The sequence below is a fragment of the Duganella sp. CY15W genome (assembly GCF_009857555.1).
Taxonomy (GTDB): Bacteria; Pseudomonadota; Gammaproteobacteria; order Burkholderiales; family Burkholderiaceae_D; genus Rugamonas; species Rugamonas sacchari.
On the sequence record NZ_WWCQ01000003.1, the window covers coordinates 57,672 to 112,483 of the forward strand.

At 61.6% G+C, this 54,812-nt stretch carries 59 protein-coding genes (2 of these 59 cut by a window edge); 29 read left to right on the plus strand and 30 right to left on the minus strand.

Going from position 1 to position 54,812, the window contains the following annotated elements; genetic code table 11:
- The 4 genes from GTP58_RS15185 to GTP58_RS15200 form a co-directional block, all read left to right on the plus strand.
- Nucleotides 1-60 carry the final stretch of an EF-hand domain-containing protein gene (locus tag GTP58_RS15185; protein ID WP_161078199.1) on the plus strand. It extends 468 nt beyond the left edge of the window, so the window shows 60 of its 528 coding nt (coding positions 469-528); its start codon lies beyond the left edge, outside the window; the stop codon is at nt 58-60.
- Nucleotides 61-155: 95 nt separating this feature from the next.
- A complete protein-coding gene (locus tag GTP58_RS15190; RefSeq protein WP_161078200.1) occupies nt 156-401 on the plus strand; it encodes an AbrB/MazE/SpoVT family DNA-binding domain-containing protein in 246 nt (81 codons plus the stop codon).
- A gap of 147 nt (nt 402-548) precedes the next feature.
- A complete protein-coding gene (locus GTP58_RS15195; protein WP_161078885.1) occupies nt 549-1,055 on the plus strand; it encodes a DUF1993 domain-containing protein in 507 nt (168 codons plus the stop codon).
- 342 nt (nt 1,056-1,397) lie between these two features.
- Nucleotides 1,398-2,855, plus strand: coding sequence for an amino acid permease (locus GTP58_RS15200; RefSeq protein WP_161078201.1), 1,458 nt, complete (start codon nt 1,398-1,400; stop codon nt 2,853-2,855).
- Nucleotides 2,856-3,059: 204 nt separating this feature from the next.
- On the opposite strand, the gene GTP58_RS15205 is transcribed toward GTP58_RS15200, so the two are convergent.
- Entirely contained in the window at nt 3,060-3,281 is a 222-nt protein-coding gene (locus GTP58_RS15205) for a hypothetical protein (RefSeq protein ID WP_072785581.1), read from the minus strand.
- Nucleotides 3,282-3,474: 193 nt separating this feature from the next.
- On the opposite strand from GTP58_RS15205, the gene GTP58_RS15210 reads away from it, so the two are divergent.
- Nucleotides 3,475-4,767: a GGDEF domain-containing protein gene (locus GTP58_RS15210; RefSeq protein WP_161078202.1), complete on the plus strand. Its 1,293-nt coding sequence runs from the start codon at nt 3,475-3,477 to the stop codon at nt 4,765-4,767.
- Here GTP58_RS15210 and GTP58_RS15215 read toward each other — a convergent pair whose 3' ends face one another.
- The 3 genes from GTP58_RS15215 to GTP58_RS15225 form a co-directional block, all read right to left on the minus strand.
- Entirely contained in the window at nt 4,768-5,685 is a 918-nt protein-coding gene (locus tag GTP58_RS15215) for an EamA family transporter (protein ID WP_161078203.1), read from the minus strand. It lies immediately after the preceding gene.
- A 17-nt stretch (nt 5,686-5,702) separates the two neighbouring features.
- Nucleotides 5,703-7,847 (minus strand): FUSC family membrane protein, encoded by a 2,145-nt coding sequence (locus tag GTP58_RS15220; RefSeq protein WP_161078886.1) that lies wholly within the window; start codon nt 7,845-7,847, stop codon nt 5,703-5,705.
- 83 nt (nt 7,848-7,930) lie between these two features.
- A complete protein-coding gene (locus tag GTP58_RS15225) occupies nt 7,931-9,619 on the minus strand; it encodes a M14 family zinc carboxypeptidase (protein ID WP_161078204.1) in 1,689 nt (562 codons plus the stop codon).
- A 183-nt stretch (nt 9,620-9,802) separates the two neighbouring features.
- On the opposite strand from GTP58_RS15225, the gene GTP58_RS15230 reads away from it, so the two are divergent.
- The gene (locus tag GTP58_RS15230; protein ID WP_161078205.1) at nt 9,803-10,501 is read left to right on the plus strand and encodes a hypothetical protein; all 699 of its coding nucleotides are present in this window, start codon (nt 9,803-9,805) and stop codon (nt 10,499-10,501) included.
- Here GTP58_RS15230 and GTP58_RS15235 read toward each other — a convergent pair whose 3' ends face one another.
- The 6 genes from GTP58_RS15235 to purB form a co-directional block, all read right to left on the minus strand.
- Nucleotides 10,502-11,068 (minus strand): NADPH-dependent FMN reductase, encoded by a 567-nt coding sequence (locus GTP58_RS15235; protein WP_161078206.1) that lies wholly within the window; start codon nt 11,066-11,068, stop codon nt 10,502-10,504.
- A gap of 105 nt (nt 11,069-11,173) precedes the next feature.
- A complete protein-coding gene (locus tag GTP58_RS15240; RefSeq protein ID WP_161078207.1) occupies nt 11,174-13,327 on the minus strand; it encodes a S46 family peptidase in 2,154 nt (717 codons plus the stop codon).
- A 153-nt stretch (nt 13,328-13,480) separates the two neighbouring features.
- Complete coding sequence (locus GTP58_RS15245) at nt 13,481-14,047, minus strand: YceI family protein (protein WP_072785588.1); 567 nt, start codon at nt 14,045-14,047, stop codon at nt 13,481-13,483.
- Between the two features lie 19 nt (nt 14,048-14,066).
- Nucleotides 14,067-14,621 (minus strand): YceI family protein, encoded by a 555-nt coding sequence (locus tag GTP58_RS15250; protein ID WP_161078208.1) that lies wholly within the window; start codon nt 14,619-14,621, stop codon nt 14,067-14,069.
- A gap of 23 nt (nt 14,622-14,644) precedes the next feature.
- The gene (locus GTP58_RS15255) at nt 14,645-15,172 is read right to left on the minus strand and encodes a cytochrome b (RefSeq protein ID WP_072785592.1); all 528 of its coding nucleotides are present in this window, start codon (nt 15,170-15,172) and stop codon (nt 14,645-14,647) included.
- Nucleotides 15,173-15,321: 149 nt separating this feature from the next.
- A complete protein-coding gene (purB, locus tag GTP58_RS15260) occupies nt 15,322-16,698 on the minus strand; it encodes an adenylosuccinate lyase (RefSeq protein WP_161078209.1) in 1,377 nt (458 codons plus the stop codon).
- A 103-nt stretch (nt 16,699-16,801) separates the two neighbouring features.
- Here purB and GTP58_RS15265 point away from each other — a divergent pair, with 103 nt between their 5' ends.
- Nucleotides 16,802-17,410: a glutathione S-transferase family protein gene (locus GTP58_RS15265; protein ID WP_072785596.1), complete on the plus strand. Its 609-nt coding sequence runs from the start codon at nt 16,802-16,804 to the stop codon at nt 17,408-17,410.
- Nucleotides 17,411-17,434: 24 nt separating this feature from the next.
- On the opposite strand, the gene bfr is transcribed toward GTP58_RS15265, so the two are convergent.
- Complete coding sequence (bfr, locus tag GTP58_RS15270) at nt 17,435-17,908, minus strand: bacterioferritin (RefSeq protein WP_072785597.1); 474 nt, start codon at nt 17,906-17,908, stop codon at nt 17,435-17,437.
- Between the two features lie 234 nt (nt 17,909-18,142).
- Here bfr and GTP58_RS15275 point away from each other — a divergent pair, with 234 nt between their 5' ends.
- Complete coding sequence (locus GTP58_RS15275; protein ID WP_161078210.1) at nt 18,143-18,679, plus strand: pyridoxamine 5'-phosphate oxidase family protein; 537 nt, start codon at nt 18,143-18,145, stop codon at nt 18,677-18,679.
- A gap of 6 nt (nt 18,680-18,685) precedes the next feature.
- Here GTP58_RS15275 and GTP58_RS15280 read toward each other — a convergent pair whose 3' ends face one another.
- Both GTP58_RS15280 and GTP58_RS15285 read right to left on the minus strand, forming a co-directional pair.
- A complete protein-coding gene (locus GTP58_RS15280; protein WP_161078211.1) occupies nt 18,686-19,393 on the minus strand; it encodes an energy transducer TonB in 708 nt (235 codons plus the stop codon).
- Between the two features lies 1 nt (nt 19,394).
- Entirely contained in the window at nt 19,395-19,616 is a 222-nt protein-coding gene (locus GTP58_RS15285) for a bacterioferritin-associated ferredoxin (protein ID WP_161078212.1), read from the minus strand.
- Between the two features lie 251 nt (nt 19,617-19,867).
- Between GTP58_RS15285 and GTP58_RS15290 the strand changes: the two genes are divergently transcribed.
- Genes GTP58_RS15290 through GTP58_RS15300 form a run of 3 tightly spaced genes read left to right on the plus strand, consistent with a single transcriptional unit; the run spans nt 19,868 to nt 22,322 of the window.
- Entirely contained in the window at nt 19,868-20,134 is a 267-nt protein-coding gene (locus GTP58_RS15290; RefSeq protein ID WP_084560162.1) for a FeoA family protein, read from the plus strand.
- Nucleotides 20,135-20,137: 3 nt separating this feature from the next.
- A complete protein-coding gene (locus tag GTP58_RS15295) occupies nt 20,138-22,042 on the plus strand; it encodes a ferrous iron transporter B (RefSeq protein ID WP_161078213.1) in 1,905 nt (634 codons plus the stop codon).
- 1 nt (nt 22,043) lies between these two features.
- Complete coding sequence (locus tag GTP58_RS15300; RefSeq protein ID WP_161078214.1) at nt 22,044-22,322, plus strand: DUF6587 family protein; 279 nt, start codon at nt 22,044-22,046, stop codon at nt 22,320-22,322.
- On the opposite strand, the gene GTP58_RS15305 is transcribed toward GTP58_RS15300, so the two are convergent.
- A complete protein-coding gene (locus GTP58_RS15305; protein WP_161078215.1) occupies nt 22,323-23,936 on the minus strand; it encodes an FMN-binding glutamate synthase family protein in 1,614 nt (537 codons plus the stop codon).
- A gap of 146 nt (nt 23,937-24,082) precedes the next feature.
- On the opposite strand from GTP58_RS15305, the gene GTP58_RS15310 reads away from it, so the two are divergent.
- The 3 genes from GTP58_RS15310 (at nt 24,083) to GTP58_RS15320 (ending at nt 26,090) form a co-directional block, all read left to right on the plus strand.
- Nucleotides 24,083-24,754, plus strand: coding sequence for a glutathione S-transferase (locus tag GTP58_RS15310; protein ID WP_161078216.1), 672 nt, complete (start codon nt 24,083-24,085; stop codon nt 24,752-24,754).
- A gap of 81 nt (nt 24,755-24,835) precedes the next feature.
- Nucleotides 24,836-25,609, plus strand: coding sequence for a 5'-3' exonuclease H3TH domain-containing protein (locus GTP58_RS15315; protein WP_072786172.1), 774 nt, complete (start codon nt 24,836-24,838; stop codon nt 25,607-25,609).
- Nucleotides 25,610-25,625: 16 nt separating this feature from the next.
- Entirely contained in the window at nt 25,626-26,090 is a 465-nt protein-coding gene (locus GTP58_RS15320) for a response regulator (RefSeq protein ID WP_161078217.1), read from the plus strand.
- A 3-nt stretch (nt 26,091-26,093) separates the two neighbouring features.
- Here GTP58_RS15320 and mnmA read toward each other — a convergent pair whose 3' ends face one another.
- A complete protein-coding gene (gene mnmA / locus GTP58_RS15325) occupies nt 26,094-27,203 on the minus strand; it encodes a tRNA 2-thiouridine(34) synthase MnmA (protein ID WP_161078218.1) in 1,110 nt (369 codons plus the stop codon).
- 4 nt (nt 27,204-27,207) lie between these two features.
- Nucleotides 27,208-27,705: an NUDIX hydrolase gene (locus GTP58_RS15330; RefSeq protein WP_072785607.1), complete on the minus strand. Its 498-nt coding sequence runs from the start codon at nt 27,703-27,705 to the stop codon at nt 27,208-27,210.
- Nucleotides 27,706-27,901: 196 nt separating this feature from the next.
- Here GTP58_RS15330 and GTP58_RS15335 point away from each other — a divergent pair, with 196 nt between their 5' ends.
- The 3 genes from GTP58_RS15335 to GTP58_RS15345 are packed head-to-tail and all read left to right on the plus strand — an operon-like array spanning nt 27,902 to nt 30,810.
- Entirely contained in the window at nt 27,902-29,014 is a 1,113-nt protein-coding gene (locus GTP58_RS15335; RefSeq protein WP_072785608.1) for a Re/Si-specific NAD(P)(+) transhydrogenase subunit alpha, read from the plus strand.
- A 9-nt stretch (nt 29,015-29,023) separates the two neighbouring features.
- Entirely contained in the window at nt 29,024-29,335 is a 312-nt protein-coding gene (locus GTP58_RS15340) for an NAD(P) transhydrogenase subunit alpha (RefSeq protein ID WP_072785609.1), read from the plus strand.
- Complete coding sequence (locus GTP58_RS15345) at nt 29,332-30,810, plus strand: NAD(P)(+) transhydrogenase (Re/Si-specific) subunit beta (protein ID WP_161078219.1); 1,479 nt, start codon at nt 29,332-29,334, stop codon at nt 30,808-30,810. The genes GTP58_RS15340 and GTP58_RS15345 overlap by 4 nt, the downstream gene beginning before the upstream one ends.
- Before the next feature lies 1 nt (nt 30,811).
- Here the strand turns inward: GTP58_RS15345 and GTP58_RS15350 are convergent, their stop codons facing one another.
- Genes GTP58_RS15350 through GTP58_RS15370 form a run of 5 tightly spaced genes read right to left on the minus strand, consistent with a single transcriptional unit; the run spans nt 30,812 to nt 36,320 of the window.
- Nucleotides 30,812-32,059, minus strand: a complete 1,248-nt coding sequence (locus GTP58_RS15350) for a J domain-containing protein (protein ID WP_161078220.1) — start codon at nt 32,057-32,059, stop codon at nt 30,812-30,814.
- 3 nt (nt 32,060-32,062) lie between these two features.
- Nucleotides 32,063-33,202 (minus strand): UbiH/UbiF/VisC/COQ6 family ubiquinone biosynthesis hydroxylase, encoded by a 1,140-nt coding sequence (locus GTP58_RS15355; protein ID WP_161078221.1) that lies wholly within the window; start codon nt 33,200-33,202, stop codon nt 32,063-32,065.
- Nucleotides 33,195-34,532, minus strand: a complete 1,338-nt coding sequence (pepP, locus tag GTP58_RS15360; protein ID WP_161078222.1) for a Xaa-Pro aminopeptidase — start codon at nt 34,530-34,532, stop codon at nt 33,195-33,197. The genes GTP58_RS15355 and pepP overlap by 8 nt, the downstream gene beginning before the upstream one ends.
- Complete coding sequence (gene murU, locus GTP58_RS15365; RefSeq protein ID WP_161078223.1) at nt 34,532-35,266, minus strand: N-acetylmuramate alpha-1-phosphate uridylyltransferase MurU; 735 nt, start codon at nt 35,264-35,266, stop codon at nt 34,532-34,534. The genes pepP and murU overlap by 1 nt, the downstream gene beginning before the upstream one ends.
- A gap of 10 nt (nt 35,267-35,276) precedes the next feature.
- A complete protein-coding gene (locus tag GTP58_RS15370) occupies nt 35,277-36,320 on the minus strand; it encodes an aminoglycoside phosphotransferase family protein (protein ID WP_161078224.1) in 1,044 nt (347 codons plus the stop codon).
- 108 nt (nt 36,321-36,428) lie between these two features.
- Here GTP58_RS15370 and GTP58_RS15375 point away from each other — a divergent pair, with 108 nt between their 5' ends.
- The 4 genes from GTP58_RS15375 (at nt 36,429) to rsmA (ending at nt 42,068) form a co-directional block, all read left to right on the plus strand.
- Nucleotides 36,429-38,666 carry an LPS-assembly protein LptD gene (locus GTP58_RS15375; protein WP_373924749.1) on the plus strand — a complete coding sequence of 746 codons (2,238 nt, stop codon included), beginning with the start codon at nt 36,429-36,431 and terminating at the stop codon, nt 38,664-38,666.
- A gap of 82 nt (nt 38,667-38,748) precedes the next feature.
- Nucleotides 38,749-40,215 carry a peptidylprolyl isomerase gene (locus GTP58_RS15380; RefSeq protein ID WP_229215601.1) on the plus strand — a complete coding sequence of 489 codons (1,467 nt, stop codon included), beginning with the start codon at nt 38,749-38,751 and terminating at the stop codon, nt 40,213-40,215.
- A 51-nt stretch (nt 40,216-40,266) separates the two neighbouring features.
- Nucleotides 40,267-41,301, plus strand: coding sequence for a 4-hydroxythreonine-4-phosphate dehydrogenase PdxA (gene pdxA / locus GTP58_RS15385; RefSeq protein WP_373924750.1), 1,035 nt, complete (start codon nt 40,267-40,269; stop codon nt 41,299-41,301).
- Entirely contained in the window at nt 41,298-42,068 is a 771-nt protein-coding gene (gene rsmA / locus GTP58_RS15390; protein ID WP_161078227.1) for a 16S rRNA (adenine(1518)-N(6)/adenine(1519)-N(6))-dimethyltransferase RsmA, read from the plus strand. Before pdxA ends, rsmA begins: the two co-directional genes overlap by 4 nt.
- A gap of 158 nt (nt 42,069-42,226) precedes the next feature.
- Here the strand turns inward: rsmA and GTP58_RS15395 are convergent, their stop codons facing one another.
- From GTP58_RS15395 to GTP58_RS15405, 3 genes are all read right to left on the minus strand, one after another.
- Nucleotides 42,227-42,859 (minus strand): hypothetical protein, encoded by a 633-nt coding sequence (locus tag GTP58_RS15395; protein WP_161078228.1) that lies wholly within the window; start codon nt 42,857-42,859, stop codon nt 42,227-42,229.
- A gap of 34 nt (nt 42,860-42,893) precedes the next feature.
- Complete coding sequence (locus GTP58_RS15400; RefSeq protein WP_161078229.1) at nt 42,894-43,490, minus strand: DUF3237 domain-containing protein; 597 nt, start codon at nt 43,488-43,490, stop codon at nt 42,894-42,896.
- A gap of 130 nt (nt 43,491-43,620) precedes the next feature.
- Nucleotides 43,621-45,018, minus strand: coding sequence for a metallophosphoesterase (locus tag GTP58_RS15405; protein WP_373924751.1), 1,398 nt, complete (start codon nt 45,016-45,018; stop codon nt 43,621-43,623).
- A 76-nt stretch (nt 45,019-45,094) separates the two neighbouring features.
- On the opposite strand from GTP58_RS15405, the gene GTP58_RS15410 reads away from it, so the two are divergent.
- Nucleotides 45,095-45,802: an HAD family hydrolase gene (locus tag GTP58_RS15410; protein ID WP_161078231.1), complete on the plus strand. Its 708-nt coding sequence runs from the start codon at nt 45,095-45,097 to the stop codon at nt 45,800-45,802.
- Between the two features lie 48 nt (nt 45,803-45,850).
- Nucleotides 45,851-46,867, plus strand: a complete 1,017-nt coding sequence (hrcA, locus tag GTP58_RS15415; RefSeq protein ID WP_072785641.1) for a heat-inducible transcriptional repressor HrcA — start codon at nt 45,851-45,853, stop codon at nt 46,865-46,867.
- 31 nt (nt 46,868-46,898) lie between these two features.
- Here the strand turns inward: hrcA and fur are convergent, their stop codons facing one another.
- Nucleotides 46,899-47,327, minus strand: coding sequence for a ferric iron uptake transcriptional regulator (fur, locus tag GTP58_RS15420; protein WP_072785643.1), 429 nt, complete (start codon nt 47,325-47,327; stop codon nt 46,899-46,901).
- A gap of 197 nt (nt 47,328-47,524) precedes the next feature.
- Here fur and GTP58_RS15425 point away from each other — a divergent pair, with 197 nt between their 5' ends.
- The 5 genes from GTP58_RS15425 to GTP58_RS15445 are packed head-to-tail and all read left to right on the plus strand — an operon-like array spanning nt 47,525 to nt 50,408.
- Entirely contained in the window at nt 47,525-48,166 is a 642-nt protein-coding gene (locus GTP58_RS15425; RefSeq protein ID WP_072785645.1) for an outer membrane protein assembly factor BamE, read from the plus strand.
- Nucleotides 48,167-48,182: 16 nt separating this feature from the next.
- Nucleotides 48,183-48,989, plus strand: coding sequence for a 4-hydroxy-tetrahydrodipicolinate reductase (gene dapB / locus GTP58_RS15430; protein WP_161078232.1), 807 nt, complete (start codon nt 48,183-48,185; stop codon nt 48,987-48,989).
- Nucleotides 48,986-49,651, plus strand: a complete 666-nt coding sequence (locus GTP58_RS15435) for a MotA/TolQ/ExbB proton channel family protein (protein ID WP_161078233.1) — start codon at nt 48,986-48,988, stop codon at nt 49,649-49,651. Before dapB ends, GTP58_RS15435 begins: the two co-directional genes overlap by 4 nt.
- A 4-nt stretch (nt 49,652-49,655) precedes the next feature.
- Nucleotides 49,656-50,081, plus strand: coding sequence for a biopolymer transporter ExbD (locus GTP58_RS15440; protein ID WP_161078234.1), 426 nt, complete (start codon nt 49,656-49,658; stop codon nt 50,079-50,081).
- Complete coding sequence (locus tag GTP58_RS15445) at nt 50,082-50,408, plus strand: barstar family protein (RefSeq protein WP_072785653.1); 327 nt, start codon at nt 50,082-50,084, stop codon at nt 50,406-50,408. It abuts the gene before it with no gap.
- Here the strand turns inward: GTP58_RS15445 and map are convergent.
- The 5 genes from map to GTP58_RS15470 all read right to left on the minus strand — a co-directional run bounded on the left by map (nt 50,389) and on the right by GTP58_RS15470 (nt 54,099).
- A complete protein-coding gene (map, locus tag GTP58_RS15450) occupies nt 50,389-51,243 on the minus strand; it encodes a type I methionyl aminopeptidase (protein WP_161078235.1) in 855 nt (284 codons plus the stop codon). The genes GTP58_RS15445 and map overlap by 20 nt on opposite strands.
- Before the next feature lie 61 nt (nt 51,244-51,304).
- Nucleotides 51,305-52,036, minus strand: a complete 732-nt coding sequence (locus GTP58_RS15455; RefSeq protein WP_161078236.1) for a hypothetical protein — start codon at nt 52,034-52,036, stop codon at nt 51,305-51,307.
- 34 nt (nt 52,037-52,070) lie between these two features.
- Nucleotides 52,071-52,679, minus strand: a complete 609-nt coding sequence (locus tag GTP58_RS15460; protein WP_161078237.1) for a hypothetical protein — start codon at nt 52,677-52,679, stop codon at nt 52,071-52,073.
- 142 nt (nt 52,680-52,821) lie between these two features.
- Nucleotides 52,822-53,187: a VOC family protein gene (locus GTP58_RS15465; RefSeq protein ID WP_161078238.1), complete on the minus strand. Its 366-nt coding sequence runs from the start codon at nt 53,185-53,187 to the stop codon at nt 52,822-52,824.
- Nucleotides 53,188-53,241: 54 nt separating this feature from the next.
- On the minus strand, nt 53,242-54,099 hold the full coding sequence (locus GTP58_RS15470; protein WP_229215602.1) for a DUF6597 domain-containing transcriptional factor: 858 nt from the start codon (nt 54,097-54,099) through the stop codon (nt 53,242-53,244).
- 25 nt (nt 54,100-54,124) lie between these two features.
- On the opposite strand from GTP58_RS15470, the gene leuS reads away from it, so the two are divergent.
- Nucleotides 54,125-54,812: the 5' end (the start) of a leucine--tRNA ligase gene (gene leuS, locus GTP58_RS15475; protein ID WP_161078239.1), read on the plus strand. It continues 1,937 nt past the right edge of the window; only the first 688 of its 2,625 coding nucleotides appear in the window; its start codon is at nt 54,125-54,127; its stop codon lies off the right edge, out of view.

Consider the following 54,812-nt stretch of genomic DNA (forward strand, 5'->3'; position numbering starts at 1 on the left):
AGCAAGGCCGCTGCCACCAACCCTGCCAATCTCGGCACCAACATCGACCAGTTGGCCTAAGCAAGCCTTGGGGCCGCGCAAGCCCAAAGCACGGCCCGCTTGCATTTACCATACATCGGCTTACAGTGAGACTCTGCCCATAGATGGAGTCGATCATGAACGAAGCTGAAGTTTCTCCTGAAGGTGTGGTCACCATTCCTTATGCCATTCGTAAAGAGCTGGGTGTCGAGCATGGCGGCAAGATCGAGTTCATACGCGATCTGGACGGCATCATTGTGCTAGTAGGGCGAAACATCTCGCTTGATGTCATCAAGGGGATTTTGCCGAGGCCTGAGATTGATGGTTCTGTGGAAGAGCTCGTTGGCCTGGGAATTAAACGCGCCATGCTGGATCAAAAATGATTGGAATAGACACAAACGTTCTTGTTCCGTTCTTGATGGCAGATGACAGTTACCTTTGATCACAAAGCCAGCAAGATTCCCGGCATGCAGCGCATCGTTTGAACGCTTGCGCTACACTCCCAGTTTTCCTTCCGCAGGGAGTTGATGATGGCGATATCGATGTATCAATTGACGGTGCCGGCGTTTGTGCGCGGCTTGACGGTGCTGGCGGATTTGCTGAAGAAGGCCGAGGCGCATGTGGAGCAGCATGGCTCTGTGCCCGATGCCTTGATCTCTGCGCGGCTGGCCGATGACATGCTGCCGCTGTCGGCGCAGGTACAGCGCGCCAGCGATACGTCGAAGATGTCGGTGGAGCGCCTGACCGGCGTGGCCGCGCCCAAGTTTGAAGATAACGAAACGTCCTTCGATCAGCTGCAGCAGCGTATCGCCAATACCATCGCGTATCTGGAAAGCGTCAATGCGGAGCAGTTTGACGGCAGCGAAACCCGCACGGTCAAATTGAATTTTGGCGGCTTCCCGGACTTCACCGGCGAGAGCTATCTGCTGACCTTCGCACTACCCAACTTTTACTTCCACATCGCCACCGCCCACGACATCCTGCGTAATCAGGGCATCGCAGTCGGCAAGCGCGATTATCTGGGACCTTACGCTTAAGCGCGCACCAGCAGTGCAGTCAGGGTGACAGCCAGGCCAAGCAGCACCATGGCGGCGCCGGTAATGGCTGCCGGATGTACGCGGCGGGAGACGGTCGGGATTTTTTTGATCGGCATGGCTGGGCTCCTTCTTGGCTTGGGGTAACACTTGACTCAAGAGTAACCCGCACGCTATTTCCAATCTATACATGCCGCTGTATCAAAAGTAAGCACTTGTAACCTAACCCTTGTGGCGTAAGGGTTAAAGTTGTTTTTCTGGCACAAAATACCTATAGGGCCATGGCGCGGAAAGCCCTATAATCGCTGTGTTTTTGCCCGAACATATCTCCCACAAGGATTGCCTGTGAACCAAACGCTGGTCCAGAAACTGACCCGTACCAAGCTGGTCGATAATAAAAACGCAGAACAAGCTTCAAGCAGCAATACCCTGCACCGCTCTGTAGGCCTGTTTCCCCTGACAATGATCGGTGTCGGCGCCACCATCGGTACCGGCATTTTCTTCACCATGGTTGAAGCTGTGCCGAAGGCTGGCCCATCGGTGATCCTGTCCTTCCTCATCGCTGCAATTACCGCTGGCTTGACTGCGCTGTGCTATGCCGAGCTGTCGTTCCGTATTCCTGCGTCCGGCTCGTCGTATTCGTTTGCCTACGCGACTGTCGGTGAGTTCCTGGCCTTCATCATGGCGGCCTGCCTGTTGCTGGAATATGGCCTCGCTGCGAGTGCGGTGGCGATCGGCTGGTCGGACTACCTGAACAACTTCCTCAATAATGCCTTCGGCTGGCACATCCCCGAGATGTTGCGTACACCGAGCATTGTCTCCACCGCGCATGGCATTGAATTCCACGGCGGCCATATCAATCTGCCGCCGATTATCCTGGTGTGCCTGTGCTGCCTGCTGCTGGTGCGCGGCGCCAAGGAATCCGCCCGCACCAATGCCATCATGGTGATGATCAAGCTGGTCATCCTGATCTTCTTCGTGGTGATTGCCTTCAGCGGCTTTGATATAAACAATTTCCACCCATTCTTTAGCCCGGACGGCGGCACGCACTACACCGGCATGGCCGGTGTGACGGCTGCTGCGGCGACGGTGTTCTTCTCGTTCATCGGCCTGGACACGGTGGCGACCGCCGGCGAAGAAGTAAAGAACCCAACCCGCAATGTGCCGATCGGCATTCTGGCTGCACTGTGCATCGTGACGGTGTTCTACATGCTGGTTGCCGTGGCCGCGATGGGCGCGCAGCCTGCGGCCAAATTCGCCGGCCAGGAAGCCGGCCTCGCCGTGATCCTGCAAAACGTGACGGGCCAGACCTGGCCGGCGCTGGTGCTGGCGGCTGGCGCGGTCATCTCGGTGTTCAGCGTGACGCTGGTGACCATCTACGGCCAGACCCGGATTCTGTACGCGATCGCCAAGGATGGCCTGATTTCGCCGGTGTTCCAGAAGGTCAGCCCGCGCACCGGTTCGCCGGTGCATAACACGCTGATCGTCTGCATCGTGGTTGGCCTGGTGGCTGGTTTTGTGGATGCGACCTTCCTGTGGGATATGGTCAGCATGGGGACGCTGACGGCGTTCAGCGTGGTGTCGCTGGCGGTGCCGGTGATGCGCCGCAAGGCGGGGCCTTCGGCGGAAAAAGGCTTCCGCGTGCCGGGCGGTCCTTACCTGGTGCCTGGCCTGAGCATCGCCGCCTGCCTGTACCTGATGTTCGGCCTGTCGCTGACCACGTACACGGTGTTTGGCATCTGGATGAGCGCGGCAATTCTGACCTACCTGCTGTACGGGATGCGTCATTCGCGCCTGAACTAAGGCACTGCAAAATTAAAAAAGCCCCGGCCGCTGATGCGTGCCGGGGCTTTTTGCCATTTTGACGTGTGCGAAAGCAGCTTATTCCGCTTTGGTTTCTGGCTGGCTGCCCAGGTAGAGGCGCAGCACCAGGCCGGACAGGGCGATTGCAGCAGGCAGGTTTTCGATGATGGTCAGCATAGTTTTCTCCAGTAAGGTGATATTCGATTAGCCGCGCGAGGCGAAGTAGCGCAGTTCGGCGGACAGGCTAGGGGAGTGACGCTCGCAGTCATTCGCCAGGCTGTTCAGCCACCAGATGGTTTCTTCCGTGTTGCGCTGCGACACAGCTGGCTGCACCGCGAAGATCGCGTCAAACAGTTGACGTGCTGCGGTGGCAATATTGGCGAAGTAGCCAGGGGTGGCGATGCTGTCGTAGGTCGTTGCGCTCATCAGAGACTCCATAAATGTTCGTTTGTTGCGTTGCAGTATGCTCGCATTTCAGTAATAAATAAACTTTTGATTTATGATACGAGCCATAAGTATTCAATATAACTTGAGTTTCCCCAATGAAAAAAAGCGCTTGAAGCCCGACTGCCTTGCGGTATGATTGCTGTCCAATTGGCAATGGTTTGATGGGGTTGGGATGTCTCTGCGCACAAAATTCATGCTGGCTTTGTTGTTGACCGGATTGGCGGCAGTAGCAATGGTGGGCGGGCTGGCCTATGTCGGCATGACCAAGAAGGTGGACAGTATCCGGCGCGAGCGCGCGGCGGAGCACTTCCATGAGGCTGTCACGGCGTATGTGCAGCAATACGGTAGCTGGCAGGCCAGTCCCGGCAAGGATGGCTTTGATACGTTCATGCATGGCCGCAGGCAGGTTGAGGATCGTGCGCCACCGCCGGAGGGACGCCGGCCGCCGCGCGAAGATGGGGGACCGGGGCCGGAGTCTGGGCGTCGTGGCGAGCCACCATTCCACTTCATCCTGGCCGATCAGAATTTCAATGTGGTGCTGGGCGCCGGGGTCTATGAACATGGCGAGCCGTTGCCGGAATCGGCGCGCAAGAATGCACGGCCGGTCGAGGTGCAAGGCCGCGTGGTGGCTTACGTTTCGCCAGAGGGCGTGCTCACGCCCAGCAAGGAAGAACAGCAGTATCTGGACGCCATGCGCGATGCGCTGTGGTTTGGCGTCAGTGGCGCGGCAGTGCTGGCGCTGGCGCTTGGCCTGCTGTTAAGCCGTAGCCTTGGCCGTACGCTGGGCCATCTGACCAGCGCCGTGCGCGCCATGCATAGCGGTTCGCTCCTGCAGCGCGTACCGGTCGAGGGCAAGGACGAAGTGGCCGAACTGGCGGCTGCCTTCAATGCCATGAGCGAGAAGCTGGCGCGTTCGCATGAAGAGTTGAGCGACTCGCACCAGACCATCCTGGTTCAGGCCGAACAACTGCGCGAGCTCAGTGTGCGCGATGCGTTGACCAAGCTGCATAACCGCCGCCACTTCGACGAGCAAGCCACTACCCTGTTCAGCCATGCGGTGCGCCACAAGCGGCCATTCAGCGTAGTGATAGGCGATATTGATTTCTTCAAGCGTATCAATGACAACTTCTCGCATGCCACCGGCGACATCGTGCTGCGCCAGGTGGGCGAGATCCTGCGCAGCCATATGCGGTTGAGCGACCTGGTGGCGCGCTACGGTGGCGAGGAGTTCGTGATCGCTTTCCCCGAGACGGAGTTGCCGCAAGCGGCCGCTTTGTGCGACAAGCTGCGTGGCATCATCGAGAGCTTCCCGTGGCACCAGGTACATCCGGAATTAAAGGTCACGATGAGCATGGGCGTGTATGCCGACCTGGCGGCCGGCACCGCCGAAGCGATGCTGCAAAAGGCCGATGCGCTGCTGTACCGCGCCAAGGAGACGGGCCGCAACCGCGTCTGCTTCTCCTGACTATGAATGGCGGTCCAGCCAGCGGCCGCCGAACATGGTGCAGATCAGCGAGAATACGATCAGCACGATGCCTGCCCACTGCCAGCCGGTGATGGTGTCGCCCAGGGCCAGCATGCCGGAGGTGATGCCGACCACCGGCACGCCCAGGCTGAATGGCGCCACGCGGTTGACGGGATGGCGCTTGAGCAGGCGTGTCCACATCGCATAGCCGATGATGGTGGACATCCAGCCGATATAGGCCACCGCAATCCAGGTTGTGAATGGTGCGCTGGTCCACTGCCAGCGCGTGGCGGGATCGTCGAACGCCAGTGACAGCAGGACGAATGGCGCGATCGGCACGGCGCCGCACCAGACGATGAAGCTGATGACGTCAAAGTCCGGCGTCTCCTTCTGCGCGCGGCGCACGACGATATTGGAGACGGCCCACATGGCAGCGCCGGTCAGGCATAGCACGAAGCCGGCGGGCGTGATGTCGCTGGCGCTGGTGGATTGCAGGGAGCTGGTGGCAAAGCAGGCCAGGCCCACCGCCGCCAGCATCAGGCCTGCGATCAGCGCGCGGCTGGCGTGTTCCTTCAACAGCATGAAGCCGAAGATGGCGGTGAAGAAGACTTGCGTTTGCAGGATGACCGAGGCCAGCGAGGCGGACATGCCGACTTTCAGCGACAGGAACAGCAGGCCGAACTGGCCGACGCCCTGGCTCAAGCCATAAGCGATGACCCACTTTGGCGCCAGCTTGGGCGGGCGCACGAAGAAAATCAGCGGCAGGATGGCGAAGACATAGCGCGCCGCCCCCATCTGGAACGGCGTCAGGTTGCGCAGGCCAACCTTCATTGCGACGAAGTTGGTGCCCCAGATGAGGACCACCACCAGGGCGGAGAGCAGGTCGCGGGTGGTAAGGTGAGAGGACGATGGATTCATCGTCCTATGGTAGCAGCCTAGCTGACGTCGCGCAGGATTGCTTCGCGGTGGGTGATGATCTTCACGGCATCGGCCTGCAGCAGGCGGATGCGGCGCTGGACCAGTGGCCAGCCGGACCACGGCACGGCATTGGCGTCCGGCGCCATCGGCGTCATGAGCGGTTCGATGTCAGCCTGGTCCGGATCGAGCGCGTGCTCAAGGATCTGCACTACCTGATCGTGGCTTTGTTCCAGCATCGCATGGACCGGGCCGACCGGCAGCTCTTTCGTGTGACGGCGCAGGATGGCCCGCAACGCCGCCACGTGCGCCACCAGCAGGTAGTTCTGCACGATGAACAGGTTGATGTCTTCCACCGCGCGCTGTTTGCTCGATGGCTCGTCCAGCATCCGCACCAGCGCGGAACTCAGCGCGGCCAGGCTGTCCATCAGGCGCTTGCGTTCGATACGGTAGGCGAAATCGTCCTTGCCTTTGCCTTGCAGCAGATCGAAGCTGGCCTGCATATAGCTCAGGTTCACGTCCAGCACCTGGCGCACCAGGCGTGGCAGGGTTTGATATTCCCAGTTGGCCAGCACGAAGCTGAACGCCGTCGCCACTGCGGCGCCGACGATGGTGTCGACCAGGCGTTCCATAATCAGGTTCTCGTTGCCCGGGGCGATCAGATACATTTGCAGCAGGATCATCACGCTGACCGCCACCGCCGCGTAGCGGTAGCGCAGGTAGACAAAGGTGGGCATCGCCACGGTCGACAGGATCAGCGCACCGAGGATGAAGGCGGGATAGTTCAGGAACTTGATGATGAGCGCGGTGAGCACGCAGCCGATCACCGTGCCAACGATGCGGTCGCGCCGGCGCTGCTTGGTCATGCTGAAGCTGGGCTTCAGGATAATCACGATAGTCAGCACGATCCAGTAGCTGTGCGCCGCATACGGCAGCCATGCGCCAACCACCAGGCCCGCCGAAATTGCCATCGCCACGCGCAGCGAGAAGCGGAAGATCGGCGAGTCCCAGCGCAGGTGCGACAGGATCATGCGGAGTTCATACTTCTGCTGCGACAGGAAAGGTCCCATGTCGGCGTCGGCCCAGAATGGCGTGGTGTCGTAGATCTTCTGGCTGGCCTGATGCAGCTCGCCGATCATCTTGATGATGGCGCGGATCTTGTTGCGCTGCGCGCGCAGCACGGCCAGCGCCTCCTGCTGCGGCTTGCCGTCGTCGATGCGCTGCTGGATCGCGGCCAGTTCGGCTTCAATCGCATCCAGCTCCGGTTCGTAGCTGATCTCGGCGTACGAGGCTTTCTTGCGCGTGACGTCGTAGGCCACCGATTCGATATCGCGTGCCGCCTTATAGGCCAGGTCATGCAGCGTTTTCAGCACTGGCGAGTCGACCAGGTGGGCGCGCAGCTGCGCATAGTCGGTGTGGGTGGACAGAATCAGCTCGTACAGATCCAGCATGCAGACATGGACCTGCACCACGATGGCATCCTTCTCGTTCTGGTGCGAACGCAGGATCAGGTCACGCGAGGCTTGCTGGCGGTCGGCCAGCAGGCTTTGATGACGGATCAGCTTATTGAATTGTTCGGTGAGGTTGTAGCGCGTGTCGTAGAAGTCGGCCTTGATGTCGATGTAGGCCGCCAGTTCAAACAGCGCCTCCGCCAGCACCTGCTGCTTGATGCGGTGGCGCAGCAGCCACGAGATCCCCATGGCGTAGGCCAGATAGGCCACCGCACCCAGCGTGAACAGGCCGGTGTGGATGAAGGACTCGCGTGCCGTCATGTCGTGTTCCATCGACATGGTCATGATGAACAGCGTAGCCAGTTGCAGCGGCATCGACTTCTTGCCGTAGACGACCATCATGCAGGCGCCAAAGCTGACCACCACCAGCATCGCCATCAGCAGCCAGTGGAACGGCGCACACAGGCTGATTAACAGGGTGACCGCGCCGCACAGCAGCACCGACGCGCTCATCTCGTTGAACTTGTGGCGCAAGGGACTGGGCATGTCCATCAGCGCGGTACAGAGCGCGCCGATACACACCGTCATGGCGACCGCCATGTCGGCGAATTGCAGGGTGATGAGGGTGACGCCGACCAGGCCCGCAGCAAAGCGCAGGCCAAGCGAGAAGTAGTGGCTATAAAAGAAGGTTCGGAAATTTAACGCGTAATGCATGGCCTGGGCCTTGTGGGCAGCTTGCATGCACACCACAGGATCGCCGTGGTGTGCATGTTGAATGACGCAGAGGGACTACTTTTTTACAGTACAGAGAGAACCGGGTAGCGGCGCCACTCCGGTTCCGCATGACGTTTGCCGTTGGCGAAGATGAAGCCCAGTACCGCATCCTGGTCCGACAGCAGCGCCGGGTTGGCGGTCTTCCATGCTTCAAACCTGGCTTTCAGCTCAGGCTCGGTTTCCAGCATCTCCAGCGCCAGGTCTTCGAATACATAGTCGGAGAAGGTTTCTTTTTTCTCCAGCACGCTGTTGAAGAAACCCCAGCGGAAGAAGGAGTCGTGGCCTTGCGGTTCCAGCGTTTCGACAGCGTAGCGGGCGTTGGCCTGCTTGAGCGGGATGAAGTAGTCGCCCGGCTGCACGGTGAAGCTGCCGATGCGCGCTTCCAGCTGCACGTCGTCGTGGTACATATGGCCTTCGTAGGCGTTGGCGCGCGAAGTCACGGAGGTGATGTGGTAGTACTGCGCTTCCACGGTCGATGCTTCGTCAAAGCGGGCCATCTCGACGCCGTTCCATTGCAGGCGTTCGATGGCTTCGCGCCAGGCTTGCGGCACGATGTAGCCTTTCGGCGCACGCACGGTGGCTGCCGGTACGAAGCTGTTGTAGTAGGCGATATCCTTTTCCCATGGCTGGCTGCGGTCGTAGGACAGACGCTGGTAGTTGCCCAGCAGGCTGGCGCTGCGCTTTGCTTCGTAACCTTTGAAGCGGAAGGTCGATGGATTGGCTTCGTCCATTTTCCAGGCCACGGTCCATTCCTTGGCATTGGCGGCCTGCTCGCGGGCGGCGGCGCGCAGCTGCTTGATCTGTTCACCGTGCTGGATGGTGAAGTCCATGGTCACGTCCAGCAGGGCGCGCATGGAATCGTAGCGGTCCTTGTAGGGCTTGAGCATATGCGTTTCCGGCATGAAGCCGATCACGTGGTGCAGGGCGGCGAAGCCGGTCGAGAAGCGCGGCACCTCCAGGAACTCGGCGATGCCGTCGTCTGGCGTGTCCTTGACCGGATTGACGTAGGGGCAGGTTGGCCAGCCTTTGGCGTCCATCTCCTTGTAGATGTGCGGCAGCATGGTCTCGCGCAGGAAAGGACCGAGGCCGTAACCCAGCTTGTCCGCCTGCGTATGGATCAGCGTCATGGTGTACGGATAGTCGGCGCCGTTGGAGGTGTGGGTATCGACCATCACGTCCGGGTCCCAGCTGGTCAGCAGCTGGTTGAAGATGCGGGCGTTGAGCGTGTCGCACTTCACGAAGTCGCGGTTCAGGTCCAGGTGGCGGCTGTTGCCGCGGAAGCCGAATTGCTCCGGTCCGTCCTGGTTCACGCGCGAGGTGTTGGCGCGGTTCAGCGCACCGTCCACGTTGTACAGCGGGACGAACAGCAGCACGGTCTTGCCCAGCGCTGTCAGTTTGACTGGATCGAAGCACAGGTCGCGCACGATGGCCATGCAGGCATCCACCCCTTCGGGTTCGCCGGGGTGGATGCCGTTGTTGTTGAAGAAGACGGTGCGGCCTTCGGCCTTGATCTGGGTGCGGTCATGCACGCCGTCGGCGCTGACGACGCCGGCGTGCACGGGAATGCCGCCGTCGGACGTGCCGATCTGTTCAAACCGCAGCACGTGCGGGAAGCGTTGCGCCAGCTCTTCGTAGAAGGCGATGCAGTCGCTCCAGGTGGTGGTCTGGTTTTGATTACCTTGTTCGTACGGCGTCGGCATGTCTGGGTGCATGGTCGTCTGGATCTCAGCGGGAATGTCTAGGGAATGCAAGCTGGATAAGCTTGCTGTCGAGGGCGAGATTGTATCATCGATGCCCGTTTTTTAAGCGCCCGCTCACAGGTGTTGAGTTGCTTCAAGGTAAATTTATCCAATGGTGCTTTACTGGTTTTCTTGTCGATCAGCCGGGAGAACCGTATGCGGGCCGTGATAGTGGTGATATTGCTGGCACTGGTGTGCCGCTGGGGCGTGGCCCAGATCGGGCCGAAGTATGTGATTGAGCTGCGCGGGCAGGGCGGCGCAGCGACGGCTGGCATGGCGCAGGGACGCGTGCAACTGGCCGGGCACGGGCTGGCGCTGGTGCGCTTTCAGGGCTTGAGCTTGCTGGTGGTGGATGCGGATGGCGAGGCCTACAGCGAGGACGCTGCGCGCGCGTGGCCCGAGGCGGACCTGCTGCTGGTGCTGCCCGCCAGCGCGGGGCATTACGCTGGCTTCGCGCCACTGCAGGCGTTGCGGAATGGCGTGCCAGTGATCGTCGGCGAGGTGGACGCCGCGCCAGTGAGCGCAGGCGGGCCGCAGCTGTATCCCATGCAGGTGTGGAACGCGCTGGACCTGCGCAAGCAGAACACCCGGCTGCGCGTGACGGCCATGGCGGGGGGCGCAGAGGCGGCGGCGATTGCGGGTTACATGCTGGAGATGGGCAACAGCCGTTCATCATACCGGCTGTACGTCAGCGCGGCGGAGGCAGCAGCGGCGGAACTGGCCCAGCGCATGCCGGGCGCCGACCTGGCGCTGGTGGCCGGACCCAGCCTGCTGCAGCTGAACCGCGGCGCACCGTCCGGCGCGCCCGCTGCGCTGACGGCGGCCGGCTACGCCTTCACCGCCATCAAGCGCTGATTACTTCTTGGCGTTGGTTTCCACCCACGTGGCGTAGGTGTCGATGAATTTCTTGAGGAACTGTTTGGTGCTGTCGTTATTGAGCTTGCCGTCAGCGCCCAGCAGGTTGGCGGCGCCGCCGATATACGCTTCCGGCTGCTGCAGCAGCGGCATGTCGAGGAACACCGTGCACTGGCGCAGATGGTGGTTGGCGCCAAACGCACCGGTTGCGCCCGGCGAAATGCTGACGATGCCGGCCGGCTTGCCGCTCCACACGCTGCTGCCGTAAGGACGCGAGCCAACGTCGATGGCATTCTTCAGCGGTGCGGGAATCGAGCGGTTGTATTCCGGCGTAAAGAACAGCACGCCATCTGCGTCCTTGATGCGCTGGCGGAAATGCGTCCACGCCTGCGGTGCGGTCGCGCCGTTTTCTTCCAGATCCTGGTTGTAGATGGCCAGCTCGCCGATTTCGACAATCTCGAATTCCAGCGACGGCGGCGCAAGCGCAATGATTTCGTGGGCGAATTTGCGGTTCAGCGAATCCTTGCGCAGGCTGCCGATCACAACGGCGATCTTCTTGGCGGGCATGACATCTCCTTCGGTGGGTGGGCGGAAACAGTAATGTAACCCATCCAGAAAAAAAGCCACGCCGCATTACTGGGGCGTGGCTTCTGGCTTAAGAGATATGGCGGCTTATTCGGCGTTCATTTCCTTGAGCAGATTGTCGGCGTGGTCCACATGCTTCATGTTCCACAGGATGTAGCGCAGGTCGACCTGGATGTCGCGGGTCATGGCCTTGTTGAAGTCCCAGTCCGAGATGATGGAATCGAGCGTGCCATCAAACGCCAGGCCGATCCACTCGCCCTTGCTGTTCAGCGCGGCCGAGCCGGAGTTGCCGCCGGTGATGTCCAGCGTGGCCAGGTAAGCCACAGGCACCGACTTCAGCTTAGGATCGACGTACTTGCCGAAGTCCTTGTCCTTGATCGCTTTCAGCTGTGCGGCTGGGGCATTGAACTCGCCCTGGCCGGTGGCCTTGGCAGCCACACCTTCCACGGTGGTGAAGGCCTTCCAGCTGGTGCCGTCAGCGCCCTTGTCGCGGCCGGCGATCTTGCCGAAGGTCACGCGCAGGGTGCTGTTGGCATCAGGGTAAACTGCCTGGCCCTTGCTGTGCATGTAGGCGATCTTGGCCTTCATGTAATTGGCGTAGGCTTGCTGCAGCTTGCCGCCCAGTTCTTCATCTTCCGCTTCCGATTTCAGGTCGGGCTCGTACAGGGCCACGGCAGCTTTGATGAAGGCGTCGTCGCTGGCCTTGAAGTCGGCCGGCTTGCGCTCCAGCCAGGCTTTACGCTCGGCGGCGTCGCCCAGCTTGCTGCCGGCGTACAGTTTGTCCAGTGCGGCTTGCAGATCGGCGGCGCTCATGCCGTCCTTGATGCCGACCACGGAATCAAATGCAGCGTTGCGCTGGGCCGCCGGCTGGGCCGCGTACTTGGTCAGGCTGTTCATGACCAGCGCCTTGTCGACCTTCTCATCGTAGTTGCGCACCAGGGCGTCCACCGACGATTTGATGCGCGGCACGTCACGCACCTGGAAGCCCGACTTGCGCTCGGCATCTGGCTTGGTGTTTTCATTGGCCAGGCGGTACAGCGTGCGCGCGGTGTTCAGCAGGCGTGGGCTGGACGATGCCAGGTTATAGTCACGCTGAGACTCCGCATCGCGCTGGGCAATCAGCTTCTCGACGGCCTCGATATCGCTGGCGTACTCGGCTTTGCGTTTGGCGTCGGCATTGATCCACTGCTTGAGCGCTTCATGCTCGGAAGTTTTACGCTTCAGCATATCGCTGCCGGCGTAAGAGTCCAGCATGCCCTGGCGGTTCTTGTAGTAATTGTTGATGCTGGCCACTTGCGAAGCGTACTTGAGCGCAGTGTCCTTGTTGTCCTTGGTGGTGTCGGCGATGATGGCCAGTTTTTCCGCCGAGGTCTTCACGAAGGCCGGGTAGCTCCAGTCAAAAGTAAAGGCCACTTCCGATGGCAGACGGTGACGGTTGGTGCGGCCTGGGTAGCCCAGCACCATGATGAAATCGCCTTCCTTCACGCCTTCCTTGGCCAGTTTCAGATAATGCTGCGGCACGTAAGGGACGTTATCCTTGCTGTAGTCAGCGGCCTTGCCGTCCTTGCTGACATAGGCGCGGTAGAAGCCATAATCGCCGGTGTGACGTGGCCACATCCAGTTATCGGTATCGCCGCCGAACTTGCCCACGCCTTCAGGCGGTGCGTGCACCAGGCGCACGTCACGGATTTCCAGTTGCTTGATCAAGTAGAACTCCAGGCCGCCGTAGTAGGACGACACGGTGCAACGGTGGCCGGCGTCTTTTTCGCACGCGGTCTGGATCGCCTTGGTGTTTTTCTCGATCGCGTCGCTGCGCGCCTTGCCGCTCAGCTTGGCCACTTCCAGCGTGACGACCTGCTTGCTGACATCGGTGACCGCCTTGGTCACGAAGATGCGGCTGCCAGGTGCGGCCGGCAGCTCTTCGCCCAGATTGTGGGCCAGGAAACCGTTCGCCAGCAGATTGCGCTCAGGCGTCGAATTGTGCGCGACGCTGCCATAGACGCAATGGTGGTTGGTTGCCACCAGACCTTGCGGCGACACGAACGACGCCGAGCAACCGCCCAGGCTCACGATAGCGCCCATCGGGAATTCAGTCAGTTTGGTCAGGGTGGCTGGATCGAGTTTCAGGCCGGCGGCCTTGAGATCTTTGGCTACTTGTGGCAGCTGCTGCGGCATCCACATGCCCTCGTCGGCATAGGCATTGGCGCTCAGGATAGCGAGCGCGATCAGAGTTTTTTTCATGTCTCGGTATGAAGTGGTTGAAAAGCGCTGAGCAGTATAACAATGAAATCCGGGGTCAGGTCCGTCATTTCTACACGGCCTCTGCCGTAGCGTGCGCTACTGCAGAGGCCGTGTAGAAATGACGGACCTGACCCCGGAGTGGGCCGAACTTGTTTACTCGGCTTTGATGGCTTCGATCTGGATCGCCAGTTTGACTTCTGGCGAGAAGGCGGGCAGGCCGTAGTTGAGGCCGAAATCGCTGCGCTTGAACTCGGCAGTGGCGTCGGCGCCGCAGACTTCACGCTTCAGGCGCGGGTGGATGATGCACTTGAATTTGTTCACTTTGAGCGCGACGGGCTTGGTGACGCCCAGCATGGTCAGTTCGCCGTCCACGCTCACCAGCTGTTCGCCTTCAAATTTGAAGGATTTGCTGACGTAGGTAATGGTCGGGAATTTTTCAACGTTGAACATGTCTGCGCCCCTGGCGTGGCTGTTCATTTTGTCGAAGCCGAAGTCGATCGAGGCCGGGTCGATTTTGATGTCCAGGCCGCCGGTCCTGGCGGCGCGGTCCATGGTGACGGTGCCGCTGGTTTTGTCGAACTTGCCGCGCCATACGGACAGGCCCATGTGGTCGGCCTCGAAGCTTGGATAGGTGTGCGTCGGGTCGATGTTGTAGGTGGCGGCAATTGCGGAAGTCGCGGACGCGGCCAGTAGCGCGGCAATCAGGATTTGTGCTTTCATCGTGTCGGTTTCTCCGTGCTTATTGGCCGGCGACCACGTGGAATTTGAGGATGACGTCGTCCGCTACCATGCTGGTGTCTTTCCATTCGCCTTCGCCGATGTTGTAGGCCAGGCGTTTGATTGGCAGCACGCCGTCAAATACCTGGTTCTTGCCGTCGGCCTTGACGGTCAGCGGGAAGCTGACGTCGGTCGCCTTGCCTTTGATGGTCAGCTTGCCGGTCACGGTCAGCTTGCCGGTGCCGGCTGGCTTGATCGAGGAGGAGACGAAGGTGGCTTTGGGGAATTGCGCGGCGTTGAACCATTCTTTCTTGGTGACTTCCTTGTTGTACTCAGGATCGCCCAGGTCCATGCTGCCGGTCTCCACTTCTACCGTGGCTTTGGCCGCGTCCGGCTTGGCGGCGTCGTAGTCGATCGCGGCGGTGAATTTCTTGAACTTGGCATCGACCGGCACGTTCATTTGCTTGAAGGTGGCGGTCACGGTGCTTTTGGCCGGATCGGTTTTCAGGGCGGCAGCGCTGGCGGCAAAGGCGACACCCAGCAGGGAAACAAGGGCGATTTTTTTGATGGTGGTCATGGTAGGGCTCCAGTGGGTGAGGGTTACAGCGGCAGCATGCGTTTGAGCGTGACGTCGCGGTCGATGAAGTGATGCTTGAGTGCGGCCAGGGCATGGGCAACGACGGCGGCTGCCATTGTCATGGTCAGAACATAATGAACGGTTTTTAAAGTTGCCTTAAGTTCAGGGTCCGGAGCGATCACGGCAGGCATCTGCCACAGGCCCAGGTAGACCACCGGCACGCCGGCGGCATAGGTGTAGAAGTAGCCGGACAGCGGCACGGCAAAGATCAGGAAGTACAGCAGGTAGTGCATGCCGTCGGCAATTTTGTGCTGCCACACGGGAATCGAGGCCAGCGGCGGCGGCGGACGGTTGGCCTTGCGCCACAGCACGCGGATCACGGCCAGGCCCAGCACGGTGACACCCATCCATTTATGCCACGAGAAGTATTTCAGCTTGGTGGGGGAAAAGCCGGGGATGGCAACCATCGACAGCCCCAGGAAGAAGGTGGCAATGATGAGCAAGGCGACTAGCCAATGCAGCAACATGGCGATTTTGGTATAGCGTGGCATAAAGCAGCTCCGTTGGAATAGTACGTGTTAGGACTAAATATACCAAAGAATTCTGAGACGTGCTTGAAGAGGCCGGATTTGCATGAAAAAAGCCCCGGGGACGCTGATTGCGCCGCCGGGGCTAGTGTAAGGCAGATTGCCTGTTTACATCAGATGGCTTTTGCCAGAGCTGCAGCAATGCCGATGTAGTTGGCTGGCGTCATCGCCAGCATCAGGTCTTTGGCTTCCTGTGGCACGGCCAGGCCGTTGATGAACTCTTGCAGCGCCACTTTGGAGATGCCCTTGCCGCGGGTCAGTTCCTTGAGCTGTTCGTACGGGTTGGCGATGCCATAGCGGCGCATCACGGTCTGCACCGGCTCGGCCAGCACTTCCCAGTTGGCGTCCAGGTCGGCTTCGAGGCGGGCCGGATTGACTTCCAGCTTGTTCAGGCCGCGCAGGCAGCTGTCGTAGGCCAGCAGGGTGTAGCCGAAGCCGACGCCGATATTGCGCAGCACGGTCGAATCGGTCAGGTCGCGCTGCAGGCGCGAGACCGGCAGTTTTTCCGACAGGTGTTTCAGCACGGCGTTGGCCAGGCCCAGGTTGCCTTCGGAATTTTCGAAGTCGATCGGGTTGACCTTGTGCGGCATGGTCGACGAACCGATTTCGCCAGCTTTGAGCTTTTGCTTGAAGTAGCCCAGCGAAACGTAGCTCCAGATGTCGCGGTTCAGGTCCAGCAGGATGGTGTTGGCGCGCGCGAAGGCGTCAAACAGTTCGGCCATGTAGTCGTGCGGTTCGATCTGGATGGTGTAGGGGTTGAATACCAGGCCCAGGCGCTGCTCGATCACGTTTTTCGAGAAGGCAGGCCAGTCGAACGATGGGTAGGCCGACAGGTGGGCATTGTAGTTGCCGACCGCGCCGTTCATCTTGCCGAGGATTTCCACTTGCTCGATGCGCTTGATGGCGCGCTGCAGGCGGGCCACCACGTTGGCCATTTCCTTGCCCAGCGTGGTCGGGCTGGCGGTCTGGCCGTGGGTGCGCGACAGCATCGGCAGGTCGGCGTTGGCGTGGGCGATCTCGGTCAGCCTGGCGATCACGTTGCGCAGCGATGGCAGCATGACGCTGTCACGCGCGGCCTTGAGCATCATGCCGTGCGAGGTGTTGTTGATGTCTTCCGAGGTGCACGCGAAGTGGATGAACTCCGAGGCGGCCACCAGTTCCGGCACATCCTTGACTTGCTCTTTCAGCCAGTATTCCACGGCTTTGACGTCGTGGTTGGTGACGGCTTCGATTTCCTTGATGCGGGCGGCGTCCTGTTCGGTGAAGCCGCTGGCGATCTTGTCCAGCAGGGCGTTGCCTTCGGCCGAGAACGGCTTGATTTCGGCGAAGCCGGCCTGCGACAGTGCTTGCAGCCAGGAGATTTCTACTTTGACGCGGTGGTGCATGAAGCCGGATTCGGACAGGATAGGGCGCAGCAGATCGGTTTTACCGGCGTAGCGGCCGTCCAGTGGCGACAGCGCCGACAGCGTGGAGTAAGGAGTAGTGGTCATGATGGAAAGAGCGAAGTTGAAAGAGCAGACCGTGATTTTACCATTGGCTGGCCGCCAACCCGCCGATGTTATACTGGGGCCTGTTCTTCCTCTCTAAGCGTCTATGAAACTTATCGGTTCCCTCGCCAGTCCCTATGTCCGCAAGGTACGTGTGGTGCTGGCGGAAAAAAAGCTCGATTACCAGTTTGAATTGGAAAATGTGTGGGCCGCGGACAGCACCATCAGCCAGCTGAACCCGCTGGGCAAAGTGCCCAGCCTGGTCATGGAAGATGGTACGGTGATGATTGATTCGCGCGTCATGGTGGAATACCTCGATACGCTGACGCCGGTTTGCAAGCTGCTGCCGCCAAACGGCCGCGACCGCGCTGACGTCAAGTGCTGGGAAGCGCTGGCCGATGGCATGCTGGATGCGGCAGTCAGTGTGCGCCTGGAGCGCACCATGCGCCCCAAGGAATTGCAGAGTGAAGAGTGGATGGCGCGCCAGCTGCGCAAGGTCGATCTGGGCCTGAAGTCGCTGTCGGACAAGCTGGGTGACCAGGCGTACTGCGCCGGTATTCATTACTCGCTGGCCGATGTGGCGGTGGGCTGCACGCTGGGCTGGCTGTCGTTCCGCTTCCCGGAAATCAGCTGGCGCGATGACTACGCCAATCTGGCCAGGCTGTATGACAAGCTGTCCGAACGCCCGTCGTTCAAGGACACCGTGCCCCAATAAAAAAACGCCCCGAAGGGCGTTTTTTTATTCCTCGTTCATCTGGCTCTGCAGGTAGTTCTGGATGCCGATCTTGCCGATCAGGTCCAGCTGGGTTTCCAGCCAGTCGATGTGTTCTTCGGTGTCTTCCAGGATCATCAGCAGCAAGTCGCGCGACACGTAGTCAGCGGCTTTTTCTGCGGCAGCGATGCCTTCCTTGACGGTGATCTGTGCGCCTTTTTCCAGTTTCAGGTCGCAGTTGATCATTTCTTCGGTGTTCTCGCCGATCATGATTTTGTGCATGGCTTGCAGGTTAGGCAGGCCGTCCAGCATCAGGATGCGGTCGATCAGTTTGTCGGCGTGCTTCATTTCGCCGATCGATTCTTCGTATTCCTTCTTGCCGATCTTTTCCAGACCCCAGTGCTTGTACATGCGTGCATGCAGGAAGTACTGGTTGATTGCGGTCAGCTCATTGGTCAGCTGCGCATTGAGCAAGCGAATAACTTCTTGGTCGCCCTTCATGGGTGTCTTTCTGAAATGGTTACGAATGGCGCCATTGTGCCACGAATAGCCCGTCGGCGTGTAGCGAATTCCTGATAATTTCGCCGATATGGTACCTAACTTCGGTTATTGAGAGCATTGGCGCAAATGAAAACTATTAGCATTCGTGTATGGGCCAGTGTGCCAGTGTGAGGCAACCCACGGTGTGCGGCCGGCGACGCCGCTACCATGGGCGCTCAACTAAAGGAGCTCGCCATGGATTCCATCAATGCCAATCAAGCAGAATCGAACCACCAGGATTTAATCGGCGAAGACGCCGTGCGCAAGATCCGCGAATTTGTCGACAGCACGTCAGGCTGCTTTTTCTGCACCAGCGATGCCGCTGGCGGGCCGGGCGATGCGCGCCCGATGACGGCGCTGCAAGTCGATGAACTCGGCAATCTGTGGTTTATCAGCGCGAGCGACAGCCTGAAAAATCAGGAGCTGGCGGCCGATCCGTCGGCCACGTTGTACTTCCAGGGCTCGGCGCATTCCGAGTTCATGCACCTGGAGGGGATTGCCACGGTGTCGCGCGACCCGGTGAAAATCAAGGAGTTGTGGAGTTTTACGATGAAGACCTGGTTCACGGGCGGCGAAGATGATCCGCGCATCACGGTGATCAAGTTTGCGCCGACCTACGGCTACTACTGGGATACCAAGCACGGCAAGGCGGTGGCCAGCGTCAAGATGCTGATTGGCGCCGTAATCGGCAAAACCCTCGATGACTCCATCGAGGGCAGGCTGGATCTGTAAGGCAGATTAGCCGAGCTGGAAGTTGATCGGCACCAGCGCATACACGGGGATGGCCTTGCCGTCCTCGACGTGCGGTTTGTACAGGGCGCGCAGCACAGCCTGGCGGCCGGCTTCATCCAGGTTGTTTGAACCGGACGACTTGTGCACGGTGACTTGTTCCGCCGTGCCTTTTTCACCGATCAGCACGCGCAGCGTGACGGTGCCCGTTTCGCCCATGCGGCGCGAGATGCTTGGGTAGACCGGCTGCGGTACGCGGATATATTCCACACCCGATACCATTTTCGGCGCTGCCGGTTGCGGCGGCGCTGGTGGCGCCACTTGCGCGCTTGGCACCGCATTGGCCGGCGCCGGTTCGCTAGGGCGCGGCTGTGGTGGCGGTATTGTGATGGTTGGTTCGGTCTGCACGATATTCAGTTGCGGCAGCGGCGGCACGAAGGTCTGCTTCGGCTGCACCAGCGGCACCAGTTTCGGCGGTGGCGGCGCTTTGAGCGGCTCCGGGGCGGCCACAAACGTGACATTCACCACCTGCGGCAGGATCGCGTGCGTAACGGTGCGCAGCATGCCGGAATAGGCCAGGTAGAACAATACAAAGTGACCCACAACAATTGCCGTCATCGGTGCCAGCTTGCGGCTGCGGCGTTTCAATTCCAGCGCCAAGCCGGTCTCTTCTCCGGACAGCGGCGACGCCGTCCGGCTGTAGGTCATTGTATTCATATTAGTTGGTGAAGGCCGGGCGTTTCAGCACCGTCTCTTTGAATTCGGCAGCGGCTTGCGCGGCCAGATGGTCGTTAAGGAGTTCTTCGGCGCAGGAAAAGCACTGACCACAGCAGGTCGCAACGCCCAGGGCGCCACGCAGCTCTTCCATCGACGTAATACCCAATTCCATGGCTTGACGGATTTCGCGATCGGAGATGTTGTTGCACACACAAACAATCATTGATGCACCTTCTGGCTCGGCTGAATAAGTCTGGTTTAAGTTCTTCCTGACATGATTGCTAGCAACTTAATGCGAATCATTATCATTAAACGTATACTGCCGTAAACTTCAGCAGTATGCAAGCTAAATAGAAGTCATTCGCATTACCGTTTATAATGCTAGTATCTTATTTCCGACGAGCACACGCTGTTACAGCTCGCCGCGCGCCGCAGCCATCCTTGCCAGCGGCGTCCTTCGACCGGATTTTGCTCATGACGCACGCTGTTCCCCTGATTACTCTGGATGCCATGAAGGTAGGCTCGACCGCCACCGTGGTGCACGTTTCCCCAGGCACTGCTGACGAGGGCGGCGCCAGCCTGGCGCGCCGGCTGATGGAGCTGGGCTTTGTGCCGGGCGAGAAAATCCGCATGCTCAAGCGCGGCATGCCGGGCGGTGAACCGCTGGCGATCAAGGTCGGCAATTCCACTTTTGCGTTGCGCCGCTTTGAAGCTGCGCTGGTTTCGATTCAACCGGAATAAATCATGGGTGCAGTAGAAAACGTGGCGCCGCAAGCGCCGGTGGCGTCCAAGGCGCCGATCATGGCCTTGCTGGGCAATCCCAACTGCGGCAAGACCGCGCTGTTCAACCGCCTGACCGGCGCGCGCCAGAAAGTGGCGAACTACGCCGGCGTGACCATCGAGCGTAAAGAAGGTTCGTTCACCACCACCGGCGGCCATGGCTTCCGCGTGCTGGATTTGCCGGGTGCTTATAGTTTGTCGGCCCACACGCCGGACGAGGAAATCACGCGCGACGTGGTGGCCGGCCTGCGCGCCAATGAAGCCGCGCCCGACGTGGTGGTGTGCGTGGTCAATGCCACCAATCTGCGCCTGAACCTGCGTCTGGTGCTGGAGATTAAACGTCTGGGCCTGCCGATGATTTTGGCCTTGAACATGGTGGACGTCGCCAAGAAGCGCGGCATCACCATCGACGCCGACCGCCTGTCGCAGGAACTGGGCATGCCGGTGGTGGAAACCGTGGCAGTGCAGGCGGGCGGCGAAAAGTCGCTGCTGCGCGCGCTGGATGCGATGTGGCCGGTCGCACCGGGCAAACCGAATCCGCTGTCGGCGATCGATACGGTCAGCGTGGAACAGACGCAGCGCGAAGTGCGCCGCATCCTGGACCTGGTGGTCAGCGCGCCGGCGCACACCGATGATGCGCTGTCCGAGAAAATCGACAACGTGGTGCTGCATCCGGTGCTCGGCCCGATCATTCTGGCAGTGCTGATGTTCCTGGTGTTCCAGGCCGTGTTCACCTGGGCCGCGCCGGCCATGGATCTGATTAAAAACAGCGTCGATCAACTGGGCGGCATGGTCCGTGACGCAATGCCGGACGGTATCCTGCGCGGCCTGCTGGTGGACGGTATCCTGAGCGGCACCGGCAGCGTGCTGGTGTTCCTGCCGCAGATCCTGATCCTGTTCTTCTTCATCCTGGTGCTGGAAGACTGCGGCTACCTGCCGCGCGCGGCCTTCCTGCTGGACCGCCTGATGGGCGGTGTGGGCTTGTCGGGCCGCGCTTTCATCCCGCTGCTGTCCAGCTTTGCCTGCGCGATTCCAGGCGTGATGGCGGCGCGGACGATTCAGAATCCGCGTGACCGCCTGGTCACCATCATGATCGCACCGCTGATGACCTGCTCGGCGCGCCTGCCGGTGTATGCGCTGATCATCGCCGCCTTCATTCCTGAGCGCGAAGTGTATGGCTTCCTGAGCTTGCAAGGCCTGGTGCTGTTCGCGTTGTACTTTGCCGGCATCTTCTCGGCCATGGGCGTGGCGTACTTCTTCAAGCGCGCACTGGGCGCCAACCAGCAGCAGCCGCTGATGCTGGAGCTGCCGGCCTACCACTGGCCGCACCTGCAGAACCTGGCGCTGGGCCTGTGGGAACGCGCCAAGATCTTCCTGACCCGCGTGGGTACCGTGATCCTGACGCTGATGGTCCTGCTGTGGTTCCTGAGCTCCTTCCCGGGCGCACCGGAAGGCGCGACGCATCCGCCGATCTATTACAGCCTGGCCGGCATCCTGGGGCGCGGCCTGGAATACATCTTCGCGCCGATCGGTTTCAACTGGCAGATCTGCATCGCGCTGGTGCCGGGCCTGGCCGCGCGTGAAGTGGCAGTGGGCGCGCTGGGTACCGTGTATGCGTTGTCGCAGACCGGCGAAGAGCTGGCGCAGTCGCTGGAGCCGATCATCGCCGCATCGTGGGCGCTGCCGACCGCGCTGTCGCTGCTGGCCTGGTATGTGTTTGCACCGCAGTGCATGTCAACCCTGTCGGTGGTGCGCCGCGAGACCGGCAGCACGCGCTATGCCCTGCTGATGGCGGGCTATATGTTCGCGCTGGCCTACGCTGCTTCGTTCCTGACTTACCGGATTTCGCTGGCCCTTTTGGGAGGCTAATATGTGGCAAGAGATTATTGTTGCGTTGATCGTGGCAGCGGCGCTGGTGCACTTCAGCACCAAGTACCTGCCGGTGTCGCTGCGCCGCCGTATCGTCTACACGCTGGGCAAGCGCGGCTTCGATGAAGTCAAGCTGGCCAGGTTTTTCAAGACGCAGGGCGGCGGTTGCGGCGATGACGGCGGCGGCTGCTCCAGCTGCGGCTCATGCGACACCACGCCCAGCAAATCCAATACCTCCACTCCGCAACACCGCGTGATCAAGCTGCACGTGCAGCGCTGATCAACCGCAGTAGGGATCGAACGACTCCGCTTGCGCCATCGGCCAGTACTGGCCGAAGACTGGCGGCAGGCGGTCAAGCTGGCTGGGGTCCAGCAGTTCGCCCGGTTCCAGATACGGCAGCAGTGCCGATGCCAGCTTGACCTGGTTGTGCGAGAGGCGCCGGACCAGATGGCGCGGCCGCAGTTGCGACGGGTGCGTCAGGCCGGCAGCGGCGATCAGTTGCGCCAGGGCCTTCATGGTGTTTTCGTGGAAGTTGGCGACACGCTGGATTTTGTCCGGCACCACGAGCGCGCGCTGGCGTGCAGGGTCCTGGGTGGCGACACCGGTGGGGCAGCGGTCGGTGTGGCAGCTCTGCGACTGGATGCAGCCCAGCGCGAACATGAAGCCGCGCGCCGAATTGCACCAGTCCGCACCCAGCGCCAGCGTGCGGGCGATGTCAAACGCGGTGATGATTTTGCCCGAGGCGCCGATCTTGATCTTGTCGCGCAGGTTGGCGCCGACCAGCGTGTTATGCACCAGCAGCAGCGCTTCCTGTAGCGGCGTGCCGACGTGGTCGGTGAACTCCACTGGCGCCGCGCCGGTGCCGCCTTCGCCGCCATCCACCACGATAAAGTCGGGCACGATGCCGGTCGACAGCATGGCTTTGACGATGCCAAAGAATTCCCACGGGTGGCCGATGGCCAGCTTGAAGCCGGTCGGCTTGCCGCCGCTCAGATTGCGCAGGCGGTCGATGAATTCCAGCATTTCAATCGGCGTGCTGAATGCGGAATGGCGCGAGGGCGATACGCAGTCCACGCCCATCGGTACGCCGCGCGTCAGCGCAATCTCGGGTGTGATCTTCGCTGCCGGCAGGACGCCGCCGTGGCCGGGTTTGGCGCCCTGCGACATTTTGAGCTCGATCATCTTCACCTGCGGCGAGGTGGCGTTAGCGACGAAGTTCTCTTCCGAGAAGCTGCCGTCCGCATTGCGGCAGCCGAAGTAGCCGGAGCCGATTTCCCAGATCAGGTCGCCGCCGTTCTTGCGGTGGTGCGGACTGATCGAGCCTTCGCCGGTGTCGTGCATGAAGCCGCCCGTTTTGGCGCCGCCGTTCAGGGCCATGATGGCGTTGGCCGACAGCGCGCCAAAGCTCATTGCCGAGATGTTGAACACGCTGGCCGAATACGGCTGCGCACGGCGGCAGTCCGCATGGTTGCCGATCTCGATGCGGAAGTCGTGGTCCTGCTCGGGCGCGGGAGCGATCGAGTGGTTGATCCATTCATAGCCGGGCGCGTAGACATCCATCTGGGTGCCGAACGGGCGCTTGTCGCTGTCCTGCTTGGCGCGCTGGTAGACGATGCTGCGCTGGTTGCGCGAGAACGGCTCGGCCACCGTGTCGTCTTCCAGGAAGTACTGGCGGATTTCGGGGCGTATCGATTCAAAGAAGAAGCGGAAGTGGGCGAGGATGGGGTAGTTGCGGCGCAGGGCGCGCTTGGTTTGCAGCAGGTCGGTGATGCCGACGATGGTCAGTGCAGCGGCGACCGCGGCAATCTCCCACGGTGCGTGCAAGGCCAGCGAGGCCAGCAGGGTAATGACAGAAGCATTGAAGGCGAGATAGCGTGGTGACAGCAGATTCATGAACTCTCCGGCGGCGGCTCTAAGATGACCGAGTGTACTGCTGTTTCCTAATGGAATCCATATCCGCCGAGGCGCGGGGCGCGGACAACAGTGTTAAGCTAGCGGAGTTGCGGCGCACGGCCGTTCTATTTTTCGGGATATCCACCATGATCGTTGTCCACCATCTCAATAATTCGCGTTCGCAGCGGGTGCTCTGGCTGCTGGAAGAGCTGGGACTGGAATATGAAATCGTGCGCTACCAGCGCGACCGCAAGACCATGCTGGCGCCGCCTGAACTGAAGGCGATCCACCCGCTGGGCAAGTCGCCGGTGATCACGGATGGTGGTGTGGTGGTGGCCGAGTCGGGCGCCATCGTCGAGTATCTGATCGAGACCTATGGCAATGGCCGCCTGGTGCCGCCGGCCGGCACGGAAGAGCGCCGCCGCTGGACCTATTTCCTGCACTACGCCGAAGGCTCGGCCATGGCGCCGCTGCTGATGAAGCTGATCTTCGACCGGGTTGAAACCAGCCCGGCGCCATTCTTCGTCAAGCCGATCGCGCGCGGCATCGCGCAGAAGGTCAAGGGCAGCTACATCCTGCCGCAGATCGAAACGCACCTGGATTATCTGGAAGCAGAGCTGGGCAAGACGCCCTGGTTTGCCGGCAGCGAATTCAGCGCGGCCGATATTCAAATGAGCTTCCCGCTGGAAGCCGCCTCGGCCCGTGGCGGCCTCAACGAAACGCGCCCGAACCTGGCCGCCTTCCTCAAACGCATCCACAGCCGTCCCGCGTTCCAGCGCGCGCTCGAACGCGGCGGCCCGTACGAGCTGCTGAAATAAGCCGCGTTGAGGCGGCGCATGCTGCCGCCTCAGCGCCGTCAGGTAGAATGGCGGCTTGTACAAGCCCGGATGAAGTTGAACATGGGTAGACTCCTTGCCATCGACGGCCTCAATATTGTGCGCCGCGTCTACGAAGCCAGCCCCGAACCTGATAGCCCTGAAAAGGCCGACATCGCCTTGCGTCACGCGCTGTCGTCGTTCCGCACGCTGGTCAATGACCACGAACCCACGCACGTGCTGCCGGCGTTTGATTTCGGCGGCCACACCTGGCGTCACGATCTGTTTGGCGGCTACCGCGAAGGCCGCGCGCCGATGCCGTCGCCGCTGCGCGATGCGCTGCCGGCGTTTTATGAGAAGCTGCACGGCTTCGGCATGCACGTGGTGTCCGTGCCCGAGGTGGAGGCGGATGATGTGATCGGCACCGTGGTGCTGCGCTGGCTAGCGGAAGGCCGCGGCGAAGCCACCGTCGCCACCACCGACAAGGACCTGCACTGCCTGATCGCCCAGGGCGCCCGCGTATGGGACCACTTCAAGAGCGAATGGCACGATCACGCCTGGGTGGAAAAGAAGTGGGGCGTGCCGCCGGACCAGCTGCCCGACCTGCTGGCGCTGATGGGCGATGTCACCGATTCCATTCCTGGCGTATCCAAGGTCGGCGTCAAGACCGCCGCCAAACTGTTGCGTACTTACGGCAATCTGGATGCAATCATGGCTGGCGCGGGCATTCTGAAGGATACGCTCGGCGAAACTCTACGAAAAGAACGCGAAATGTTGTATCTTTCTCGACAACTGGTCGCATTAAAAACAGATGTGCGGGTCGGTGTCAGCTGGAATATGCTGGCTTGGTCTCACTAATAACAAGGTTTGCAAGATGTTAAAAGCAGTCATTATCGACTCCAGCGCCATCGCCCGTGGCCTGCTCAACACCGTGCTGCTGGACGGCGGTTACGACGTGGTGGGCCAGTCCCACACCTGCGCTGCCGGCCTTACGCTGCTGATCAAATACAATCCGCAGATTGTCTGCATCGCCAAGGAACTGGTGGAAGACAGCCCGGAAGAGGTCCGCGAAATCCGTACCAAGTGGCCCAAGACGCTGATCTTCATGATGTCCAGCGAGCTCGATGCGGCCACCATTCAGTCCGCGCATGCGATGGGCATTAGTGGCTTCATCGTCAAGCCGTTCAAGGCCGATACGGTGCTCAATACGATACGCAATGTGGTGATTGCGATGGTCAAGCGCCAGCGTGCGGCGCTGGCCAAGGCACAGGCGGATGCGGCCGGCACGGAAGCGTCGCCCGCAGCTGAGGATAAGGACGGCGAAGCCGCCGCCGGCTAAGGCTTACTGGCCGGCGAAGGTCGAGCTGTCGATGATGCCGCCGCCGAGGCACACTTCGCCGTCGTACAGCACGGCCGACTGGCCCGGCGTCACTGCCCACTGGGCATCCATGAATTTCAAGGCGAAGTCGGACTGGCCTTCCGGCGCGATTTCGCACGCCACGTCGGCCTGGCGGTAGCGCGTCTTGGCCGACAGCGCGCGCGCGTCCGGCGCCACGCCCGCGATCCAGCTGGCCTGGTCGGCACGCAGCGACGACGACAGCAGCCACGGATGGTCGTGACCCTGCACTACCCACAGCGTATTTTCGGTCACGTCCTTGCGCGCCACGTACCAGGCGTCGCTGGAACCGTCGGCATTCTGGTACGACTTCACGCCGCCGATGCCGATGCCCTTGCGCTGGCCCAGCGTATAGAACGACAGGCCCACGTGCTCGCCCACGATCTTGCCGTCCGGGGTCTTCATCGGACCTGGTTTGTATGACAGGTAGCGGTTCAGGAACTCGCGGAACGGGCGCTCGCCGATGAAGCAGATGCCGGTCGAATCCTTCTTGGCCGCATTGGGCAACTTGAGCTTTTCGGCAATCTTGCGCACTTCGGTTTTTGGAATCTCACCCAGCGGGAACAGGGTTTTCGACAACTGCGCTTGGTTCAGGCGGTGCAGGAAGTAGCTCTGGTCCTTGGTATGGTCGACTGCCTTCAGCAGCTCGTGACGGTCGCCGTTCTGGCGCACGCGCGCATAGTGGCCGGTGGCGATCAGGTCCGCGCCCAGCGTCATCGCGTGGTCGAGGAAGGCCTTGAATTTGATTTCGGCGTTGCACAGCACGTCCGGGTTCGGCGTGCGGCCGGCCTGGTACTCGCGCAGGAAGTCGGCAAACACGCGGTCCTTGTACTCGCTGGCGAAGTTGACGGCTTCAATATCCACGCCGACCACATCGGCCACCGAGGCGGCGTCGATCCAGTCCTGGCGGGTGGAGCAGTACTCGGAGTCGTCGTCATCTTCCCAGTTCTTCATGAACAGGCCGATTACCTCGTAACCCTGTTCTTTCAGCATCCATGCGGAAACCGAGGAGTCCACCCCGCCCGACATGCCGATAACGACCCGTTTCTTGCTCATACTTCTATCCATTCGCAGTGCTGATTGCTTCCTTGTACACGGAAGCGTGTGTTTGTACCAGTTCCAGTGGCGCGCGGATGCCCGCCAGGTATTCGTCTACGCATTGCAGCACGATGGGGCTGCGGTGACGGTCGGCGCAGGCGGCCAGTTCGTCGCGCGTCAGCCACATGGTGCGCAAAATGCCTTCGTCCAGCGGACGGTCATGCTGCTTGCCCGGGTAGCCGCAGAACGTGAAGCGCAGATACGTCACTTCTTCGCCGGTGCGGTTGGAGGTGTAACGCGACATATACATGCCGACCAGGCCGGTCGGCGTGAAATCGTAAGCCGCTTCCTCCAGTGTTTCACGGATGACTGCTTCTTGCAGCGACTCATAGGGGTCGAGATGTCCAGCGGGCTGATTAATGCGGATGCCATCGCTGGTTTCTTCTTCGATAAGCAAGAATTTGCCATCTTTTTCGACGATGGCGGCAACAGTAACAGAGGGTTTCCAGATACGCGGCATGAGTCATCCTTGAAAGAGCCGATATTTTAGCCTGTTCCAGGCATTTGGTTTGCGCTGCGACAGATTTGGCAGCGAATTAATGACAAATAGTAATACTTGAAGTGATGAAACCGATATTTATTGGTAAATAAGTCCTAAGTATCATGGGGAAATCCATGTTAGATTGTAGTCAGTTTATTAATCATTTGGAGGCACCATGAGAATAAGCATACCGGCCGAAACGCGGCCGGGAGAGACCCGGGTGGCAGCTACACCCGAGACCGTCAAGAAGCTGGCCGCCAAGCATCAGGTCGTGGTGCAGTCCGGCGCCGGTGTATCAGCCTCTGTCACAGACGAAGCCTATGTGGCGGCAGGTGCGCAAATTGTGCAGGCAGCCGAGGTCTGGGCTGCCGATGTGATCCTCAAAGTTCGTGCCCCCAATGCGGAGGAGCGTGCCCAGATCAAACCGGGGACGGTGGTGATCGGCATGCTGAATCCATTCGATGCAGAAAACAACGCCGCCATGGCCTCGGCCGGCCTGCAGGCGTTTGCGCTGGAAGCCGTGCCGCGCATCACGCGCGCGCAGTCGATGGACGTGCTGTCGTCGCAGGCCAACATCGCCGGCTACAAGGCGGTGATGGTGGCGGCCAATACCTACCAGCGCTTCATGCCGATGCTGATGACCGCGGCCGGTACGGTGAAGGCGGCCCGTGTGCTGATCATGGGCGTGGGCGTGGCCGGCTTGCAGGCGATTGCCACGGCCAAGCGCCTGGGCGCGGTGATTGAAGCGTCCGACGTGCGCCCGCCGGTGAAGGAACAGGTGGAGTCGCTGGGCGCCAAATTCATCGACGTGCCGTATCTGACCGACGAAGAGAAAGAAATCGCGCAGGGCGCGGGCGGCTATGCGCGTCCGATGCCGGCCGACTGGATGCGCCGTCAGGCGGAGCTGGTGCACGAACGCGCCAAGCTGGCCGACATCATCATCACCACGGCATTGATCCCGGGCCGTCCGGCGCCGGTGCTGATTTCCGAAGACACCGTGAAGGCCATGAAACCGGGTTCCGTGATTGTCGACCTGGCTGTGTCGCAGGGCGGCAACTGCCCCTTGTCCGAATTGAACAGGACGGTGGTCAAGCATGGCGTGCATATCGTTGGCGAGCCGGATCTGGCCACCCACGTAGCGGCCGATGCGTCCGCGCTGTACGCGCGCAATGTGCTGGACTTCCTCAAGCTGATCATCGACAAGGAAGACAAATTGGTGATCGACCGCGAGGACGAGATCATCAAGGCTACGCTGCTGTGCACCGGCGGCGAACTGCTGCGCAAATAAGGGGACGTCATGGAAATCAGCCACACCATCATCAATTTGATTATTTTTGTCCTGGCCATTTACGTCGGTTACCACGTGGTCTGGACCGTGACGCCAGCGCTGCATACGCCGCTGATGGCGGTCACCAATGCGGTATCGGCCATCATCATCGTCGGCGCCATGCTGGCGGCGTCGCTGACCGAAGGCATCGTCGGACAGATCGCGGGCACGGTTGCCGTGGCCTTGGCCGCAGTGAATGTGTTCGGCGGCTTCCTGGTCACGCAGCGCATGCTGGAGATGTTCAAGAAGAAGGAACCGAAAGCCAAAGGAGATAAAGCATGAATTTTATCTCCATGAATCTGGTGACGATGCTGTACCTGATCGCATCGGTGTGCTTCATTCAGGCGCTGAAAGGGTTGTCGTCGCCCGCGACGGCGCGCCAGGGGAATGCCTTCGGCATGACCGGGATGGCGATTGCGTTTGTGACGACGATTGCGTTGATCCTCAAGCTGCAATCGGAAGCCGCTGCGGCTGCGGCGGCAGGTACGGGTAGCGGCCTCGGTCTCGGACTGGTGGCGCTGGGCGTGATCGTTGGCGGCGGTATTGGCGCGGTGCTGGCGAAGAAGGTCGAGATGACCAAGATGCCGGAACTGGTAGCGGCGATGCACTCGCTGATTGGCCTGGCTGCCGTGTGCATCGCGGTGGCGGCGGTGTCGGAGCCCCATGCATTTGGCATTGCAGCCATTGGCGAAGCACTGCCGACCGGTAACCGCATCGAACTGTTCATCGGTACCTTTGTGGGCGCGATTACCTTCTCCGGTTCGGTGATTGCGTTCGGCAAGCTGTCGGGCAAATACAAGTTCCGCCTGTTCCAGGGCGCGCCGGTGAGTTTCGCCGGCCAGCACATGCTGAATCTGATCCTGGCGATCGTGATGGTCGGCCTGGGCCTGGCGTTTGTGGTGGCGGACGGTAATCAGCCAGCGTGGGTGCCGTTCCTGATCATGACTGCGATTGCGTTTGTGCTGGGTGTGCTCATCATCATTCCGATTGGCGGCGCGGATATGCCGGTGGTGGTGTCGATGCTGAACTCCTACTCCGGCTGGGCCGCGGCAGGTATCGGCTTCTCGCTGAATAACTCGATGCTGATTATCGCCGGCTCGCTGGTGGGATCGTCGGGCGCCATCCTGTCGTACATCATGTGCAAGGCGATGAACCGTTCGTTCTTCAACGTGATCCTGGGCGGCTTTGGCGGTGCGCCGGCGGAGGCGGGTGCTGGCGGTGCGAAGGAGCAGCGGCCGGTCAAATCCGGTTCGGCGGATGATGCCTCGTTCATCATGGCGAATGCGGAAAGCGTCATCATCGTGCCGGGCTATGGTCTGGCAGTGGCGCGCGCGCAGCACTCGCTGAAAGAACTGGTCGAGAAGCTGACGCACAAGGGGGTGACGGTGAAGTACGCGATCCACCCGGTTGCCGGCCGCATGCCGGGCCACATGAACGTGCTGCTGGCGGAAGCGGAAGTGCCGTATGACCAGGTGTTCGAGATGGAAGACATCAACGGCGAATTCGGCCAGACCGACGTGGTGCTGATTTTGGGCGCCAACGACGTGGTCAACCCGGCCGCCAAAGATCCGAAATCGCCGATCGCCGGCATGCCGATTCTGGAGGCGTACAAGGCCAAGAGCATCATCGTCAACAAGCGCTCCATGGCATCCGGCTATGCGGGTCTGGACAATGAGCTGTTCTACCAGCCCAACACCATGATGGTCTTCGGCGATGCCAAGAAGGTCATCGAAGACATGGTGAAGGCAGTCGAATAACTCAGTCGCTACGGCTTCTCTCTACCGGCAACATGATGGTGCCGGACGGCAGGTCGTTGGCGAGGCGGGCGTCACCGGTGGAGCGTTTGGCCCCCGGTGGCGCAAGGCTGAACCGTGCGCGGTACACCGATACTGTATCGAGCGGGAAGGCGCGGGTTTCGCGGATGGCCCTGGCCACAGCCTCGTCAAAATCCTTGTCGCAGGAACGGTGCTTCGTATTCATGCCGAGGAATGTGCGGTCTGCATCAAGGAAAACTTCGTAATCCACGAAGATCACATTCTTCTGGCCCGGCTTGGACTGATAGGCGACACGCGAACCGATTTCCCATAGCCGTTCCTTGGTAACGGGAATGTCGGGCGCCGCGACATTTTCACTTCGTCCGCCATACATCGGTTTGAAGAGCGGCATCGCTGCTGCGATAACGAGCCCAATCATGAGTAACCAGATCAGCACCCTGGTTACAGAGGGGCTTGATGAGGTTTCAGTCGGTCCGGATATGATGGGTTGAGCGGTCCTGGCTTCACGCCAGTGGTGGAATGCGTTAGCGTCAACGGTGATGCTGGCCAGTGCCGGAAAAAGCTGGTGCAGCCGCGATAGCGGATAACCGTATTGTTCCAGATCGAACGCCGTCGGCGGTCGCGGATCGCGTATCCGCCCGATGGCGGCGCGTATCGATGCCCGTTCCTGCGGCTCCAGCCCGCTGAGCAGATGTTTTTCGGTAAGGGCGCGTGACAGCAGTGCGCCTCCCTGGCGAAATTGCATCAGGCGATGCGGCGACCCTTCCCACTGGAATACTTCAACGGCTGCCGCGAACAGCGATTCATGGCCTGGGCGCCATCCCTGGGACAGCACCGTGACGATGATCGCTTCAAACCACAGGCGCGCATCCAGATTGACCAACAAGTCGCTTGCCGTCATCCGTTGCAATGCCTGCGTCCAGACTTGTTCATCGATTGTTGAGGACTGTTCGACCAGCGACTGGCATTCAGCCCATGCAGCGTAGGCTTGCTGGTCAGGCGGATCACCGATTGGCGCTGCCTGGGTTGCAGCCGCCGCAGATGGTTCCGGTGCTGGCTGCGTATCGCGGCCCACGGAATGAAGCGCCATTTCGTAGGCTTCCCGCAGCGCCTGAAAACCGGCCGAGTCGTTTTCCTGATCGATCTTTTTTAATTCGCGGGCATAAGCCTTGCGGATCTCGCGGGTCTCTGCGCCTGGGGCGAGACCCAGGCGCTCGTAGGCATCAAGCATGCGTTAACGGCGGCCGTACATCATCAGCTCGGCCAGCAGGCTGCGGGCGGGGCTGATGATGTCGATGGCGGCGAGCGAGAGGCCGAGCATAGCCTGCGCAGGCGAGTCGTTGGCGAAGATGCGGGCCATGGTGTCGGTGATGCGTACGGTAGTGCTGCGGTCGCGCTGGCGTTGCGTGGTGAACTGCGACAGCATCTCCGGTGTCGCGCCTTGCGCCAGCAGGCGTGCCAGCACGGTCACGTCACGCAGGCCGAGATTCAAACCCTGGCCCGCCACCGGGTGCAGCGTCTGCGCGGCGTTGCCGATGGCGACGGTGCGCGCGGTGCTGCGTGGGTCGGCGTTCAATCCAAGCGGGAAGGCCAGGCGCGGCGTGACGTGCGTGAAGCGGCCCACGCGCTCGCCGAATGCTGCGCCCAGCGCCTGCAGGAAGTCGGCGTCGTTCAGCGCTTGCAATGCGCTGGCGGTTTCCGGGCGTACGCACCAGACCAGCGAGTATTCGTCGTCCTGCGGCAGCAATGCCAGCGGGCCTTGCTCGGTAAAGCGTTCGTAGGCGCGGTGTGGCGGCGGTGTGCTGCTGCGCACCTGCGCGATGATGGCGGTTTGCCCGTAGTCGCGATGTGTGGCGCGGGTTTGCTGTTCGTTGAACAGGCCTCCCTCCGCCTGCACCACGATCCCGGCACGCAGCGTTTTCGGTGCGCCTTCGGAATCGAGGATCAGCGTGACGGCATCGGCTGCTTCGTCCAGCGTGATGACGCGGGCAGGGCGCAGCGAGATGATGCCCGCCCGCGCACACACGGCGCCGAGTGCGCTGACGATATCACCGTAGCGCGTGACGTAGCCCAGCGCGGGCAGGTCGTAGTCTTTGCGGTCGATCATGCTGCGGCCAAACTGGCCACGGCGCGAGACGTGAATTTGTTCGATGGCGGTGGCCGCAGCAGGCCAGGCGCCGATTTCTTCCATGATCTGGCGGCTGCCCCACGACAGCGCCAGCGAGCGCGGGTCCTTGCTGGCCTGGTCCAGCGTCTTGGCGTCGATCAGCGCGATGCGCTGTGCGGGCATGCCGCGTTTGACCAGCAGTGCCGCCAGCGCCATGCCGGCCGGACCAGCGCCACAGATGGCGATGTCGTAATCAAGTTCAGTCATGCTGCATTAATTCTTCAATCTCGGCCACGGTCTTGGGCGCGGCGGCGCTCAGGATGGTGTGGCCGTCAGCAGTCACCAGCACATCGTCTTCGATGCGGATGCCGATGTTCCAATATTCTTCCGGCACGCCTTCCGCCGGACGCACGTAGATGCCTGGTTCCACCGTTACCACCATGCCCGCCTGCAGCGCACGCGATGGCTTGTCGGCTTGCGTCACATCGCGGTACTGGCCGACATCGTGCACGTCCATGCCCAGCCAGTGGCCGGTGCCGTGCATGTAGAACTGCAGGTAGGTCTTGCTGGCGATGACCTCGTCCAGCGTGCCTTTCAGCAGGCCCAGATCCAGCATGCCTTGCGCCAGCACCTGTACCGCCGCTTCGTGCGCGCCGGAGTAAGGCAGGCCCGGTGCGATGGCTTTCAGCGCGGCGGCTTGCGCGGCCAGCACCAGTTCATACAGACGCTTTTGCGGCGCGCTGAAGCGGCCGTTGACGGGGAAGGTGCGTGTGATGTCGGAAGCATAGCCATCCAGCTCGCAGCCGGCGTCGATGAGCACCAGATCGCCGTCGCGCGTCTGCGCGTTGTTGGCGCTGTAGTGCAGCACGCAGGCGTTGGCGCCCGTGGCGACAATGGAGGTGTAGGCCGGCGCCTGCGCGCCATTGCGGCGGAATTCGTATAGCAGCTCCGCTTCCAGTTCATATTCATGCACGCCAGCGCGGGCGGCACGCATGGCGCGGATGTGGGCTGCGGCCGAGATGCTGGCAGCGCGCTGCATGATGGCCTGTTCGTCTGTGTCTTTCAGCAGGCGCATTTCGTCCAGCAGCGGCAGCAGATCGACGGTGCCGGCGGGCGGCGTGACGCCGGTGCGCGACTTGGCGCGTACGGCCGACAGCCAGCCGGCCACGCGTGCATCGAGCTTGCCACCGAGCGGGTAGTACAGCACCGGCACGTTGGACAACAGCGTGGCCATTTCTTCGTCCAGCGAGTCGATGGTGTGCGCGGCGTCGAAGCCGAAGGCCTCGCGTGCACCGTCCGGACCATAGCGGTAGCCGTCCCAGATTTCGCGGTCGAGGTTTTTCGGGCGGCAGAACAGGATCGCGCGCGCGGGCGCGTCACCTTGCGCGGCGACCAGCACCAGCGTGGCTTCCGGTTCGGTAAAGCCGGTCAGGTAGTAGAAATAGCTGTCGTGGCGATACAGGTAATCGCTGTCGCTGTTGCGCGCGACTTCCGGTGCGGTGGCCAGCACCGCGACGGCGCCCGCAGGCATCTGCGCCAGCACGCGTGCGCGTCGCGACGCGTAGCTTGCTGCCTCGCGCGGCGAGAGCGCGTCCATTACTGCACACCCTTGCTGGCCGGCGCCAACGTGGCCAGCGGCGCGTTCAGCAGGTCGAGCTGCTCAACGGTGCCGACGTTGTGCCACACGCCTTCGTAGACTTCGCCGCCGACCTGCTTCTTGTCCGCGTACTCGCGGATCAGCGGGCCAAGCTTGGCGTAGTCGCCGGAGGCGATGCGGTCGAACATCTCCATGCGGTACACGCCGATGTTCCCGAAGGTCCATTTTGGCGAACCCTCGTTGGTCAGCGAGTACATGGTCATGCCGAAGTCGCCGTCAGGATGCCAGTCAGGATTCGGCACCATGTACAACCAGCAGATGTCGCGCTTGTCGGCCGCGTAAGGATTGCCCCACATATCCTTGTCGTGCAGGACGTCCTTGACCTGTTCGAAGTCGAAATAGGGCACGTAGATGTCGCCCGACACCGCCACGAACGGCGCGTCGCCCAGCAGCTCGCGCGCCTTGGCGATGCCGCCGGCGGTTTCCAGCGCCTGCTCTTCGCGCGAGTACATCAGCTTTGCGCCGAACTGGCTGCCGTCGCCCAGCGCCGCCTCAATCTGCTCGCCCAGGTGGGCGTGATTGATGACGATTTCCGTGATGCCGGCCTTGACCAGGTTCAGGATGTGCCAGACGATCAGCGGACGGCCGCGGACTTTCAGCAGCGGCTTGGGCGTGGTGTCGGTCAGGGGACGCATACGTTCGCCGCGTCCGGCGGCGAAGATCATCGCTTTCATGCGCCGGTCCTCAGAAGGTGTAGCCGACTTGCGGCTTATTGTCTTCCAGCAGATCCAGCAAACGCAGCAGCGGCTTCAGATCCTTGTAGCGGCTGGCGGTCTTGCGCACGTATTCCATCACGGTCGGCAGGTCTTCCAGGTACTGCGCCTTGCCGTCACGGTAGTTCAGGCGGCAGAACAGGCCGAGGATTTTCAGGTGGCGCTGCAGTGCCGCGTATTCGAAGTCCTTGTAGAAGGCGTCGATGTCCTGGTTGACCGGCAGGCCGACCTGCTTGGCGTGCTGCCAGTAGCGGATCACCCAGTCCAGCACCATTTCTTCGTCCCACGACACGTAGGCGTCGCGCAGCAGCGAGGCCAGGTCGTAGGCCATCGGCCCCCACAGCGCGTCCTGGAAGTCCAGCACGCCCGGATTGTTCGCATCGACCACCATCAGGTTACGCGAATGGAAATCACGGTGGATGAACACCTGCGCCTGCGCCGTGACGTTGGCCAAAATGGCCTCGAACACGCCTTGCAGTTCGGCGGCCTGCTTGTCGGTGAGCGTGGCTTTCAGGTGATGGCCGATGTACCACTCGGGGAACAAGTTCATTTCGCGCAGCAGGAAGGCGCGGTCGTATTCCGGCAGGATGCCGGGCTGGCTGGTCATCTGGAACTTGACCAGCGCTTCCAGCGCTTCGGCGTACATGGTCGAGGCGTTGTCGTGGTCCAGCACGGACAGGTAGGTGGTATTGCCCAGGTCCGACAGCAGCATCAGGCCCGCTTCGTAATCGGTGGCGACGATGCGTGGCACGGCGACGCCGGCATGTGTGAGCATTTCGTCAACTTTGACAAAGCCCAGCACATTTTCGCGCTCGGGCGGCGCATCCATGGCAATCAGGGTGTGGCCCAGGGCGGCCTGCTGTTCCGGCAAAACATTGACACGGAAATAACGGCGGAAACTGGCGTCCGCCGAGGCGGGACGCAGACTGTCGACGTCCACGACGTTCAGGCCACGCAGCCACGTGACCAGCAGTTCCAGACGTGTATCGGAAGTTAAATTCTGTAATAAAGACATTGAAGCATGCCGAGGAAACCGGCGTCAGGTGAAGATTCCCATATAATAAGGGATTCAAATTAAAAAATCGCCTTTCATGGTGCTTCGCTCCCTCTTTTCATGACACGCATGCCCAAACCGCAGCGCCTGGCGTATGCCCTGTCCGCTATCTTCACTGTATCAGCGTTGCCTGCCTACGCCCAGATGCCGCCCAAGCAGCGTGCGCCGCGCGTGGAAGACAAGAACGCTGTCACGACTGTCATGGCCGAAGATATCAGCGGCCGCCCGGAACGCGAGCTGAATCTGGAGCGCGATGCGGAAATCATCAAGGACAAGACCCGGGTCAAGGCCGATACGGCCTGCTACCGCCAGGTCGAGGACGAGGTGGAAGCCCAGGGCAATGTGAAAATCTGGCGCTTCGGCGACTATTTCACGGGCGATGAGCTGAAGCTGAATATGGATACCGGCAAGGGCTATATGCTCAAGCCGACCTACAAGCTGGAGTCCAACCACGCGCAGGGCAAGGCCGAGCGCCTCAACTTCATCAACGAAGATGAAGCGGTGGTCATCAACGGCACCTACAGCACCTGCCAGAGCGCGGACCCGGACTGGTATCTGCGCTCCGATACGCTGAACCTGGACTCGGGCCGCGACGTCGGCACGGCCGGCAAGACGCTGATTTATTTCAAGGACATACCGATCCTCGGCACGCCTGCCATGTCGTTCTCGCTGTCGGGCGCGCGCCGTTCCGGCTGGCTGTCGCCGACGCCGGGCTTCGGTTCCAAGAACGGCGCCGAACTGGTGGTGCCGTACTACTTCAATATCGCGCCGAACCGCGATTTGACGCTGTACCCGAAAATCATTTCCAGCCGTGGCATTCAAATCGGCGCCCTGGGCCGCTATCTGGGCGAGACCAATGGCGGCTTGTACCAGGGCGAGACCTACCTCGAGTACATGCCGCATGACCGCGAGTATGCCACCGCCAATCCGAATGAAAAGAGCGACCGCTGGATGGTGCGCTCGACCCACAACCAGGACATCACCAAGCAGTGGGCCTACAGCTGGAACTTCCGCGCCGCTTCGGATAACAACTATCCCAATGACTTCTCGAAGACCGTCTCCGGTTCCACCGAGCGTCAGCTGCTGCGCGAATTGCGCACCGATTACATTGGCGATTTCTGGACCCTGACCGCGCGCGTACAGAAGTACCAGGTGCTGCAGGATCCGGAATCGGTGATCGACCGGTCGCTGACCGTGACGCGCCCGTATGACCGTCTGCCAGCGATTAACTTCAACGCGGCGCAGTACGACGTCGCCGGTGGCTTCGACTGGGCCTTCAACGCCGAGCTGACGCGCTTCTATCATCCGACGCTGATCAACGGCACGCGCCTGGTGGCGATTCCGCAGGTGAGCTATCCGATCATCGGCTCGAGCTACTTCATCACGCCGAAGATGATGGTCAACATGGCCAGCTACCAGCTGGACGCATACAACGGCCAGAAGGCCGACAATCTGTCGCGTTCAGTACCGACCTTCTCGCTGGATTCGGGCCTGGTGTTTGAGCGCGATGTGAAATTCGGCGGCAAGAACATGACGCAGACGCTGGAACCACGCCTGTTCTATGTGAATACGCCGTACCGCGACCAGAGCCGCTTCCCGACCTTCGACACTGACGCGGCCACCTTCAACTTCGCGCAGATCTTCAGCGAAAACCGCTTCGTCGGTTCGGACCGGATTGGCGACGCCAACCAGCTGACCGCCGCGCTGACCTCGCGCTTCCTCGATGCCAATGGCGCCGAGGCGCTGCGCCTGGCGTTCGGCCAGCGCTTCTATTTCCGCGACCAGCGCGTGCAGCTCGATTCGTCCACACCGGTCGGCGACTCGCGTTCGGACATGCTGCTGGCTGCGACCGGCCGCATCTCGGAAACCTGGGCCTTCGACAGCGCCGTGCAGTACAACCCGGGCAGCAGCCGCATCGTCTCGGAAAGCTATACCGCGCAGTGGATCCCGGGGCAGAAGAAGGTGCTCAACCTGGGCTACCGCTACCTGCGCAACAGCTTTAAAAATATCGAACTCTCCAGCCAGTGGCCGATCTTCCAGCGCTGGTACGGCGTAGGCCGGGTCAGCTACTCGATGCAGGACAAGAAGATCCTGGAAAGCCTGGTCGGTCTGGAATACAACGCCGACTGCTGGGTGTTCCGTACCGGCGCGCAGCGCTTCGTGACCACCTCGACCAAGGCCTCGACCCAGATCTTCTTCCAGCTGGAGCTGAACGGCCTGTCGCACCTGGGCGTCGGCAGTCCGCTGGAAGCGATGAAGAGCAGTATTCCTGGCTACCAGCGCCTGAATGAGGGCTATGGCCGCTAACTCCTGATGTACACTTGGCGTCCGCCGCGCAAAACATGTCGCGGCGCTTTTTGACTTTTTTACACCTCTTGAGCGTTCTACCATGCGTAATGCCAGTAAGTACCAGATGAAAGTCCTCGCAGTCCTGTTGTGCACGGCCGCGCTCAGCGGTTGCAGCCTGTTCTCGTCGAAGAAAAAAGCCGAAGCGCCCACCGCGCCTGCCGCTACGGCGGCCGCACCGGCTGCTGACGCCAAACCTGCTGCCAAAAAAGAGGCCGCCGCCGGCTTTATTCCGCCTGGCGAAACGGGCAATGTCTCGGTGGACTCGATCGTGGTGGTGGTCAATGACGACGTCATCACCCAGCGCGAACTGGATAACCGCATCAAGACCGTGACCGCCCGCATGAAGGCGCAGAACGTGCAGATGCCGTCGGCCGCCGACCTGCGCCGCCAGCTGCTGGAGCGCATGATTGTCGAACGTTCGCAGCTGCAGATGGCCAAGGAGTTTGGCGTGCGCGTGGACGACCTGCAACTGGACCGCGCCATTCAGCGTATCGCCGAAGCGCAGAAGCTGACCGTGCAGGACCTGCGCAACCAGATGGAAAAGGATGGCACGCCGTACGCGGCCTTCCGCGAAGAGATCCGCGAAGAGATCATCATGCAGCGTCTGCGCGAGCATGAGGTGGATGCCAAGATCCAGATTTCCGACGCCGAGGTGGATAGCTTCGTGGCGGCTGAAAAGGCCGCTGCCGCTGAGCAGTTTGAAGTCAATATCTCGCAGATCATGATACGCATTCCGGACAACGCCACGGCGGAAGTGATCGCCCAGCGCCGCGCCCGCGCCGAAGAAGTGATGCGCCAGCTGCGCACCGGCGCCGACTTCGCCAAGATGGCGGCGACCTACTCGGACGCCAGCGATGCGCTGGATGGCGGCGTGGTGGGCTGGCGTCAGCCCGAGCGTCTGCCGCCGGTGTTTGCCGAAGCGCTGGCCAAGCTGAAAGCGGGCCAGGTGACGCCGATCATCAAGAGCACCGGCGCGTTCCACATCCTGAAGGCGGTGGACCGCCGCAGCCTGGCCGAGGCGCAAGCCGTGGCCGCGGTGCAGCAGACCCACGCGCGCCACATCCTGATCAAGGTCACGCCGGCCATGAGTGCGGCGGACGCCAAGCGCAAGCTGCTGGACCTGAAGGAACGCCTGGACAACAACGCCGCCAAGTTTGAAGACCTGGCGCGCCTGGTCTCGAACGATGGTTCGGCGGCCAAGGGCGGCGACCTGGGCTGGCTCTATCCCGGCGACATCGTGCCGGAATTTGAAACGGCCATGAACAACCTGAAAATCGGCGAAATCAGCCAGCCGGTGGAAACCAGCTTCGGCCTGCACCTGATCCAGGTGCTGGAACGTAAGAGCGACGACGTCTCGAAAGAGCGCGAGCGCAACAACGCGCGCCAGGCGCTGCGTGACCGCAAACTGGAAGAAGCCACCGAAAGCTGGCAGCGTGAAGTCCGCGACCGCGCCTACGTTGAGTACCGCAACGAAGACGACAAGGCCGCCAACGCCGCCAACAAGTAACACGAAAGGGGAGCACACTTGAGCGCCACTTCACCTCAACGGCGCCCGGGAGTGCGCCCTGCTATCGCCGTCACCGTCGGCGAACCGGCCGGCATCGGTCCGGAAATCTCGATCCGCGCGGCCTGGGCGCGGCGGCACGAAGTCAATTGCGTGCTGCTGGGCGATGCCGCCTTCCTGGCCATGACGGCCGCCGAGATCGACCCCGCGATCCGCCTGTCCTCGCTGTCGCTGATGGCGGTGCGCAATGGCGGCCTGCCGCACTTTGGCGCCGACCGCATCAGCGTGATCGACGTGCCGCTGGACGCCCATGTGGTGCCGGGCCGGCTGGACAAGGAAAACGGCCGCGCCGTGCTGGCCACGCTGGACGCCGCGATTGAAGGCGTGCAGGCCGGCTGGTTCGAGGCCGTGGTCACGGCGCCGCTGCAAAAGAGCACCATCAACGACGCCGGCGTCAAGTTCTCCGGCCATACCGAATACTTCGCGGAAAAGACCGGCGCCGGGCAGGTGGTGATGATGCTGGCCGGCCCACAAGCCGGTTCCGGCGACGCGCTGCGTGTGGCGTTGGCGACCACACACCTGCCGTTGAAACAGGTGTCGGCGGCGCTGACCCTGGACGGGCTGGCGCGCGTGCTGGACATCATCGATGCCGACCTGCGCCACAAGTTTGGCATCGCCCGCCCGCGCATCCTGGTATGCGGCCTGAACCCGCATGCGGGCGAGGGCGGCTATCTGGGGCGCGAAGAGATCGACACCATCACGCCGGCCATCGCGGCGGCGCAGGCGCGCGGCATCGACGCGGCGGGGCCATATCCGGCCGACACGCTGTTCCAGCCCAAGTACCTGCAAGGCGCCGACTGCGTGCTGGCCATGTACCATGACCAGGGCTTGCCGGTGCTGAAGTACGCCACCTTTGGCCATGGCGTCAACATTACGCTGGGCCTGCCGCTGATCCGCACCTCGGTCGATCACGGCACGGCGCTGGACCTGGCCGCGCAAGGCCTGGGCCAGGCCGACTGCGGCAGCATGGAGCAGGCCATCAACGCCGCGCTGGCCATGGCAAATAATTCTTTGGATAATAAAAAATGAAACAACACGTAGCCCGCAAACGCTTCGGCCAAAACTTCCTGCATGACCAGCATGTGCTGGGCAGCATTACCGAATCCATCAACCCGCAGCCTGGCGACACCATGGTCGAAATCGGCCCCGGCCTGGCGGCCATGACGGACCAGCTGCTGCGTTCGCTGAAGCATATGCACGTGGTGGAGCTGGACCGCGACCTGGTGGCGCGGCTGGAAAAAGCCTACCCGCGCGACAAGCTGACCGTGCATTCCGGCGACGCGCTGAAGTTTGATTTTGGCGCCATCCCGGTGCCGGAGGGCGACAAGCTGCGCATCGTCGGCAACCTGCCGTACAACATTTCCAGCCCGCTGCTGTTCCACCTGGCGACGTTTGCCACGCGCGTGCAGGACCAGCACTTCATGCTGCAAAAAGAGGTGGTGGAGCGCATGGTGGCCGAGCCGGGCAGCAAGGTCTATGGCCGCCTGTCGGTGATGCTGCAATGGCGTTACGACATGTCGCTGCTGTTCGTGGTGCCGCCGGAAGCGTTCGATCCACCGCCCAAGGTGGATTCGGCCATCGTCCGCATGATCCCGATTGCCAATCCGCTGCCGTGCGACCAGGCCAAGCTGGAAGCCGTGGTGCAGAAAGCCTTCTCGCAGCGCCGTAAAGTCATCCGCAACTGCCTGAGCGGCATGTTCACCGAAGAACAGATCATCGCTGCCGGCATCACGCCCACCGACCGTCCGGAAGCCGTGGGCCTGGCCCAGTACGTGGCGCTGGCCAACCTGCTGTAACTTTTCCTCAAGACAAAAAAAGCCCGCTAAGCTAGCGGGCTGAATCCATTTCCTTTGCAAGAAGTGGAGGAGACAAGTGCAGTATGCTGCGTTACAGCATATATTGCTACTTTATTTTCCAAATATCAATTATTCGGAAAATATATATCTCATCCCTCTTAGCCAGAAGTTGCCGGTGCCTGGGTGCAGTTGACCAGGACGTTGCTGACCGGGCTGTTTGGCATCACGCCGGTGCCATTGGTGACGGTGCAGATCAGATTGTTTTTCGGATCCTGCACGGTCACGCCGTAAGCCTGGCCGGTGTAGACGGCAATGCCGAACGCAAAGTCGCCGGTGCCATTGGTGGTCGCATCGCTGGTGATGGCGATGGCGCCGCCGGTCGAGCCGTTCAGCAGCGTCACGGTACGTGCTGCCTTGGTTACCGGATCTGGCGTCAGGCCGGTGATCTGGCCGCTCAGGATGTAGCTGTTCTGGACGCAGGTCACCAGCGCCTGGATGCTGACGGTGTGGCCGGCCGAACCCTGGCCGCCTGCCACGCTGCACTGCATATTGTCAGGATTTTTCTGTACCACGATGTTGTAGTCGGTGCCGTAGTCGATTTGCTTGGGAAACGCAAACGTGGTGGCGGCCACCGGCACCGAGACGGTATCACTGCCGTTGGCCAGGACCAGGCCGGTGCTGTTGACGTTGACCGCCGAACCTTGCACCGTAAATTGCGCTTTGCCGCCGCAAGCGGCCAGAACAGCAGTCAGCGCCAGCGCAGCAGCGGTGCATACATACGAAAATTTCATCTAATTCTCCAGAGTGTTTGAACGGTGCCGCAGCTTAATTGCACTTGACGATCAGGCCCAGCGCATCGCCGCTTGGCATCGTGCCCGGGTTGTTAATCGGATCCACCGCGCAGGTCTGGCCGGTCGGCTGGGTCAGCACCGAGGCGCCGAACAGCGAGCCATCCGCCACTTTGGTCGGGAACACGAAGCTGACATCCGCGCCAGCCGTGGCTGGAGGCTCGATACTCACCAGATCCGAACCGTTGGCCACCACCAGGCCCTTGCCTTTCAGGCCTTTGACCGAGCCGCCCAGGCTGTAGGGATTGGTAACGCATGTGACCGTCACATACACGTTATAGCCGTTGGCCTTGTTGACGTTGTTGGCCAGCGTGCACTTGGCGCCGGCGGGCGGGGTATCGATTTCAACGTCGAACTGTTCGTCGGTCGCCAGCAGCTTGGTGAACACGAACGTACTGGTATTGGGTTCGATAGGCAGCTTTTCGCCATTGCCTTTATTGATCAGCACCAGGCCGGTCTTGGTCAGACCGTTAACCGAGCCGGACAGCGCGAGGCTACCGTTGTTGCCGCCGCAGGCGCTCAGGATGACAGCACACAGCAGGGCAAGACCCGCACGCAGATACGAACTTTTCATAAAAACTCTCTCCAAAACGAATAGGCCCGGCAGCACGCACGGGAGGCAGCATATTACACGTGTGGGCCGTATTTTAGTGCATTTGGTAACTTGAAACGCTCAATGGATGTAACAGCGTGTGTCGCCCGGTTTATTTGACCTGCGCCACTTCGCAGCGGGAGCGGCGCCCGTCGAGCTCGCAGCGGTTGCGGATGGTGCCTTGCAAATCATGCACTTCCACATGCCATTGCTGCGCGCCGCGGCGTTCCATGGTCATGAAGCCGAAGCCGTCCACCCAGGAGCTGAAGTGCTCGACCACCGCGCCCGGCGCCGGCGTCACGCCCGGCGGCAAGCGTTCCGGCAGCGGCACGATGTCTTCCGAGGTGCCGGCAAACCCGGCAATGAACTGGCTCGGATGGCCGCTCGAGAAGCTGGTCTGCTGCCACAGGTGGACGTGGCCGGACAGCAGCGCCTGCACGGCGGGCGGGAAGTACTGCGGATTGACCGAGCCCATGGCCGCCTGCAGGCCGGCGTCGCCCGGCAGCAGCACGATGCTGCCGTCGGCCTTGCGGTCGGCGCCCATGCCCAGCAGCGGGTGGTGGGCGATGGCGAGGTTGTTGGGCGCCTGCTGCGACAGCGCGGCCATTTTGCGGTACAGGTCCTGGTACCTGGCATAGCCGATGTCGCCCGGTTTCAGGCCTTTCCAGGTGGTGTTGGCAGTATCCAGCACCAGCAGCTGGGTGGCCTGGCTGATCGGCACCGCATACGGATCGCTGTAGTTGCCGACGTCGTCATCGGCGGCGGCGTTGCAGTCGCGGCCCTTGAGCAGCGGGCGCGGATCAAGGAAGCGCCAGTAGCCCTGGCCGCCGCGCAGGCAGTTTTCGTGATTGCCGCGTGCCATGATCCACGGCGCCGCGTCCAGCAGCCTGGCGCCGGGCGCGAAGAAATCGGCGTCCCACGCGTCCCAGCCGTAGCCCCACGGGCTGCCGGCGCAGCCCGCGTTGCCGTCGGGGCAGGCGTTTTCGCGGTAGTGGTAGTCGCCCACGTGAATCACCAGGTCGGGCTTCCAGGCGGCCGCCTGGGCGGCAGTGGTGGCAAACGGGTATTGCTGGCTGTCGTTGCAGGCTTGCCAGCTGTTGCTGCTTTTTTGCAGGCGGCAGCCGGTGTCGCCGATCACCACGATGCGCTGCGGTTCCGCCTTCGGCAGCGGCAGTGCGCGGCCCAGCACGCTGGCGCTGGTGGTGCCGGCCGGCAGGGGCGTCTCGCAGGTCAGCAGCGGAAATTCGGCCGGTTTGGAGTCCGCCGGCGCCGAGGGCGTGGCGCGCAGCGCGATGGTCTGGGCCGGCGCGCGCAGCTGCATGGGCTGGCTGTGCTGGTTGATGACAATCGCGGGGCAGGCGGGCGCGTCGATCAGCACGCGGGCTACGGCGGCGCCGTATTCGCCCAGTACTACGTAGGAAGTGAAATCTGGCGCTGGCGACGGATTGGTGGCGGCGCAGCCGGTCAGCAGCAGGGCGATGGCCCCACGTTTCAAGGTAGATAACAGCACGGGATCTCCAGCGGAATAATCCGCATAATCTACCATGCCCTTACAATATGCCTGTTCCCCACCTTGTAGACCGATCATGACTTCACGCCGCCCCTTAGCCTTGCTGTTCGATCTGGACGATACCCTGTGGCCGATCGGCCCGGTGATTGCCGCCGCCGAAGTCAGCTGGCACGCCTGGCTGGCCGCGCATGCGCCCAGGGTGGCGCAGGCATTCAGCATTGCCGAGCTGCGCGTGCGCCGCATGGCGCTGCTGGAGCGCCGGCCTGAGCTGGTCGCCGATTTATACCAGCTGCGCCGCGAAGCGCTGGCCGAGATCTTTGCCGAGGCCGGCGAGGATCCGGTCCACATCGAAGGCTCGATGCAGCATTTTGCCGTGCAGCGCAACCGCGTGACGCCGTTTGACGATGTGCTGCCGGTATTGCCGCTGCTGCAGGGCATGCTGCGCCTGGGCGTGATCACCAATGGCAATGCCGACCTTGAAGTGATCGGCATGGACCACCACTTTGAATACCAGCTGTCCTCGTCCACGTTTGGCCGCGCCAAGCCGGACCCGGACATCTTCCGCGCCGCGTGCGAGGCCATGGGCGTGGCGCCGCAGGATGCCGTCTACGTCGGCGACGACCTGCGGCTGGACGTGCAGGGCGCCCAGGGCGCCGGCCTGCGCGCGGTCTGGATGAACCGCCACGGCAGCACGGCCCACCTGGACGCGGGCGTGACGCCGGATGCGATTTGCGCCACGTTTGACGAGCTGCTGGCCTGGATACGTGGGCAGATGCAGCATTGACGTGCATAATAGGCAGAACATCTTCACCGGCAATCACTGATATTTAGTATGCAACTCGATACCCGCGCACAAACCCTGCTCAAGGCCCTGGTCGAACGCTATATCGCGGACGGCCAGCCGGTGGGCTCGCGTGCGCTCTCCAAAATCTCCGGGCTGGAGCTGTCGCCGGCCACCATCCGCAACATCATGGCGGACCTGGAAGAGCTGGGCTATGTGGCCAGCCCGCATACCTCGGCCGGCCGGGTGCCGACGCCGCGCGGCTACCGGATCTTTGTCGATACCCTGCTGACCGTGCAGCACCTCGACGAGCAGGCCGTGGGCGCGCAGCTGCGCCTGCAGTCGCCGCAGCCGCAGAAGATGATTACCAATGCGGCGCAGATGCTGTCCTCGCTGTCGCAGTTTGCCGGCGTGGTGCTGAGCCCGCGCCGTGAATCGGTGTTCCAGCAGATCGAGTTCCTGCGCCTGGGCGAGAAGCGCATCCTGCTGGTGATCGTGGCGCCGAACGGCGATGTGCAGAACCGCCTGCTGTTGACGGATGTGGATTACAGCCCGGCGCAGCTGGTGCAGTCGGCCAATTACATCAACCAGAATTACGGCGGCCTGGCCTTCGATGAGGTGCATGCGCGCCTGCAGACGGAACTGCGCCAGCTGCGCGATGACATGGGCCGCCTGATGCAGGTGGCAGTGGAAGCGGGCAGCGAGGCGATGACGGATGACAGCGACAATATGGTCATCGCGGGTGAGCGCAACCTGCTGTCGGTCAGCGATTTGTCGTCGAATATGAGCTCACTGCGCCAGATGTTCGATATGTTCGAGCAGAAGACCGGACTGATGCAGCTGCTCGATGTGTCGAGCAAAGCCAGCGGCGTGCAAATCTACATCGGCGGCGAATCCAGCCTGGTGCCGATGGATGAGATGAGTGTGGTGACGGCGCCGTACACGGCCAACGGCAAGATCGTCGGCACGCTGGGCGTGATCGGCCCGACGCGGATGGCCTACGAGCGCGTGATCCCGATTGTGGATATTACGGCCAAGCTGCTGTCCAACGCGCTGAGCCACAATTAAATGTACCCCGCCTTGCCGGGCGGGGCAGGAATCAAGGACGGTGCGGGCAGGCGGTCTTGGTGCAGTTGCCGTAAATCGCCAGCGCGTGTTCGGCGATCTTGAAGCCGCGCTCCTGGGCAATCGCATGCTGGCGCTCTTCAATCGCTTCGTCGTAAAACTCTTCCACGCGGCCGCAATCGACGCACACCAGGTGGTCATGGTGCGAGCCCGCGTTCAGCTCAAAGATGGCTTTGCCGGTTTCGAAGTGGTTGCGGTTCAGCAGGCCGGCCTGCTCGAACTGGGTCAGCACGCGGTAGACGGTGGCCAGGCCCACATCCATATTGTCCGCCAGCAGGATTTTGTAGACATCCTCGGCGGTCAGGTGGCGCACTTCGCTGTTCTGGAAAATATCCAGGATTTTAATGCGTGGCAGCGTGGCTTTGAGGCCGCTGGCCTTCAGATCGGTAGGATTATTACCCATGTTGGAAACTCTATAGTGTGGTTGGCGGTTAGCTAGGCGCTAGTTTAACGCACTCCGACGCTGGCCGCACGTGCTTGCGGACCGGCATAAGTTTCTTGTAGGAATTTTACAGTTACAAAGAATTACCCCGTCGCGGACAGGGTGCTTTATGATATAGCGTTTTGCAGCACTTCCGCTCGACCAGATTGAGGACATTTATGCGCGTCACCCAGGCTTTTTCGCAGTCTTTGTTGCACCGTTTCACTCCTATTGCCGCCACCGCGTGCATCGCGCTGGCGCTGGGCGGCTGCGCGACCAAAACCACGCTGGGCGAGAAATCGACGGAAGTGAAAGACAGTGAGCCAACGCTGGACGCCAGCAAAGGCGCCCAGACCACCACCATCACCAAGCTGCAACGCTTCATGTGGTTCTTCTCGCCATATCGTCCGGATATCCAGCAAGGCAACTTTGTTTCGGAAGAAATGTTGGCACAGCTGAAAGTGGGCATGACCCAGGACCAGGTGCGTTTCATCTTCGGCACCGCGCTGCTGACCGACCCGTTCCACGGCAACCGCTGGGATTACGCGTTCCGCCTGGCCAAGGGCAACGGCGAAATCACCACCAGCCGCGTGATCGTGTTCTTCAAGGATGGCAAGGTGGAGCGCTGGGAAGGCGGCAACCTGCCGACCGAGAAAGAATACATCGCCCGTATCGCCGGCCCGGCGCCGAACGCCAAGAAGGAAGCGGCGACCGAAGCGGCGCTGGCCAAGCCGGCGCCTAGCGCGCCGCTGCCGGCCGGCAGCGACAATCCTGCTGCGGCCTCGCCAGTGGGCGTGACGATCACGAACGACAAAAAATAAAAGCAAGGATGCAAGCATGACCCCAATGAACATCGCCATCGCAGGCGCCGGCGGCCGTATGGGCCGTATCCTGATCGAAGCCGTGCAGAACGCCGATGATGCGCGTCTGTCGGGCGCGCTGGACCGCGCCGGTGCGGAGCAGGCCGATGCGGCGGCTTTCCTGGGCAAGCCGGCCGGCGTGCCGGTGGCGTCGGCATTGGACCAGGGTCTGGCCGGTGCGCAGTTCCTGATCGACTTCACGCGTCCGGAAGCCACCCTCGAGCATTTGAAGTATTGCGCTGAACACGGCATCAAGCTGGTGATCGGCACTACCGGTTTTGACGAGGCGGGCAAGGCCGCCATTCTGGCCGCCGCCCAAAAAACCGCCATCGTGTTCTCGCCCAACTTCTCGGTCGGCGTCAATGTCACCATGAAGTTGCTGGAGCAGGCCGCCAAGGCGCTGTCCACCGGCTACGACATCGAAATCGTCGAGGCGCACCACCGCTTCAAGGTCGATGCGCCATCGGGCACCGCGCTGAAAATGGGCGAGGTGATTGCCGATGCGCTGGGCCGCGACCTCAAGGAACATGGCGTGTTTGCGCGCGAAGGCGTGACCGGCGAACGTGATCCGTCGTCGATCGGTTTTGCCACCATCCGTGGCGGCGACATCGTTGGCGACCACACCGTGCTGTTTGCCGGCATCGGCGAGCGCATCGAGATCAGCCACAAGTCCAGCAGCCGCGTGACCTACGCGCACGGCGCCCTCCGCGCCTGCCGCTTCCTGGCAGACAAACCGGCCGGCCTGTACGATATGTACGACGTGCTGGGCCTGAAAGACCAATGAACCCGGCAGCCAGCCAGTTCACCCTGAGCCGCTTCTGGGAGCAGGGTGACGCCATCAGCCACGCGGTGGCGTTGGTGCTGCTGGCGATGTCGCTGGTGAGCTGGTTCTTCATCCTGGCCAAGGCGGTTTCCTCGTGGCGCATCCGCCGCAGCGCGCCTGCGGTGCAGGCGTTCTGGGACGCGCCCAGCATGCAGGATGGCGTGGCCGCGCTGACGCTGGCCGATCCCGAACGGATTTTCCTGCCGCTGGCGCAGCAGGGCGCGGCGCAGCTGACGGCGTCGGCACGGCCGTCGCTGGGCGGCGAGATGGACCGCTCGGCGCAAGCCACGCGCGTGCTGCGCGCGGCGATCCAGCGCTCCACCAACCGCCTGGAGGCGGGCCTGACGCTGCTGGCGTCGATCGGCGCCACTGCGCCGTTTGTTGGCCTGCTGGGCACGGTCTGGGGCATTTATCACGCGCTGGCCAATGTGTCCTCGCATGGCACGGTGCAGATCGACAAGGTGGCTGGCCCGGTGGGCGAGGCGCTGGTCATGACCGCCATCGGCCTGACCGTGGCGATTCCTGCGGTGCTGGCCTACAATGGTTTCAACCGCGCCAACCGGCTGACGCTGGCCGAGCTGGATGCCTTTGCCCACGACCTGCACGCCTATCTGACGAAGTAAGATCATGGCCTTCGGCGCTTTCAACCATCACCGCAATCCCGGCCCGATGGCCGACATCAATGTCACGCCCATGGTGGACGTGATGCTGGTGCTGCTGGTGATTTTCATTCTGGCGGCGCCGATGTTCACCGGCTCGGTGCAGCTGGAACTGCCGAAGGCGCAAGCGCCGGCAACGCCGACGGCGCCCGCCGCGACTGTCACGCTGTCGATCGACGGCAAGGGCAAGATATTCTGGAATAACGACCCGGTGGCGCCGGATGCGCTGACCGCGCGTCTGGTGGAGGCGTCCAGGCTGGACCCGCAACCGGAACTGCAACTGCGCGCCGACAAGGACACCCGCTATGAAGTGGTGGCCCAGGTGATGGCGGCGGCGCAGAGCAATGGACTAACGAAATTGGGCTTCGTCACCGATCCCAAGGAGAAGAAATAAATGGCAACCGCAGAACTGAACGGCGCGGCGATTAAGGATTTCGACAGCTTCCACGCTGCATGCAAGACCGCAATGGGCTTCCCCGACACCTATGGCAACACCATGGATGCCTGGGTGGACTGCCTGAGCTATCTGCGCGACGACGACAGCATGAGCAAGTTCAGGCTCAAGCCCAACGAAGTGCTGGAAATCGTCATCCTGGACGCGCCGGCCATGCAGGCCGCCGTGCCGGACATTGTGGAAGAAATCACCTACTGCGTGGCTGGCCTCAACGAACGCTACGAGGACTACGGCGAAAAGCCCGCCCTCAAACTGACGCTGCGCTAGGCGCGGCGGGCGGTTCGGCGCCGGCCGGCAGCGCGTTCGGAATATGCGCCTTGGCGCCGGTCTCGCCCGGCGCCAGCGTCAGCACCTCAAAGCCGGTCTCGGTCACGCAGACCATGTGTTCCCATTGCGCCGACAAGGATTTGTCGCGCGTCTCGACGGTCCAGCCGTCGCTCAATTCCCTGGTGGCGGCCTTGCCCGCGTTGATCATCGGTTCGATGGTGAACAGCATGCCCGGCTTGAGCACCATGCCCTGGCCTGGGCGGCCGTAGTGCGTCACCTGCGGATCTTCGTGATACACCTGGCCGATGCCATGGCCGCAGTAATCCAGCACCACGCTGTAGCCGGCCTTTTCGGCCACGGTCTGGATCGCAAAGCCGACATCGCCCAGGGTGGCCTTGGGTTTCACGGCGCGGATGCCGGCCCACATGGCCGCATAGGTGGTTTCCACCAGCTTGCGGGTTGGCTTGCTGGGTTCGCCGACGTAGTACATGCGGCTGGTGTCGCCGTGCCAGCCATCCTTGATGACGGCGACGTCGATGTTGATGATGTCGCCATGCTTGAGTACCTCGGTGGCGGACGGAATGCCGTGGCAGACCACATGGTTGACCGAGCTGCACACGGTGGCCGGAAAGCCGCCGTAGCCGACGTTGGCGGGAATCGCCTGCTGCACATTGACGATGTAGTCGTTGCACAGCTGGTCGAGATAAGCTGTGGTCACGCCCGCCTTGATGTGCGGGCCGATCATCGTCAGGACGTCGGCCGCCAGCTGGGCAGCGACGCGGGCCTGGGCGATTTGCTCAGGCGACTTGATCAGATTGGCGGAACGGCGTGACATGGATGACCTTTTTTACTGGATAAAGGTCGACATTTTGCCATAGACCATGGCCGGGCCGCTGCTATGGGGCGGGATTGGCCGTTGCGGCCGGCGATTCGGTGTCAGGTCCGATCAGGCCGAAATCCTTGGCGATTTCCTGGTAACGCGCCTCTGCGGCCTTTTTGTCTTCCGCGGACATGCCGACGAACTGCTGGTCAGCGTTGTAGAGCGCCGCGCGGTCGGGGTCATTGGTGAACTGCGAAAACTTGTCCCACGCCCAGGCCTCCACCAGGTTGTTGTTGTCGATTTCCTTGGCGGCGATGACGGCGGCGGCATGCAGATAGCCTGCCTGCATCGCGGCGTAAAAGTACTGCCTGGAGACCTCGGCAGGTGGTTTGCGGCTGTCGAAACTGGCGTCGTTGACCAACTGCGCCGCTTCATTGCTATATTGCTCGCCTAATTGCACCATTGCCGCAGCGTCGCCGTTGTGGGCCAGCTGCTGCAACTGCTTCAGGCTCATGTGGTAGTACGGTTCGGGCGTATTGTATTTGCCTTTGCGCATACGTTCGAGCCGTTCGCGGATCAAGATTTGCTGGTCAACCTTCACCGGTTCGCCGACGGCGAAGGGGTTGAGGCCCAGTGCCGCGTTCCAGCTGCGGCCGGTGGATGCGGGCTCGGACTGGTGGGCGGCATGGACCTCGTCTTTGCCGGGCTCGGTAGGCGCAGCCGGCGTGTCACTGATGGCCTGCCGGGAAACGAGCACTCCCGCAATGACCAACGCTACTGTGGAGAGTGCAATTGTGGTGGATTTCATCTAGTCGCTCCCGGCGGTCATCAGTTGGTGGCAATTACATCAGGTAGCGCTTGTTGTAGGAGTCGCAGCTGCCGATCACGCCGCCTTGCTGGGCTGCAACACCTGCCGCCAGCACGCCGTTCCTTTGCACCACGTAGAACTCTTCGCAGCCGAAACCGCCGGTGATGCGGTGGGCCGCATAACGCATAGGCTGACGGTCACCGGTGCCGCGGTCGAGATGCAATTCGCGGATCACGTTATAGTTGACCGGTTCACGGATGGTCAGACGGCCATCATCGCCCAGCACCATGACGTAGTTGCCAGTGGCGCGGCCGCCGGTTTCCGAGGTCCAGCGCCAGGTATTGCTGGCCGTATAGACCACGAAGTTGCCATCGTCTTGTTGCACGGCATAATTGCCGCCCTTGCCGGTCGAGAAACCGGTCGGCTGGGTGCCGCCTGGTTGCTGTGCGTACAGCACCAGGTTGCCATCCGTTTGCATCGCCAGCATGTAGTTCTTGTTGATCGACTGGATATTCTGGCCCGAATTCAGTCGTACGCCAGCGCGCATGACGTTCGGGCCCAGGGTGACAACGGCTTGTGCCGATGCTGCCTGGCTGGCTGCAAAGCCGGCCAGCACTGCGCCTAATACGAAAAGCTTTTTCATTGATTTCCTCTGTAGTGTCGAAGTGGAACCAGCGTTTTTTGCTTGTAAGGTAATAAAAAAGCACGATTAGCAAAAAACCATAATTAGTCTACAGACAAAATCTTTGTGGAAACTCACGAAAAGTAACAGTGCGCAGGTGACACTAAATTACTTGATTGCGGTCGAAATGCGGGTTCACGATCAGGCACAGCAGATTGCCAAACGGGTCGGCCAGCTCCACGGTTTTAATGTTGTCGCCGACGTCCTGGATCGGGTGATGCAGCGTTGCGCCCAGGGCGGTGATGCGTGCGACTTCGGCCTCAATATCGTCGACGCCCCAGTAGACCATGCTGCCCGCCGTGGCTGGCTGGCCGTCAGGGATCAGGCCCAGCTCAAAGCCGCCGATGTTGAAGCCGACGTAAAACGGCTGGTCGAAATAGGGCTGGGTATTGAACACCTGGGCGTACCACGCCTTGGCGGCAGCCAGGTCGGTGACTGGATAGGCGGCGGTGCGTAAGCCTTTGATCATGCGATGTCTCCTGTGAGGGGGTAAAAACCCCATCTTGGCACATCGGGCGGACGCTTAATTGGAAAAATGGAATCGCTCCGGCGCGCTGCCGGCGAACTCCTGGAAATCGTGGATCAGGTGCGACTGGTCGAAATAGCCGCACTCCTGTGCCAACTGGGCCCAGTCCGGTCCCGCGCCGGCGCCCAGCGCCGCTGTCGCGCGCCGGAAGCGGCAGATGCGCGCGTATAGCTTGGGCGACAGCCCGACATGGGTGCGGAACTGTGCCGCCAGATGCTGGCGCGACACCTGCAGCTGCGCGGCCAGCTGCTCGACGCGTAGCGCACCAGCGCTGGCTTCCAGCGCCCGCAGCGCCTGCTGGACCAGCGCCGGGTTGCCGTTTCCGGCGGCGCTGTCCAGCCGTAGGCGGCGCAGCAACTCCCGTTCAATCAGCGCCAGCCGCGCACGCTCGGGTGCTGTGCTGTTCCAGAGCGCGTCGGCCAGGCGCCCGGCAGCGCTGCGGCCCCACAGCAAGTCGAGCTCCGCGCGCTGATCGGTCAACGCGTGCAGTGGCATCGCCAGGAACGGGCCTGCCATGCCCGGCTTGAAGCGCACCGCCAGTGTCCGTACCGGCCGCTCGCTGGCCACCAGGATGGCGGAACGCATCATGCCGACCGCAAATCCGGGCTGGCCGCTGTCCTGCCACAGGATATCCACGCAATTATCGGGCAGCACGCGGTGCGTATGCGCCCACGCGGGCGCCTGTGCGGCCCAGACGCAGTCAACATGGGCGGCCAGCGACGGGTGGGGAGGATATTCGCGATAGTGCATCTGAGCAGTATGCCACGGCGGTAGCCGCATAGAAACGGCTGGAATGGTCATCTTCGGGGCTTGCGCGCTCAGCAGGGGAATGAAACGGTATAATGTCCGGTTCATATTCACTAATTGGCCGTCACCGATCATGCAAGATAAATATAGTCCCGCCGACGTAGAAAAAGCCGCTCAATCCCACTGGAAGGCGATCGACGCCTACAAAGCCGTCGAGAACGACCCGCGCTTCCCGAAAGGCAAGTACTACGCCTGCTCCATGCTGCCTTACCCATCGGGCAAGCTGCACATGGGCCACGTGCGCAACTATACGATCAATGACGTGATGTACCGCTATCTGCGCATGAACGGCTACAACGTGCTGATGCCAATGGGCTGGGACGCGTTTGGCATGCCGGCGGAAAATGCGGCAATGGCCAACAATGTGCCGCCCGCACAGTGGACCTATTCCAACATCGCCCACATGCGCTCGCAGATGGAGCTGATGGGCCTGGCCATCGACTGGTCGCGCGAAATGACCGCGTGCAAGCCGGAATACTACAAGTGGAACCAGTGGATGTTCCTGAAGATGCTGGAAAAAGGCATCATCTACAAAAAAACCGGTACCGTGAACTGGGATCCGATCGACCAGACCGTGCTGGCCAACGAGCAGGTCATCGACGGCAAGGGCTGGCGTTCGGGCGCGGTCATCGAGAAGCGTGAAATTCCGATGTACTACGCGCGCATCACCGACTATGCGGAAGAACTGCTGGAGCATGTTGACAGCAAGCTGCCAGGCTGGCCTGAGCGCGTGCGCATCATGCAATCGAACTGGATCGGCA

Coding starts and splice junctions, on each gene's coding strand:
- GTP58_RS15465 (WP_161078238.1), bottom strand. CDS start 53,187: ATGATCAAAGGCTTACGCACCGCCGCCTATCCAGTCACCGACCTGGCT.
- GTP58_RS15250 (WP_161078208.1), bottom strand. CDS start 14,621: ATGACCACCATCAAAAAAATCGCCCTTGTTTCCCTGCTGGGTGTCGCC.
- GTP58_RS15255 (WP_072785592.1), bottom strand. CDS start 15,172: ATGCCACGCTATACCAAAATCGCCATGTTGCTGCATTGGCTAGTCGCC.
- GTP58_RS15210 (WP_161078202.1), top strand. CDS start 3,475: ATGTCTCTGCGCACAAAATTCATGCTGGCTTTGTTGTTGACCGGATTG.
- GTP58_RS15285 (WP_161078212.1), bottom strand. CDS start 19,616: ATGATTGTTTGTGTGTGCAACAACATCTCCGATCGCGAAATCCGTCAA.
- GTP58_RS15220 (WP_161078886.1), bottom strand. CDS start 7,847: ATGCATTACGCGTTAAATTTCCGAACCTTCTTTTATAGCCACTACTTC.
- GTP58_RS15240 (WP_161078207.1), bottom strand. CDS start 13,327: ATGAAAAAAACTCTGATCGCGCTCGCTATCCTGAGCGCCAATGCCTAT.
- GTP58_RS15470 (WP_229215602.1), bottom strand. CDS start 54,099: ATGAACCGGACATTATACCGTTTCATTCCCCTGCTGAGCGCGCAAGCC.
- GTP58_RS15230 (WP_161078205.1), top strand. CDS start 9,803: ATGCGGGCCGTGATAGTGGTGATATTGCTGGCACTGGTGTGCCGCTGG.
- rsmA (WP_161078227.1), top strand. CDS start 41,298: ATGAAACAACACGTAGCCCGCAAACGCTTCGGCCAAAACTTCCTGCAT.
- bfr (WP_072785597.1), bottom strand. CDS start 17,908: ATGAAGGGCGACCAAGAAGTTATTCGCTTGCTCAATGCGCAGCTGACC.
- GTP58_RS15245 (WP_072785588.1), bottom strand. CDS start 14,047: ATGAAAGCACAAATCCTGATTGCCGCGCTACTGGCCGCGTCCGCGACT.
- GTP58_RS15375 (WP_373924749.1), top strand. CDS start 36,429: ATGCCCAAACCGCAGCGCCTGGCGTATGCCCTGTCCGCTATCTTCACT.
- GTP58_RS15355 (WP_161078221.1), bottom strand. CDS start 33,202: ATGACTGAACTTGATTACGACATCGCCATCTGTGGCGCTGGTCCGGCC.
- GTP58_RS15435 (WP_161078233.1), top strand. CDS start 48,986: ATGAACCCGGCAGCCAGCCAGTTCACCCTGAGCCGCTTCTGGGAGCAG.
- GTP58_RS15340 (WP_072785609.1), top strand. CDS start 29,024: ATGGAAATCAGCCACACCATCATCAATTTGATTATTTTTGTCCTGGCC.
- GTP58_RS15380 (WP_229215601.1), top strand. CDS start 38,749: ATGCGTAATGCCAGTAAGTACCAGATGAAAGTCCTCGCAGTCCTGTTG.
- GTP58_RS15440 (WP_161078234.1), top strand. CDS start 49,656: ATGGCCTTCGGCGCTTTCAACCATCACCGCAATCCCGGCCCGATGGCC.
- GTP58_RS15315 (WP_072786172.1), top strand. CDS start 24,836: ATGGGTAGACTCCTTGCCATCGACGGCCTCAATATTGTGCGCCGCGTC.
- GTP58_RS15295 (WP_161078213.1), top strand. CDS start 20,138: ATGGGTGCAGTAGAAAACGTGGCGCCGCAAGCGCCGGTGGCGTCCAAG.
- GTP58_RS15290 (WP_084560162.1), top strand. CDS start 19,868: ATGACGCACGCTGTTCCCCTGATTACTCTGGATGCCATGAAGGTAGGC.
- dapB (WP_161078232.1), top strand. CDS start 48,183: ATGACCCCAATGAACATCGCCATCGCAGGCGCCGGCGGCCGTATGGGC.
- GTP58_RS15455 (WP_161078236.1), bottom strand. CDS start 52,036: ATGAAATCCACCACAATTGCACTCTCCACAGTAGCGTTGGTCATTGCG.
- GTP58_RS15275 (WP_161078210.1), top strand. CDS start 18,143: ATGGATTCCATCAATGCCAATCAAGCAGAATCGAACCACCAGGATTTA.
- hrcA (WP_072785641.1), top strand. CDS start 45,851: ATGCAACTCGATACCCGCGCACAAACCCTGCTCAAGGCCCTGGTCGAA.
- fur (WP_072785643.1), bottom strand. CDS start 47,327: ATGGGTAATAATCCTACCGATCTGAAGGCCAGCGGCCTCAAAGCCACG.
- GTP58_RS15400 (WP_161078229.1), bottom strand. CDS start 43,490: ATGAAAAGTTCGTATCTGCGTGCGGGTCTTGCCCTGCTGTGTGCTGTC.
- GTP58_RS15370 (WP_161078224.1), bottom strand. CDS start 36,320: ATGTCTTTATTACAGAATTTAACTTCCGATACACGTCTGGAACTGCTG.
- GTP58_RS15205 (WP_072785581.1), bottom strand. CDS start 3,281: ATGAGCGCAACGACCTACGACAGCATCGCCACCCCTGGCTACTTCGCC.
- GTP58_RS15300 (WP_161078214.1), top strand. CDS start 22,044: ATGTGGCAAGAGATTATTGTTGCGTTGATCGTGGCAGCGGCGCTGGTG.
- GTP58_RS15225 (WP_161078204.1), bottom strand. CDS start 9,619: ATGCACCCAGACATGCCGACGCCGTACGAACAAGGTAATCAAAACCAG.
- GTP58_RS15320 (WP_161078217.1), top strand. CDS start 25,626: ATGTTAAAAGCAGTCATTATCGACTCCAGCGCCATCGCCCGTGGCCTG.
- GTP58_RS15395 (WP_161078228.1), bottom strand. CDS start 42,859: ATGAAATTTTCGTATGTATGCACCGCTGCTGCGCTGGCGCTGACTGCT.
- pepP (WP_161078222.1), bottom strand. CDS start 34,532: ATGGACGCGCTCTCGCCGCGCGAGGCAGCAAGCTACGCGTCGCGACGC.
- GTP58_RS15460 (WP_161078237.1), bottom strand. CDS start 52,679: ATGAAAAAGCTTTTCGTATTAGGCGCAGTGCTGGCCGGCTTTGCAGCC.
- GTP58_RS15345 (WP_161078219.1), top strand. CDS start 29,332: ATGAATTTTATCTCCATGAATCTGGTGACGATGCTGTACCTGATCGCA.
- GTP58_RS15310 (WP_161078216.1), top strand. CDS start 24,083: ATGATCGTTGTCCACCATCTCAATAATTCGCGTTCGCAGCGGGTGCTC.
- GTP58_RS15350 (WP_161078220.1), bottom strand. CDS start 32,059: ATGCTTGATGCCTACGAGCGCCTGGGTCTCGCCCCAGGCGCAGAGACC.
- map (WP_161078235.1), bottom strand. CDS start 51,243: ATGTCACGCCGTTCCGCCAATCTGATCAAGTCGCCTGAGCAAATCGCC.
- GTP58_RS15215 (WP_161078203.1), bottom strand. CDS start 5,685: ATGAATCCATCGTCCTCTCACCTTACCACCCGCGACCTGCTCTCCGCC.
- GTP58_RS15195 (WP_161078885.1), top strand. CDS start 549: ATGGCGATATCGATGTATCAATTGACGGTGCCGGCGTTTGTGCGCGGC.
- GTP58_RS15305 (WP_161078215.1), bottom strand. CDS start 23,936: ATGAATCTGCTGTCACCACGCTATCTCGCCTTCAATGCTTCTGTCATT.
- GTP58_RS15425 (WP_072785645.1), top strand. CDS start 47,525: ATGCGCGTCACCCAGGCTTTTTCGCAGTCTTTGTTGCACCGTTTCACT.
- GTP58_RS15190 (WP_161078200.1), top strand. CDS start 156: ATGAACGAAGCTGAAGTTTCTCCTGAAGGTGTGGTCACCATTCCTTAT.
- GTP58_RS15280 (WP_161078211.1), bottom strand. CDS start 19,393: ATGAATACAATGACCTACAGCCGGACGGCGTCGCCGCTGTCCGGAGAA.
- GTP58_RS15330 (WP_072785607.1), bottom strand. CDS start 27,705: ATGCCGCGTATCTGGAAACCCTCTGTTACTGTTGCCGCCATCGTCGAA.
- mnmA (WP_161078218.1), bottom strand. CDS start 27,203: ATGAGCAAGAAACGGGTCGTTATCGGCATGTCGGGCGGGGTGGACTCC.
- purB (WP_161078209.1), bottom strand. CDS start 16,698: ATGACCACTACTCCTTACTCCACGCTGTCGGCGCTGTCGCCACTGGAC.
- GTP58_RS15235 (WP_161078206.1), bottom strand. CDS start 11,068: ATGCCCGCCAAGAAGATCGCCGTTGTGATCGGCAGCCTGCGCAAGGAT.
- GTP58_RS15265 (WP_072785596.1), top strand. CDS start 16,802: ATGAAACTTATCGGTTCCCTCGCCAGTCCCTATGTCCGCAAGGTACGT.
- GTP58_RS15335 (WP_072785608.1), top strand. CDS start 27,902: ATGAGAATAAGCATACCGGCCGAAACGCGGCCGGGAGAGACCCGGGTG.
- GTP58_RS15445 (WP_072785653.1), top strand. CDS start 50,082: ATGGCAACCGCAGAACTGAACGGCGCGGCGATTAAGGATTTCGACAGC.
- murU (WP_161078223.1), bottom strand. CDS start 35,266: ATGAAAGCGATGATCTTCGCCGCCGGACGCGGCGAACGTATGCGTCCC.
- GTP58_RS15410 (WP_161078231.1), top strand. CDS start 45,095: ATGACTTCACGCCGCCCCTTAGCCTTGCTGTTCGATCTGGACGATACC.